At 74.1% G+C, this 57,671-nt stretch carries 47 protein-coding genes (1 of these 47 cut by a window edge); 28 read left to right on the forward strand and 19 right to left on the reverse strand.

Annotated features, from left to right (window positions below):
• From FHE66_RS02470 to FHE66_RS02500, 8 genes are all read left to right on the forward strand, one after another.
• The coding region (locus FHE66_RS02470) for a plastocyanin/azurin family copper-binding protein (RefSeq protein WP_176554612.1) at nucleotides 1–2,416 on the forward strand (2,416 nt) is incomplete at its 5' end.
• 273 nt (nucleotides 2,417–2,689) lie between these two features.
• Entirely contained in the window at nucleotides 2,690–3,805 is a 1,116-nt protein-coding gene (locus FHE66_RS15290; RefSeq protein ID WP_176554613.1) for a DUF2092 domain-containing protein, read from the forward strand.
• Nucleotides 3,802–4,797, forward strand: a complete 996-nt coding sequence (locus tag FHE66_RS15805; protein ID WP_255303581.1) for an ABC transporter ATP-binding protein — start codon at nucleotides 3,802–3,804, stop codon at nucleotides 4,795–4,797. The genes FHE66_RS15290 and FHE66_RS15805 overlap by 4 nt, the downstream gene beginning before the upstream one ends.
• Nucleotides 4,787–5,629, forward strand: a complete 843-nt coding sequence (locus tag FHE66_RS02480) for an ABC transporter permease (RefSeq protein WP_230976415.1) — start codon at nucleotides 4,787–4,789, stop codon at nucleotides 5,627–5,629. Before FHE66_RS15805 ends, FHE66_RS02480 begins: the two co-directional genes overlap by 11 nt.
• 169 nt (nucleotides 5,630–5,798) lie before the next feature.
• Nucleotides 5,799–7,178, forward strand: a complete 1,380-nt coding sequence (locus tag FHE66_RS02485) for a hemolysin family protein (RefSeq protein WP_139071410.1) — start codon at nucleotides 5,799–5,801, stop codon at nucleotides 7,176–7,178.
• Entirely contained in the window at nucleotides 7,175–8,230 is a 1,056-nt protein-coding gene (locus tag FHE66_RS02490; protein WP_139071411.1) for a CNNM domain-containing protein, read from the forward strand. The genes FHE66_RS02485 and FHE66_RS02490 overlap by 4 nt, the downstream gene beginning before the upstream one ends.
• 143 nt (nucleotides 8,231–8,373) lie before the next feature.
• Entirely contained in the window at nucleotides 8,374–8,853 is a 480-nt protein-coding gene (locus tag FHE66_RS02495; protein ID WP_139071412.1) for a GNAT family N-acetyltransferase, read from the forward strand.
• Nucleotides 8,854–8,911: 58 nt separating this feature from the next.
• Nucleotides 8,912–9,493: a DUF1349 domain-containing protein gene (locus FHE66_RS02500; protein ID WP_139071413.1), complete on the forward strand. Its 582-nt coding sequence runs from the start codon at nucleotides 8,912–8,914 to the stop codon at nucleotides 9,491–9,493.
• Here FHE66_RS02500 and FHE66_RS02505 read toward each other — a convergent pair.
• From FHE66_RS02505 to FHE66_RS02515, 3 genes are read right to left on the reverse strand one after another with little or no spacing between them, the layout of a single operon-like run.
• Nucleotides 9,482–9,913 (reverse strand): HIT family protein, encoded by a 432-nt coding sequence (locus FHE66_RS02505; protein ID WP_218013588.1) that lies wholly within the window; start codon nucleotides 9,911–9,913, stop codon nucleotides 9,482–9,484. The two genes, FHE66_RS02500 and FHE66_RS02505, sit on opposite strands and share 12 nt — an antisense overlap.
• 2 nt (nucleotides 9,914–9,915) lie before the next feature.
• Nucleotides 9,916–10,686 carry a fumarylacetoacetate hydrolase family protein gene (locus tag FHE66_RS02510; RefSeq protein WP_139071415.1) on the reverse strand — a complete coding sequence of 257 codons (771 nt, stop codon included), beginning with the start codon at nucleotides 10,684–10,686 and terminating at the stop codon, nucleotides 9,916–9,918.
• Nucleotides 10,687–10,723: 37 nt separating this feature from the next.
• Nucleotides 10,724–11,950, reverse strand: a complete 1,227-nt coding sequence (locus tag FHE66_RS02515; protein WP_139071416.1) for a hypothetical protein — start codon at nucleotides 11,948–11,950, stop codon at nucleotides 10,724–10,726.
• A 154-nt stretch (nucleotides 11,951–12,104) separates the two neighbouring features.
• On the opposite strand from FHE66_RS02515, the gene FHE66_RS02520 reads away from it, so the two are divergent.
• The 10 genes from FHE66_RS02520 to FHE66_RS15695 all read left to right on the forward strand — a co-directional run bounded on the left by FHE66_RS02520 (nucleotide 12,105) and on the right by FHE66_RS15695 (nucleotide 25,201).
• Nucleotides 12,105–13,184 (forward strand): DUF418 domain-containing protein, encoded by a 1,080-nt coding sequence (locus FHE66_RS02520; protein WP_139071417.1) that lies wholly within the window; start codon nucleotides 12,105–12,107, stop codon nucleotides 13,182–13,184.
• A gap of 178 nt (nucleotides 13,185–13,362) precedes the next feature.
• Nucleotides 13,363–15,048, forward strand: coding sequence for a glycerol-3-phosphate dehydrogenase/oxidase (locus tag FHE66_RS02525; RefSeq protein WP_230976416.1), 1,686 nt, complete (start codon nucleotides 13,363–13,365; stop codon nucleotides 15,046–15,048).
• Nucleotides 15,049–15,108: 60 nt separating this feature from the next.
• Entirely contained in the window at nucleotides 15,109–15,858 is a 750-nt protein-coding gene (locus FHE66_RS02530) for an MIP/aquaporin family protein (RefSeq protein ID WP_139071419.1), read from the forward strand.
• Nucleotides 15,859–15,905: 47 nt separating this feature from the next.
• The gene (glpK, locus tag FHE66_RS02535; RefSeq protein ID WP_139071420.1) at nucleotides 15,906–17,420 is read left to right on the forward strand and encodes a glycerol kinase GlpK; all 1,515 of its coding nucleotides are present in this window, start codon (nucleotides 15,906–15,908) and stop codon (nucleotides 17,418–17,420) included.
• Nucleotides 17,421–17,571: 151 nt separating this feature from the next.
• A complete protein-coding gene (locus tag FHE66_RS02540; RefSeq protein WP_218013589.1) occupies nucleotides 17,572–18,069 on the forward strand; it encodes an SRPBCC domain-containing protein in 498 nt (165 codons plus the stop codon).
• 536 nt (nucleotides 18,070–18,605) lie between these two features.
• Nucleotides 18,606–19,835 carry a peroxidase-related enzyme gene (locus tag FHE66_RS02545; RefSeq protein ID WP_139071422.1) on the forward strand — a complete coding sequence of 410 codons (1,230 nt, stop codon included), beginning with the start codon at nucleotides 18,606–18,608 and terminating at the stop codon, nucleotides 19,833–19,835.
• Nucleotides 19,832–20,923: an ABC transporter substrate-binding protein gene (locus FHE66_RS02550; protein ID WP_139071423.1), complete on the forward strand. Its 1,092-nt coding sequence runs from the start codon at nucleotides 19,832–19,834 to the stop codon at nucleotides 20,921–20,923. Before FHE66_RS02545 ends, FHE66_RS02550 begins: the two co-directional genes overlap by 4 nt.
• A complete protein-coding gene (locus FHE66_RS02555; RefSeq protein ID WP_139071424.1) occupies nucleotides 20,920–22,101 on the forward strand; it encodes an iron ABC transporter permease in 1,182 nt (393 codons plus the stop codon). The genes FHE66_RS02550 and FHE66_RS02555 overlap by 4 nt, the downstream gene beginning before the upstream one ends.
• On the forward strand, nucleotides 22,098–22,928 hold the full coding sequence (locus tag FHE66_RS02560; RefSeq protein WP_255303582.1) for an ABC transporter ATP-binding protein: 831 nt from the start codon (nucleotides 22,098–22,100) through the stop codon (nucleotides 22,926–22,928). Before FHE66_RS02555 ends, FHE66_RS02560 begins: the two co-directional genes overlap by 4 nt.
• A gap of 152 nt (nucleotides 22,929–23,080) precedes the next feature.
• On the forward strand, nucleotides 23,081–25,201 hold the full coding sequence (locus FHE66_RS15695) for an FAD/NAD(P)-binding protein (RefSeq protein WP_218013590.1): 2,121 nt from the start codon (nucleotides 23,081–23,083) through the stop codon (nucleotides 25,199–25,201).
• A 26-nt stretch (nucleotides 25,202–25,227) separates the two neighbouring features.
• On the opposite strand, the gene FHE66_RS02570 is transcribed toward FHE66_RS15695, so the two are convergent.
• From FHE66_RS02570 to FHE66_RS02595, 6 genes are all read right to left on the reverse strand, one after another.
• Nucleotides 25,228–26,763 carry a PH domain-containing protein gene (locus FHE66_RS02570; RefSeq protein WP_139071425.1) on the reverse strand — a complete coding sequence of 512 codons (1,536 nt, stop codon included), beginning with the start codon at nucleotides 26,761–26,763 and terminating at the stop codon, nucleotides 25,228–25,230.
• Nucleotides 26,760–27,266, reverse strand: a complete 507-nt coding sequence (locus FHE66_RS02575; protein WP_139071426.1) for a PH domain-containing protein — start codon at nucleotides 27,264–27,266, stop codon at nucleotides 26,760–26,762. The genes FHE66_RS02570 and FHE66_RS02575 overlap by 4 nt, the downstream gene beginning before the upstream one ends.
• Nucleotides 27,267–27,349: 83 nt before the next feature.
• Nucleotides 27,350–28,453 carry an AI-2E family transporter gene (locus FHE66_RS02580; RefSeq protein ID WP_139071427.1) on the reverse strand — a complete coding sequence of 368 codons (1,104 nt, stop codon included), beginning with the start codon at nucleotides 28,451–28,453 and terminating at the stop codon, nucleotides 27,350–27,352.
• A 49-nt stretch (nucleotides 28,454–28,502) separates the two neighbouring features.
• The gene (locus FHE66_RS02585) at nucleotides 28,503–29,492 is read right to left on the reverse strand and encodes a magnesium and cobalt transport protein CorA (RefSeq protein ID WP_139071428.1); all 990 of its coding nucleotides are present in this window, start codon (nucleotides 29,490–29,492) and stop codon (nucleotides 28,503–28,505) included.
• Nucleotides 29,493–29,604: 112 nt separating this feature from the next.
• Entirely contained in the window at nucleotides 29,605–32,184 is a 2,580-nt protein-coding gene (locus tag FHE66_RS02590; protein WP_139071429.1) for an MMPL family transporter, read from the reverse strand.
• Nucleotides 32,185–32,216: 32 nt separating this feature from the next.
• Nucleotides 32,217–32,828: a TetR/AcrR family transcriptional regulator gene (locus FHE66_RS02595; protein ID WP_176554614.1), complete on the reverse strand. Its 612-nt coding sequence runs from the start codon at nucleotides 32,826–32,828 to the stop codon at nucleotides 32,217–32,219.
• Nucleotides 32,829–32,997: 169 nt separating this feature from the next.
• Here FHE66_RS02595 and FHE66_RS02600 point away from each other — a divergent pair, with 169 nt between their 5' ends.
• Nucleotides 32,998–35,697, forward strand: coding sequence for a cation-transporting P-type ATPase (locus tag FHE66_RS02600; protein WP_139071431.1), 2,700 nt, complete (start codon nucleotides 32,998–33,000; stop codon nucleotides 35,695–35,697).
• A gap of 266 nt (nucleotides 35,698–35,963) precedes the next feature.
• Here FHE66_RS02600 and FHE66_RS02605 read toward each other — a convergent pair whose 3' ends face one another.
• The 8 genes from FHE66_RS02605 to FHE66_RS02635 all read right to left on the reverse strand — a co-directional run bounded on the left by FHE66_RS02605 (nucleotide 35,964) and on the right by FHE66_RS02635 (nucleotide 45,099).
• Nucleotides 35,964–36,707 carry a hypothetical protein gene (locus tag FHE66_RS02605; RefSeq protein WP_139071432.1) on the reverse strand — a complete coding sequence of 248 codons (744 nt, stop codon included), beginning with the start codon at nucleotides 36,705–36,707 and terminating at the stop codon, nucleotides 35,964–35,966.
• On the reverse strand, nucleotides 36,704–37,402 hold the full coding sequence (locus FHE66_RS15295; protein ID WP_176554615.1) for a hypothetical protein: 699 nt from the start codon (nucleotides 37,400–37,402) through the stop codon (nucleotides 36,704–36,706). The genes FHE66_RS02605 and FHE66_RS15295 overlap by 4 nt, the downstream gene beginning before the upstream one ends.
• Nucleotides 37,399–38,013, reverse strand: a complete 615-nt coding sequence (locus FHE66_RS02610) for an alternate-type signal peptide domain-containing protein (protein WP_168202722.1) — start codon at nucleotides 38,011–38,013, stop codon at nucleotides 37,399–37,401. The genes FHE66_RS15295 and FHE66_RS02610 overlap by 4 nt, the downstream gene beginning before the upstream one ends.
• Nucleotides 38,010–38,582 carry a signal peptidase I gene (locus tag FHE66_RS02615; RefSeq protein ID WP_139071434.1) on the reverse strand — a complete coding sequence of 191 codons (573 nt, stop codon included), beginning with the start codon at nucleotides 38,580–38,582 and terminating at the stop codon, nucleotides 38,010–38,012. The genes FHE66_RS02610 and FHE66_RS02615 overlap by 4 nt, the downstream gene beginning before the upstream one ends.
• A gap of 61 nt (nucleotides 38,583–38,643) precedes the next feature.
• The gene (locus tag FHE66_RS02620) at nucleotides 38,644–39,294 is read right to left on the reverse strand and encodes an alternate-type signal peptide domain-containing protein (RefSeq protein ID WP_139071435.1); all 651 of its coding nucleotides are present in this window, start codon (nucleotides 39,292–39,294) and stop codon (nucleotides 38,644–38,646) included.
• A 76-nt stretch (nucleotides 39,295–39,370) separates the two neighbouring features.
• Nucleotides 39,371–41,500: a VWA domain-containing protein gene (locus tag FHE66_RS02625; protein ID WP_255303584.1), complete on the reverse strand. Its 2,130-nt coding sequence runs from the start codon at nucleotides 41,498–41,500 to the stop codon at nucleotides 39,371–39,373.
• Between the two features lie 158 nt (nucleotides 41,501–41,658).
• Nucleotides 41,659–44,232: a LuxR C-terminal-related transcriptional regulator gene (locus FHE66_RS02630; protein WP_139071437.1), complete on the reverse strand. Its 2,574-nt coding sequence runs from the start codon at nucleotides 44,230–44,232 to the stop codon at nucleotides 41,659–41,661.
• Nucleotides 44,233–44,277: 45 nt separating this feature from the next.
• Nucleotides 44,278–45,099, reverse strand: coding sequence for a PhzF family phenazine biosynthesis protein (locus FHE66_RS02635; RefSeq protein WP_139071438.1), 822 nt, complete (start codon nucleotides 45,097–45,099; stop codon nucleotides 44,278–44,280).
• 118 nt (nucleotides 45,100–45,217) lie between these two features.
• Between FHE66_RS02635 and FHE66_RS02640 the strand changes: the two genes are divergently transcribed.
• From FHE66_RS02640 to FHE66_RS02660, 5 genes are all read left to right on the forward strand, one after another.
• Nucleotides 45,218–46,882 (forward strand): bifunctional 3'-5' exonuclease/DNA polymerase, encoded by a 1,665-nt coding sequence (locus FHE66_RS02640; protein WP_139071439.1) that lies wholly within the window; start codon nucleotides 45,218–45,220, stop codon nucleotides 46,880–46,882.
• 309 nt (nucleotides 46,883–47,191) lie between these two features.
• Nucleotides 47,192–48,754, forward strand: a complete 1,563-nt coding sequence (locus FHE66_RS02645; protein ID WP_139071440.1) for an ATP-dependent DNA ligase — start codon at nucleotides 47,192–47,194, stop codon at nucleotides 48,752–48,754.
• Nucleotides 48,755–48,799: 45 nt separating this feature from the next.
• Entirely contained in the window at nucleotides 48,800–49,846 is a 1,047-nt protein-coding gene (locus FHE66_RS02650) for a DUF2776 family protein (RefSeq protein WP_139071441.1), read from the forward strand.
• Nucleotides 49,847–49,900: 54 nt separating this feature from the next.
• Nucleotides 49,901–50,194, forward strand: a complete 294-nt coding sequence (locus tag FHE66_RS02655) for a helix-turn-helix transcriptional regulator (RefSeq protein WP_139071442.1) — start codon at nucleotides 49,901–49,903, stop codon at nucleotides 50,192–50,194.
• Nucleotides 50,191–50,583 (forward strand): VOC family protein, encoded by a 393-nt coding sequence (locus FHE66_RS02660; RefSeq protein ID WP_139071443.1) that lies wholly within the window; start codon nucleotides 50,191–50,193, stop codon nucleotides 50,581–50,583. The genes FHE66_RS02655 and FHE66_RS02660 overlap by 4 nt, the downstream gene beginning before the upstream one ends.
• Here the strand turns inward: FHE66_RS02660 and FHE66_RS02665 are convergent.
• Complete coding sequence (locus tag FHE66_RS02665; protein ID WP_139071444.1) at nucleotides 50,580–52,037, reverse strand: sodium:alanine symporter family protein; 1,458 nt, start codon at nucleotides 52,035–52,037, stop codon at nucleotides 50,580–50,582. The genes FHE66_RS02660 and FHE66_RS02665 overlap by 4 nt on opposite strands.
• A 56-nt stretch (nucleotides 52,038–52,093) precedes the next feature.
• Nucleotides 52,094–53,425, reverse strand: coding sequence for a sugar MFS transporter (locus FHE66_RS02670; RefSeq protein WP_139071445.1), 1,332 nt, complete (start codon nucleotides 53,423–53,425; stop codon nucleotides 52,094–52,096).
• A 211-nt stretch (nucleotides 53,426–53,636) separates the two neighbouring features.
• On the opposite strand from FHE66_RS02670, the gene FHE66_RS02675 reads away from it, so the two are divergent.
• The 4 genes from FHE66_RS02675 to FHE66_RS02690 form a co-directional block, all read left to right on the forward strand.
• On the forward strand, nucleotides 53,637–56,273 hold the full coding sequence (locus tag FHE66_RS02675; protein WP_218013595.1) for an RNA helicase: 2,637 nt from the start codon (nucleotides 53,637–53,639) through the stop codon (nucleotides 56,271–56,273).
• Between the two features lie 94 nt (nucleotides 56,274–56,367).
• A complete protein-coding gene (gene ybaK / locus FHE66_RS02680; RefSeq protein WP_139071447.1) occupies nucleotides 56,368–56,859 on the forward strand; it encodes a Cys-tRNA(Pro) deacylase in 492 nt (163 codons plus the stop codon).
• A complete protein-coding gene (locus tag FHE66_RS02685) occupies nucleotides 56,856–57,503 on the forward strand; it encodes a pentapeptide repeat-containing protein (RefSeq protein ID WP_139071448.1) in 648 nt (215 codons plus the stop codon). Before ybaK ends, FHE66_RS02685 begins: the two co-directional genes overlap by 4 nt.
• Nucleotides 57,504–57,661: 158 nt before the next feature.
• Nucleotides 57,662–57,671 carry the 5' end (the start) of a PLD nuclease N-terminal domain-containing protein gene (locus tag FHE66_RS02690; protein WP_139071449.1) on the forward strand. Its footprint extends 227 nt past the window's final position, so only the first 10 of its 237 coding nucleotides appear in the window; it begins with the start codon at nucleotides 57,662–57,664; its stop codon lies beyond the right edge, outside the window.

A 57,671-nucleotide genomic window follows, 5' to 3' on the forward strand; every position in this document is an offset into this window, starting at 1 on the left:
CACCCCCCGACCCCGTACCCGCTCCGACGGCAGCCGGCTCCTCCGCCGGCTCCTCGTCGCGCTTCTCGGCGCGCTCGCGGGTCTCTCCCTCGTCCCGGCGGCCGCCTCGGCCCAGGACCAGGTCCTCACCTGGACGGCGGGCAACCCCGTCGACCGCTACCTCTCCGCGCCGTCCACGGCGGTCGCCGGTCCGGCGACGATCATCTTCGACAACAGCGTGGCCGCCGGGAACACCATCGGCATGCCGCACACGCTCACCTTCGACACCTCGACGCCGGGCTACAACCACGACGTCTCGCTCAACATCGTCGCCAACCCGTTCGACGCCCAGGGCGGGCGCCACGAGGCGCAGGTGACCCTGACGCCGGGCAAGTACCGCTACTTCTGCACGATCCCGGGCCACGGGATGATGGTCGGCGAGTTCACCGTGACCGGCGACGACCCGGGCGACCCGGACCCGGACACCACCGCGCCGGCCGTCACGGCCACCGTCACCGGTGACCAGGACGCCGACGACAACTACGTCGGCTCCGCCACCGTCACCCTCGCCGCCACCGACGACGGCTCCGGCGTCGACACCGTCGAGTACTCCCTCGACGGCGGGGACTGGACCGCCTACACCACCCCGCTCACCGTCTCCGCGCCGGGCGAGCACACCGTGGCCTACCGGGCCACCGACGTCGCGGGCAACACCGCCGACGGGTCCGTGGACTTCACCGTCGTCGCCGAGGACGTCCCCGACCCCGACACCACCGCCCCCGAGGTCAGCGCCACCGTCACCGGTGAGCAGGACGCCGACGAGGCCTACGTCGGCTCCGCGACCGTGACCCTCGCGGCCACCGACGCCGACTCCGGCGTCGACACCGTCGAGTACTCCCTGGACGGCGGGGACTGGACCGCGTACACCACGCCGGTCGTCGTCTCGGAGCCGGGTGAGCACACGCTCGCCTACCGGGCCACCGACGTCGCCGGCAACACCGCCGACGGGTCCGTGACCTTCACCGTCGTCGCCGAGGACACCCCCGACCCCGACACCACCGCCCCCGAGGTCAGCGCCACCGTCACCGGTGAGCAGGACGAGGACGACGCCTACGTGGGCTCCGCGACCGTCACGGTGAGCGCCACCGACGCCGACTCCGGCGTCGACACCGTCGAGTACTCCCTGGACGGCGGGGACTGGACCGCGTACACCGCGCCGGTCGTCGTCTCCACGCCCGGCGAGCACACCGTGGCCTACCGGGCCACCGACGTCGCCGGCAACACCGCCGACGGCACGGTGACCTTCACCGTCGTCGCCGAGGACACTCCCGACCCCGACACCACCGCCCCCGAGGTCACCGCGACCGTCACCGGCGAGCAGGACGAGGACGACAACTACGTCGGCTCGGCCACCGTGACCCTCGCGGCCACGGACGCCGACTCCGGCGTCGCCATGGTCGAGTACTCCCTCGACGGCGGGGAGTTCACGCACTACCACACGCCGGTCGTCGTCTCGGAGCCGGGTGAGCACACGCTCGCCTACCGGGCCACGGACGTCGCGGGCAACACCGCGGACGGCACGGTGAGCTTCACCGTCGTCGCCGAGGACACCCCCGACCCCGACACCACGGCCCCCGAGGTCAGCGCCACCGTCACCGGTGACCAGGACGAGGACGACGCCTACGTCGGCTCGGCCACCGTCACGGTGAGCGCCACCGACGCCGACTCCGGCGTCGACACCGTCGAGTACTCCCTCGACGGCGGGGACTGGACCGCCTACACCACGCCGGTCGTCGTCTCGGAGCCGGGTGAGCACACCGTGGCCTACCGGGCCACCGACGTCGCGGGCAACACCGCGGACGGCACGGTGAGCTTCACCGTCGTCGCCGAGGACGTCCCCGACCCCGACACCACCGCCCCCGAGGTCAGCGCCACGGTCACCGGTGAGCAGGACGAGGACGACGCCTACGTCGGCTCGGCCACCGTCACGGTGAGCGCCACCGACGCCGACTCCGGCGTCGACACCGTCGAGTACTCCCTCGACGGCGGGGACTGGACCGCGTACACCACGCCGGTCGTCGTCTCGGAGCCCGGTGAGCACACGCTCGCCTACCGGGCCAGCGACGTCGCCGGCAACACCGCCGACGGCACGGTGACCTTCACCGTCGTCGAGGACGTCAGCGAGCCGGGCGAGTGCTCCGACACCCGCGCGACCGTCGTCATCGGCGGGGTCGACACCGGGGTGGAGAACGTCGACACCGCCGACGGCTGCCTCAACGACCTCATCGACGAGGACGGTGACCACGCCACGCACGGCGCGTTCGTCCGCCACGTCGGTGACGTCCTGCGGCCGCTCGCGGCCGACGGCGTCATCACCCAGCGCGAGCTGGGCGCGGTCCTGCGCGCCGCCGTCCGCTCCGACGTCGGGCGGCAGTAGCCACCCGTCTCCCACGCCGACAGCTGGATCCTGCCCCGTGCAGGATCCAGCTGTCGGCATCTTGGGGGCTCGTCGCCTCCGACCCGGGCATCGGGTCGATACTCGCCGAAGGCGCGGACGTCGGCCTGCCGCTCGCGGCCGACCGCGCCTGGCTGCTGCCCCAGCCCTGACTAACGGCGCCGCCCACGTGCACAGGACCTGCACGGGCCAGACCTGGCCCGTGTCGGAGGGCAGGCGTACCGTCGAGACAGGTACGTTCCCGAGGAGACCCCCATGGCCCGCAGCACCTGGCACCGCTGGCTCCCGGCCGGCGCCGTCGTCGCGCTCATCGCCGGCACGGTGACGATCACGTCGCAGGCAGGCGCCGTCGACCTGCCCGACAAGTCGCCGCAGGACGTGCTCGCCATGCTCGCCGAGAACGACGTCACCGCCTTCTCCGGCACCTTCGAGACGAGCACCGACCTCGGGCTGCCGCTCCCCTCCGACCTCGACCTCGGCCCCGGCAGCGCGGACCTCGAGGACGCAGACCTCCCCACGGCCGCGCCAGAGGAGGACGGCGCGCAGGCCCAGGAGGCGCTGTCCGCGCTCGCGCTCCTGTCCGGGGACAACACCGGCCGCGTCTTCGTCGCCGGCCCGGGAACGATGCGACTGCAGCACCTCGACGGCCTCGACGAGCGCAACCTCGTCCTCACGCCGCAGGACGCGTGGTTCTACGACTCGCAGACGAACGAGGCGCTGCACGTCCTCCTGCCCGACACCTCGGGCCTGCCGGAGCCGCCCGCGCCGGACGGCCCGCTGCCCACCCCGCAGGACCTCGCCGAGATGGCAGTGGAGTCCCTCGAGCCGAGCACCGGCCTCACCGTGGGCCAGGACGAGAGCGTCGCCGGTCGCGACGCCTACACCCTCACCCTCACGCCCCGCGCGCAGGAGACGCTCGTCGGCTCGGTGACCATCGCCGTCGACGGCGAGAACGGCTTCCCCCTCGCGGTCACGGTGACGGCGCGCGGGCAGTCCGAGCCCGCGCTGCACGCCGCGTACACCGAGATCGACTTCTCCGCGCCGGACGCCGCGCTCTTCGACTTCACCCCGCCGGCCGGTGCGGCCGTCGAGGAGGAGGTCCTCGAGCTGCCCGACCTCGCCGCCCTCGAGGAGGAGCACGACGCCGCCACCGCGCCCGAGGGGCAGGTGCTCGGCGAGGGCTGGGCCTCCGTCCTCGAGACGCAGGTCGGCGGGCTGCCGGACGACCCGCTGCTCGACCAGCTCACCGATCCCGTCCCCGGTGGCCGGGTGCTGTCGACCTCCCTGCTCACCGTCCTGCTCACCGACGACGGCCGTGTCCTCGCCGGCGCCGTCACCCCCGAGCACCTGCTGGCCCTCGCGGGCCGGTGAGCGACCTCGCCGTCCGCACAGACGGCCTGACCAAGCGCTTCGGCAAGCAGCTCGCCGTCGCCGACCTCGACCTCGCGGTCCCGCGCGGCAGCGTCTTCGGCTTCCTCGGCCCCAACGGCTCGGGCAAGACGACGACCATCCGCATCGTGCTCGGGCTCGCGTCCGCCACCGCGGGCCGGGTCCAGGTGCTCGGGCAGGACATGCCCGGCTCGCTCAGCCGGGTGCTCCCCCGGGTCGGGGCGCTGGTCGAGGGCCCTGCCGCCTACCCGTTCCTCTCCGGCGAGGCGAACCTGCGGCGCCTCGACGCCGCCGACCGGCACGCCCCCGCCGCCACCCGCGCGCAGCGCGTCGCGGCGGCCCTGGACCGGGTGGGCCTGGGGAACGCCGGCGGCAAGCGGGTACGCGCCTACTCCCTGGGGATGAAGCAGCGCCTGGGGATCGCCGCGGCCCTCCTCGTGCCGCGCGAGCTCCTCGTCCTGGACGAGCCGACCAACGGCCTGGACCCGCAGGGCACCCGCGAGGTGCGCAACCTCGTCCGCTCGCTCGCCGAGGACGGCGCCACCGTCGTCGTCTCCAGCCACCTGCTCGCCGAGGTCGAGCAGGTCTGCAGCCACGCGGCGGTCATGCGCCACGGCCGGCTCGTCGCCCAGGGGAGCCTGGAGGACCTGCGCAGCCGCGGCCGCTCCCGGCTGCGCGTCCTCACGCCCGACCCCGCGGTCACGCGGGCCGAGCTCGCCCGCCTCGGCCTCGGTCTGACCCCGGTCACCGCTGACGCCCAGCGCGACGGCCACCACGACACCGGCCACGAGCGCACCGCGGACGGGGCGGCCGTCGTCCTCGCCGACCTGCCCGAGGACGCTCCCCTGCCCGAGACGCTCGCCGAGGCGCTCGTCGCGGCGGGGGTCCGGCTGCGCGGGTTCGGCGTGGTCCAGGAGACGCTCGAGGACCGCTTCGTCGCGCTCACCGGGGAGGGGTTCGACGTTGCCCAGTGACACCGCCACGCGCGGCAGCGGCAGGCCCCTGCTCGCCTCGGAGCTCGGGCTCGTCCTGCGCCGCCGCCGCACCCTGGCGATGCTCCTCGCGCTCGCCGCGATCCCGGTGCTCATCGCCGTCGTCGTCAAGGTCGCCTCCGACCCGCCCGCGCCGGGGCAGGGGCCGCCGTTCCTCGACCGGGTGACCCAGAACGGGCTGTTCGTCTCGATCACCGCCCTCGTCGTGACGATCCCGCTGTTCCTGCCCCTCACCGTCGGGGTCGTCGCGGGCGACACGGTGGCCGGCGAGGCGAGCCTCGGCACCCTGCGCTACCTCCTGCTCGCCCCCGTCGAGCGCGGGAGGCTGCTCCTGGTGAAGTTCGCCGGGGCGGCCGTCTTCTGCCTCGCGGCCACGCTGAGCATCGTCGTCGCCGGGTCGATCGTCGGGGCGCTGCTCTTCCCGGTCGGGCCGGTGACCCTCCTGTCCGGCGACACCATCGGGGCGTGGGAGTCGCTGTGGCGAGCCCTGCTCGTCGCCCTGTACGTCACGTTGTCCCTGCTCGGGCTGACCGCCGTCGGGCTCTTCATCTCCACGCTCACCGTCGTGCCCGTGGGCGCGATGGCCGCCACAGCCGTGCTCGCGATCGTCGTCCAGGTCCTCGGGTCCCTCGACCAGCTCGCCTGGCTCCACCCGTGGCTGCTCAGCGAGTACTGGCTGGGGTTCGCCGACCTGCTGCGCCAGCCGGTCGTGTGGGACTCCTTCGGGCGCAACGCCCTCCTCCAGCTCGGCTACGTCGCCGTCTTCGGGGCGCTCGCCTACGGCCGCTTCACCACCAAGGACGTCCTTTCCTGAGGGCCAGTGGCCGATCCCACTGCCCGGGTGGGCCCGCGCCGGGCTGAGAGCCGTCGCTGTGCCATTACAGTAGCGGCCACGTATATCCCGATCCCCGAAGGACCATGGACGAATCCTGTAGTACCAGCACCCAGCTCATCGCCACCGCCGATCCCAGGAGGTGTGCCCGATGACCTGGGTGCTCTCCCTGCTTCTCGGGATCGTCGTGATCCTCGTGATCACCGCGGCTACGGGCTACTTCGTCGCCCAGGAGTTCGCCTACATGGCGGTCGACCGCTCCCGGCTCGCCGCTCGCGCCGAGTCCGGTGACGCCAACGCGACGCGCGCCCTGCAGGTGACCCGGCGAACCTCCTTCATGCTCTCCGGCGCACAGCTCGGCATCACCGTCACGGCCCTGCTCGTCGGCTACGTCGCCGAGCCCCTCGTCGGGCAGGCGCTCGGCGAGGCCCTCGGTGGCGTCGGCGTGCCCACGGGTGTGGGCGTGGCCGTCGGCACCGTCCTCGCGCTCGTCTTCTCCACCATCGTCCAGATGCTCTTCGGCGAGCTGTTCCCGAAGAACCTCGCCATCGCCCGCCCCGAGGGCGTGGCGCTGTGGCTGGCCCGGTCGACGAACCTCTACCTCGCCGTCTTCGGCTGGCTCGTCAAGGTCTTCGACGCCGCGTCCAACGCCCTGCTGCGGCTGCTGCGCATCGAGCCGGTCCACGACGTCGAGTACTCCGCGACCGCCCGCGACCTCGAGCACATCGTCGCCGACTCCCGCGCCAGCGGTGACCTTCCGGCCGACCTCTCGATGCTCCTGGACCGCATCCTCGACTTCCCGCGCCAGGACGTCGAGCACGCGATGATCCCCCGCGCCCGCGTCGACGTCGTGCGCGCCGACCAGCCGGTGAGCGAGATCCGTGCGCTCATGGCGGGCGGCCACTCGCGCTACCCGGTGCTGGGCGAGGACGACGACGTCATCGGCGTCGTCCACCTCGTCGACGTCCTCGACGGCCCCGTCCCCGAGGGCTCCACGGCGGCCAGCCTCATGCGTCCCGCCCTCATCCTGCCCACGGCGATGGCGCTGCCGGACGCGCTGCGTGAGCTGTCCACGAGCCGCAACCAGATGGCGTGCGTCATCGACGAGTACGGCACCTTCACCGGCGTCCTCACGCTCGAGGACCTCGCCGAGGAGATCGTCGGTGAGATCACCGACGAGCACGACTCCCCCGAGTCGCCCGGGCTCGCGCCCCTCGAGGACGGCACCTGGACGATGGCCGGTGACGTGCACATCGACGAGGTCGAGCGCGCGATCGACCACGACCTGCCCCGCGGGGACTACGAGACGATCGCCGGCCTCGTCATCGAGTCCCACGGCTCGCTTCCCGAGGTCGGCCAGACGGTGACCGTCGACCTGCCGCCGGACCCGGCCAACCTCGTGCTGCCCGAGCCGCCACCGGACAAGCAGCTCCACATCGAGGTGCTCGAGGTCGAGCGGCACGTCCCCGCCCTCGTGCGGGTGACGCTCGCCGACAAGCCGCAGGCCGAGGACGAGGAGAGCGACCGATGAGCAACCCCTGGGTGGTCGCCCTCGCGACCGTCGTCATCATCGCGCTCAGCGCGTTCTTCGTCGCCGTCGAGTTCGCCCTCCTGGCCGCCAAGCGGCACCGCCTGGAGGACGCCGCCGCGACCAGCCGCGCGGCGCGCGCCGCGCTGCGCAGCGCGAGCGAGCTCACCGTGCTCCTCGCCGGCTCCCAGCTCGGAATCACCGTGTGCGCCCTCGCGCTCGGTGCCATCACCAAGCCGGCCGTGCACCACTGGATCACGCCGCTGGCCAGTGACCTCGGCGCGCCCTACTGGGTGGCCGACGTCGTCGGCTTCGTCCTCGCGCTCGTCATCGTCACCTTCCTCCACCTCGTCGTCGGGGAGATGGCGCCGAAGTCGTGGGCGATCGCCCACCCGGAGAAGTCCGCGACGATGCTGGCCCTGCCGATGCGGGCGTTCATGGTGCCCACGCGACCCATCCTCGTCGCCCTCAACAGCGCCGCGAACTGGTGCCTGCGCAGGGTCGGCGTCGAGCCGGTCGAGCAGGTGGGCAACGGCCAGAACCCCGACGACCTGCGCCACCTCGTCGAGCACTCGGCGAGCGTCGGCGCGCTGGAGGTGGCGTACTCCGCCCAGCTCTCCGGCGCGCTCGACCTGCGCCGGCTGACCATGTCCGACCTCGTCGCCGGCCGCTCCGCTCCCGTCACCGTGCCGGGCGACGCGACCGCGGGCGACGTGCGGCGAGTGGCCCGCGAGTGCGGCCACCTGCGCATCCTCGTCCAGGAGCCGGGCTCGCCCGCGCCGACGGGCGTGGTCCATGTGCGCGACACGCTGCTCCTCGCCGACGACGACCCCGTCACCGAGGCGGTGAAGCCGTCCTTCGAGCTCGCGGCGGACACCCCGCTGCACACCGCGCTCACGCGGATGCGGGAGACGTCCAACCACCTCGCCGTGGTCCAGCTGCCGGAGGGGCGGACCGCCGTGGCCACGATGGCCGACGTCCTCGCCCGCCTCTTCCCGCGGACGACCGCCGCCGCGCAGGCCGCCGCCGCGCAGCCGGTCCCCAGCGCCACCTGACAGGCCCCCTCCCCGCCGCGAGCCCCGGTTCCCGGCGGGGAGGCCCCCTGTCCTTCTCCCCCTCCCCCCTCCCCTCGCCGCCCAGCCCTTCTTCCCGCGAGAGCTGGATTCTGCACGCGTTCATCGAGGGGTAGCGTGCGGTGATGGAGGTGCGCTGGGCGGGGGTGTCCGACGCTGCGGTGGTCGCGCGGCTGCTGCACGACTTCAACACCGAGTTCGACACGCCCTCCCCGGGCGTCGACGTCCTCGCCGCTCGGCTCACCGAGCTGCTCCCGGCGGGACGGACGACGGCGCTCCTCGCCGGGGACCCGGCCGTCGCCGTCGCCCTCCTCACGTCCCGCCCGAACGTCTGGTACGACGGCCCGGTGCTGCTGCTGGACGAGCTGTACGTCGTCCCCGACCGCCGCGGGCAGGGCATCGGCTCGACGGTCCTCGACCGCCTCCTGGCCGACGCCACCGCCGCGGGCGTGGCCCTCGTGGAGATCAACGTCGACGAGGCCGACGTCGACGCGCAACGCTTCTACGAGCGGCACGGCTTCCGTGGCGGGGACGTCGCCCCCGACGAGCGCGCCTTCTACTACTCTCGTGAGCTGCGCCCACCGTTGGGTCCCGACGGCGCCTGAGGACGCCCCCGCTCCCCACTACGGTGGGAGCAGTCGGCGACCGGACGGAGGAGACCCCATGAGCCTGAGCGAGCTGCTGCGGGACGGGACGTGGACGACGCCGCCGGAGTCCGTCGCCGTCGTCGGCGAGGAGCTGCACGTCACCGCCGTCGAGGGCAGCGACGCCTGGCGGCACACGTCCTACGGCTTCGTGCACGACACCGAGCACGCCCTGCTCCAGCCGCTGCCCGCCGGCCGCGCGCTCGAGGTGGCCTTCCACCTCGACTACCGCGAGCAGTTCGACCAGGCGGGCCTGTTCCTCCGGGTCTCCGACACGGAGTGGGTCAAGGCGGGCGTCGAGGTGTCCGACGGCCTGCCGCAGGTCGGCGCGGTCGTCACCCACGGCCGGTCGGACTGGTCGGTCGCGCCCGTCCCCGGCTGGGCCGGCCGTGTCGTCACCGTCCGCGCGAGCCGGCTGGGGGACGCGGTCACGGTCCGCGCCCGGGTCGACGGCGAGCCCTTCCGCCTCGTGCGCCTGGCGTACCTCGACCCGTCGGCCGAGGTGAGCGCCGGGCTGTACTGCTGCGCCCCCACCCGCGCCGGACTCACCGTGCGCTTCGTGAGCCACGAGCTCACCGACCCGGACGTCTCACTCCACTGAGTCGGCGAGCGCCTCGCGCAGGCGGGCGGCGTACTCGGCGGCCTCGCCCGGCGCGTACTTCGTGCGCGGCCAGAAGAAGCCGCGCAGGCCGTCCCCCTTCGTCCGCGGGACGACGTGGGCGTGCAGGTGCGCCACGCTCTGGCTCACGACGTTGTTCATCGCGACGAACGTCCCCTGCGCGCCGAGCGCGGGCGGCACCACCGCGGACAGCGTCCGCAGCGTGGTGAGGAACGGGACGACGAGCGCGTCCGGGAGGTCCGGCAGGGTGACGACGTGCGTGCGCGGGACGAGGAGCACGTGCCCCTTGAACACCGGCCGCGCGTCGAGGAAGGCGACGACGTCGTCGGTGGCCAGGACGACCTCCGCCGGCTCGCTCCCCGCGGCGATCCGGCAGAAGAGGCACGCGACGTCGCCGGCCACCGTCACCGCTTGACGACGGTGTTGCCGAAGCGGCCGATCCCCTCGACCTCGACCTCGACGCGCTGGCCCGGCCGCACCGGCCCGACGCCGGCGGGGGTGCCGGTGAGGATGATGTCGCCGGGGAGCAGGGTGAAGACCGTCGAGACGTAGGCGATGAGCTCGGGCACGGAGCGGACCATCTGCGACGTCCGCCCGTCCTGGCGCAGCTCGCCGTCGACCCAGGCGCGCACGGCGAGGTCGGAGACGTCGAGGTCGACGGTGAGGAACGGGCCGGTGGGGCAGGAGGTGTCGAACGCCTTGCCGCGCGTCCAGGTCACGTCCGCGCGCTGGGCGGCGCGGGCCGTGACGTCGTTGGCGACGGTGTACCCGAAGACGTGGTCGAGGGCCTTGTCCACCGGCACGTTCTTGGCCATCCGGGAGATGACGACGGCGAGCTCGGCCTCGTGGTCGACCTCCTCCGCGTAGCCGGGGACGACGATCGGGTCGTCCGGGCCGGTGACGGAGGTGTTCGGCTTGAGGAAGAGGATCGGCTCGTCGGGCACCTCGTTGCCCATCTCGGCGGCGTGCTCGGCGTAGTTGCGCCCGACGCCGACGACCTTCGAGCGCGGGATGACCGGCGAGAGGAGCCGCACGGAGTCGAGCTCGACGCGCTCCCCGGTCGTGGTGACCGGCATGAACAGGGGGTCGCCCTTGAGCACCACCAGGTCCGTGGAGCCGTCCTCGAGGATGCCGTAGCGGGGGCTGTCCCCCGTGGTGAAACGAGCGATACGCATGGGCTCACCGTACCCGGGCGCGGCGGGCGTCGGCCGCTCAGCCCTCGACGGGCGGCAGACCGGTGACCACCGTGAGGTCGAGGGGCACGTGGGGCAGCTCGTGGCTGTGCAGGACCTGCCCGCTGAGCAGGTCGACGACGTGCAGCGCGCGGGCGGCGGGGTCGGCGACGTAGGCGAACCCCTCGACGGCGACGAGGACGGGCGCCGGCTCCTGCCCCGACCACGCGCCACCGACGGTGACCTGGCCGAGCTGCTCGCCGCTGAGGTCGTCGACCGCGCGCAGCACGCCGTCGGTCGTGAGGACGAGCGCCTCCCCGTAGGGGCCGCGGGCGAGGGAGCGGGGGCCGTAGCCCGCCTCGAGCCCGACGGTCCGCACGCTGCCGGCCGCGGTGTCGACGAGCGAGAGCCGCTGCGGCGCCGCGCCGTCCAGTCCCGGCGCGTACCCGCCGAGGACGACGGCGGAGAGGGGCGAGCCGGCGAGGACGGCGGTGCCCGGCGTCTCCTCGGCCGTCGGCCGGGTGAGGGCGCCGTCGCGCAGCACGAGCGGCCCGTCGGCGCAGCCGACGACGACGGCGCCGCCCGCGGCGCCCTGCGCCCCGGCCGGACCGGGGCACGGTGCCGTCGCGACCTCCGCGCCGGCATCGTCGAAGAGCGCGACCTCGGCCGCGGCGTCGGTCCCGCGGCCGACGAGCATGCCGCCCTCGGCCAGCGGCACGACCAGGCCGGTGTCGGACCGCGCCGCCGTCCACGTGTGCACCGGCGGCGCCCCGGAGCCGAGGAGGTGGTGGCCGAGGACGAGGACCTCCCCGTCCTCGCCGACGACCGCCGTGTTCCCGGCGTTCGTCACGGCGCGACCCCCGCCGGGCACGACGTCGCCGGTGAGCCCCGCGCGCCACAGCAGGTAGTGGGCGTGGTCGCCGTGCGCCTCGGCCTCGACCCCGGTGTCGTAGACGTGGTGGCCCTCGGGCGTGGCGACGAGGACGTGGCGGCCGTCGAGGGACGGGGACAGGCCTCCGACCCCGGCGAGCGGGACGTCGTCGAGGACCTCACCCGAGGCGCTGTCGAGCACGAGGAACCCGCCCTCGTGACCGACGAGGACGCGCGGGGCGAGCTCGTCGACCTCCTCCGACCCGTCGGGCGGCGCGGCGGAGGGCGTGAGGGTGGGCTCGGGACCGGCCGGGGCGACCTCCTGACCGCACCCGGCGAGGACGGCGAGCAGGGCGGCGCCGGCGAGCGCGCGGCGCAGGGGCGTGGGCACGGACACGGTCCTCCTTCGTCGGTCGAACACGGCCCGGCGTGCAGGCCCGGGGACATCGTAGGGAGGAACCACCACGACATCCGGGGCGTCCGGCACGAGGGACGCGACGGACGCCGCAGATCCGGCCCGGCCGCGGGACGCGGCGCCTACTGTGGACCGGGTGAGAGAACGGATCGTCGGCGTCGACATCGCGCGAGGGCTGGCCGTCCTCGGCATGTTCGTCGCCCACCTGGGGCACGGGACGCCGGACGGGCAGCACTCCCCCGCGTGGTTCGTCGTCGCCGACGGGCGCCCGTCGGCGATGTTCGCGATCCTCGCCGGGCTGTCGATCGCGCTGTTCACGGGCGGGCGCACCCTCCCGCGCGGCCCGGCGCTGGTCCACGGCTGGCTGCGGATCGCCACGCGGGCCGTCGTCGTCTTCGTCATCGGGCTGCTGCTCACGGCACTGGACACGCCGGTCGCGGTCATCCTGCCGTCCTACGCGGTGACGTTCCTCCTCGTCGCGGCGTTCATCGCGCTGCCGCCCGCCGCCGTCGGCGTCATGGCGCTCACCGCGGCGGTGGTCGGCCCGACGCTCCTCGCCGCGCTCCTGTACCCCGGCGCCGACGGAACCGCCCCCGTCCAGGCCGGGCTGGGTGACAACGCGCTCCTCGACCTCGTCCTCACCGGCTACTACCCCGCCATCGTGTGGATCACCTACATGCTGCTCGGCCTGTGCGTCGGGCGCCTGGACCTGCGCTCGCCACGGGTCCAGGCGGTCATGGGGGCGACCGGCCTGGGGCTGCTGCTCGTCGGGTACGGCGGTGGGGCCTGGCTGAGCTCGGTGGTCCGCCCGACGACCGAGCTCGCCTACCAGCTCCTGCGCACCGACCCGCACGCCGACTCCACCTTCGAGGTCCTCGGAAACTGCGGTGTGGCGCTCCTCGTGCTCGCCGTCGTGCTCGCCCTCACGACCCTGCCGGCGACGGCGCGGGTGAGCCGCGTCCTCCTCCACCCGCTCGCCGCCACCGGGGCGATGGCGCTCACCGCCTACTCCGCGCACATCGTCGTCATCGCCCTGCTCGGCAACGGCGTCGTCTGGTACACCGAGTCGAACGCGGTGCTCGTGTGGTTCGTCGTCGTCACGCTCGTCGTGTGCACGCTGTGGACGCGGTTCGTCGGACGCGGCCCGCTCGAGATGCTCATGCGCCTGGTGACCGTGGGCCCCTACCGGGCGCCCGTCGAGCAGAGCCGGGTGTGAACGGCGCAGCCCGCGGGCGGGCATGCTCGGACGTGACGGGCGCCACAACTCGGGGCCCCGTTCTCTTGCGCCACTCCTCGCGGACCGCGAGCATGAACGGAGGACGGACGACCCGAAGGGACTCCTTGTGGCATCGAGCACGTTGACCGCGGACACACGACGCGCGGCACTGGCACAGATGAGCGACTCCGACGGGCTGGACGTGCTCGTCGTCGGCGGCGGGGTCACGGGCGCCGGTATCGCGCTCGACGCCGCCACCCGCGGCCTGCGGGTCGGGATCGTCGAGGCCCAGGACTGGGCCTCGGGCACCTCGAGCTGGTCGAGCAAGCTCGTCCACGGCGGACTGCGCTACCTGCAGATGCTCGACTTCAACCTCGTCCACGAGGCCCTCACCGAGCGCGACCTGCTCATCAAGCAGCTCGCCCCGCACCTGGTCAAGCGGGTGCCCTTCCTCTACCCGCTCGAGCACCGCGTGTGGGAGCGGGCCTACGTCGGCGCGGGCGTCGCGCTGTACGACGCGCTCGCCGGCATCGCACCCGGCAGGCGGGCCATGCCGCTGCACCGCCACCGCAGCCGCACCCGGATGGAGCAGCTCTTCCCCGACCTGCGTCACGACGCCGCGATCGGCGCGGTGCAGTACTGGGACGCGAGCGTCGACGACGCCCGCCTCGTCACGACGATCATCCGCACCGCCGCCGCCTACGGCGCGCTCGTCGCCAACCGCGCGCAGGTCGTCGACCTCACGAAGGACGAGAGCGGCCGCGTGAGCGGCGCGACCGTCCTGGACCTGGAGACCGGGGAGCGCCTGGCGGTCAAGGCCCGCCAGGTCATCAACGCCACCGGCGTGTGGACCGAGGAGACCGAGGCGCTGTCCGACAGCGACGGCGGGCTGCGGGTGCTCGCCTCCAAGGGCATCCACATCGTCGTGCCGCGCGAGCGGATCCGTGGCGACGTGGGCCTGATCCTCCAGACCGAGAAGAGCGTCCTGTTCATCATCCCGTGGTCCCGCTACTGGATCATCGGGACCACGGACACCCCCTACGAGCACGACCTGCGCCACCCGGTGGCCACCCGCGCCGACATCGACTACGTCATCGACCACGCCAACGCGGTCCTCAAGACCCCGCTGACCCGCGAGGACGTCATCGGCACGTACGCCGGCCTGCGCCCGCTGCTCCAGCCGGGCACCAAGGAGGGCACCTCCTCGGCGAAGGTCTCCCGCGAGCACACCGTCGCCTCCCCCGTGCCCGGCCTCACCGTCATCGCCGGCGGCAAGCTCACCACCTACCGGGTGATGGCCAAGGACGCCGTCGACTTCGCGCTCGGCGACGAGGCGGCCCGCCTGCCCTCGATCACCGACCGGATCCCGCTCCTCGGTGCCGTCGGCCTGCGCGCCGTGCGTCGCCGGGCCCACCGCTACGCCGCGAAGTACGGCTGGTCCGCGGCGATGGTCGACCACCTGCTCCACCGTTACGGCTCGATGCTCGAGGATCTCATCGACATGGTCGAGAAGCAGCCGGACCTCGCCCGTCCGCTCGAGCACGCCCCCGCCTACCTGCGGGTCGAGGTCGCCTACGCGGCGCGCGAGGAGTCCGTCCTCCACCTCGAGGACGTCATGGTCCGCCGTACCCGCCTCGTCTACGAGGTCCGCGACCGTGGCCTGGCCGCCGCGCCGGAGATCCTCGACGTCATCTCCCCGATCCTCGGATGGGACGAGGAGAACCGCGCCCGCGAGCTCGACGCCTACACCCAGGCGTGCGAGGCGGAGGAGGCGGCGGCACAGGCGCCCGACGACGCCGCCGGCGAACGTGCCCGGCAGCAGGCGCCGGACATCGTGCCCATGGAGGCACTGCCGCCCGCCTGACCCCAGACCCCTGACGGCGCAAGGCCGCGCCGTCAGGTACACCAAGAAGGAGAGGACAACGTGGACTTCTCAGCGATCTTCCTACCCGAGCTCCTGGGGACAGCGATGCTGACCCTGCTCGGTTGCGGCGTCGTCGCCAACGTCGTGCTGCCGCGCACGAAGGGCAACGGCGGGGGGTGGCTCCTCATCAACTTCGGATGGGGCCTCGCCGTGTTCGCCGGCGTCTTCATCGCCTACTCCACCGGCGCCCACATCAACCCGGCCGTCACGGTCGGCCTCCTGGCCGGCGACCTGCCCTTCTTCGCGGGCAACGAGGAGCTCGGGCTGCCCGCGATCGACAACACGTTCAGCAACGCCCTCGTCTACTTCCTCGCCCAGTTCATCGGCGCGTTCATCGGCGCGGTCGTCATGTGGCTCGCCTACAAGAAGCACTTCGACCTCGAGGCCCCGGCACCCTCCAAGCTCGCGGTCTTCGCCACCGGGCCGGAGGTGCGCAGCTACGGCTGGAACGTCGTCACGGAGGTCGTCGGCACGTTCGTCCTCGTCTTCGTCATCGTCGCCTTCGGCTTCACGCCGTCCGGCCTCGGGCCCCTCGCCGTCGCGCTGCTCGTCGTCGGTATCGGCGCCAGCCTCGGTGGTCCCACCGGGTACGCCATCAACCCGGCCCGTGACCTCGGTCCTCGCATCGCCCACGCGCTCCTGCCGATCCGGGGCAAGGGCGCCAGCGACTGGGGCTACTCCTGGGTGCCGATCGTCGGCCCGCTCGTCGGTGGCGCGCTCGGCGGCCTCGCCGGCGTCCAGCTCCTGTGACCCCTCCCTCCCAAGGCCAAGCAACCGTCCACCGCGAAAGGACAGCCATGCCCGACTACGTGCTCGCGATCGACCAGGGGACGACGAGCTCCCGCGCGATCGTCTTCGACCACTCCGGCACCATCGTCTCCACGGGCCAGAAGGAGCACGCGCAGATCCTCCCCCGCGCCGGCTGGGTCGAGCACGACCCCATGGAGATCTGGGGCAACGTCCGGGAGGTGGTGGGCCTCGCACTGACGCGCGCCAACCTCACCCACCGCGACATCGCCGCCGTCGGCATCACCAACCAGCGCGAGACCGCCGTCGTGTGGGACCGCACCACCGGCAAGCCGGTCTACAACGCGATCGTCTGGCAGGACACCCGCACCCAGCGCATCGTCGACGAGCTCGCCGGCGACGAGGGTCCGGAGAGGTACAAGCGGCAGGTCGGCCTGCCGCTCGCCACGTACTTCTCCGGCCCGAAGATCACGTGGATCCTCGACAACGTCGACGGGGCCCGCGAGAAGGCCGAGGCGGGCGACCTCCTGTTCGGCAACACCGACTCGTGGGTGCTGTGGAACATGACCGGCGGCACGGACGGCGGGGTGCACGTCACCGACGTCACCAACGCCTCGCGCACGATGCTCATGAACATCGACTCGCTCACCTGGAACGAGGACATCGCGCGCGACATGCGGATCCCCATGTCGATGCTCCCGGAGATCCGCTCCTCCTCCGAGGTGTACGGCGAGGGCCGAACCGGCGGCCTCGTGCCCGGCGTGCCGATCTCCGGCATCCTCGGTGACCAGCAGGCGGCGACGTTCGGGCAGGCGGCCTTCGAGGTCGGCGCCGCGAAGAACACCTACGGCACCGGCAACTTCCTCCTGCTCAACACCGGCACCGAGCTCGTCCACAGCGAGAACGGCCTGCTCACCACGGTGGGCTACAAGATCGGTGACCAGCCTCAGGTGTACTGCCTCGAGGGCTCGATCGCCGTCACCGGCTCCCTCGTCCAGTGGCTGCGCGACAACCTCGGTCTCATCCGCTCCGCCCCGGAGATCGAGCAGCTCGCCGAGACGGTGGAGGACAACGGCGGGGCCTACTTCGTCCCGGCGTTCTCCGGGCTCTTCGCGCCGTACTGGCGGTCCGACGCGCGCGGTGCTCTCGTCGGCCTCACCCGGTACGTCAACAAGGGCCACATCGCCCGGGCGGTGCTCGAGGCGACGGCCTACCAGTCCCGCGAGGTGGTCGACGCGATGAACGCCGACTCCGGCGTCGACCTCAAGGAGCTGCGCGTCGACGGCGGCATGGTCGCCAACGAGGCGCTCATGCAGTTCCAGGCCGACATCCTCGGCGTCGACGTCGTGCGCCCGAAGGTGGCCGAGACGACGGCGCTCGGCGCGGCGTACGCGGCGGGCATCGCCGTCGGGTTCTGGAAGGGCGAGCAGGACGTCGTCGACAACTGGGCCGAGGACAAGCGCTGGACCCCGCAGATGGACGAGGCCGAGCGCGAGCGTCTCTACCGCAACTGGAAGAAGGCCGTGACGAAGACCTTCGACTGGGTGGACGAGGACGTCGAGTAGTCCTTCCCGCCCATCGCGGCAGGAACGGGGACGGGGCCACCGCAGGGTGGCACCGTCCCCGTTCCCGTCCCCGCGACGAGTTCGACGCCCGGGCCCGGTCTGCAACGGGTGGGACGGGCGGACGGACACGACCGGGAGGATGGTGAGGACGATGGACGAGGAGGGGACCTTCCGCGTCTCGCGCGAGATCGACGCGCCTCCGGAGGAGGTGTGGCGGGCGTGGTCGGAGCCCGACCTCGTGCGGCGGTGGTGGGGACCGACCGGGTTCTCCTGCCCGCGGGCCGAGGTGGACCTGCGCGAGGGCGGCTCGGCCCTCGTGAGCATGCAGGCACCGCCCCAGTACGGCGGCGGGCTCACGCACAACCGGTGGACCTACGGGACCGTCGACGTGCCGTCCCGGCTGGAGTTCGTCAGCACCTTCACCGACGCCGACGGCGCGTACATCTCGCCACTCGAGGCGGGGATCCCCCCGGGCGTGCCTGAGGAGGTGCCGCACGTCGTGGTCCTCGAGCCGCTCTCCGGTGGGCGCACGCGGGTGACCGTGACCGAGCGGGGTTACCTCGGGGCCGAGGCCGCCGCCCTGTCCCGCACGGGGCAGGAGCAGTGCCTCGAGCGGATGGCCGCCCTGTTCACCCGCGAGCGCGGCTAGCTTGCGCGTCCCGGGGATTCTGAACAAGGACGACGCCGAGCTGCCTGCCCGGAGGCGTGCGGCGATCTCGAGTCCGCCAGGCGCGGGTCACGCACGTCGGCGTCTCGCCTGGTGGAACACGGCCCCGAGAGGGGTTGGCGGGTCAACCGTCGTGTCGTAGCGTCGTTCGCGTCGGGGTCACCGTCTGGTGCCCCGAGTCGATTCGCGGAGCCGCTCCGCGAGGTGGAGGACACACCATGACCGTGCACACGAGTGCCAGGCAGCTTCTCGCGCCGCGCCCGTCCGTGTGCATGTGTCGGCGCACCGTCGCGTCGATGTGTTGTTGTCCCGCCTGAGGCGCTGATCCCGCGGGACACCGACCCCGCCCGCCTCACCCGGCCGCCCTCGTGCGGCCCGGTCCCTCGCGCCTGCGCGGATCGTCCGCGCCGGCCGTCCCCGACCCACCCGTGAGGTCCTCTCGCGCACCCCCGCACATCGGGCGGTGGCGACGGTGACCTCCGCCGTGCGCGTCCGCGCACCCGTTTTCTGGAGCACCCATGACCGCGACCGTCCACCGGATCCGCACCGACGTCGTCGGCGCCCTCGCCGAGCTCGACGAGGAGACCGCCGCCGCGCGGCTCGCCAAGCCCGACGTCGTCCACCACACCCAGCAGGCCCACGACCGCCTCTTCACCGACCCGGGCCGCCTGTCTCCCGCCCTGCGCCGGGCGATCGCCGCGCGCGTCGCCGAGCAGCACGGGGCCGGCCCGCTCGCCGACCACCACCGGGGACCCGACGCCGTCGACCTCACGGTCGCCACCGCCGACCCGTCGGTGGCCGCCCTCGTCCGGCACGCCGACCTGCTCAGCCTCGCGCCGGCGCTCGTCACCCCCGAGGACGTCGCCGCCCTCGCCGAGGCGGGCCTCGACGCCGACGGCGTCGTCCTCCTCGCGCAGGTCGTCGCCGTCACCGCCTACGAGGCGCGGCTCGTCACCGGTCTGCGGCTGCTCTCCGGGCACGACGACGGCGCCCCGGCCGGCGGAGCCCTGCTGCCCGACGACCTCGCCGCCCGCCGCGCCTACGCCCCGGACACCGCACCGAACGGGCTGCCCGCGCCCCGGGCCTTCACCCGCGACCTGCTCGGCTGGCTGCCCTGGGTCGAGCCGATCCCCGTCGAGGAGCTCACCGAGGAGCACCGCGCCGCGTTCGCCGGCAAGAGCGAGGGCGCCTACTTCCGCCTGCTCGCCCGGCAGACCGGCGTGCTCACCGCGCGCACCCAGATCGACCACGCCGTCTTCCTCACCCGCCTCGGCCTGCCGCGCGCCGAGCGCGAGCTCGCCGCCGCCGTGACGAGCAAGGTCAACGACTGCGTCTTCTGCGCGTCGGTGCACGCCCGGAAGGCCGCGCAGCTGAGCAAGCGGCCGCAGGACGTCGACCGGCTCCTCGCCGCCGAGGTGACGCGCGGCCCGGCGTGGGCGCCCGGTGACCTGTCCGCGCTCAGCGCCGGGCAGGACGAGCGGTGGGCGGCGGTCGTCGACCTCGCCGCCGCCCTGGCCGCCTCACCCTCGCGGGCGACATCGGCGCAGGTCGACCGGCTGCGCGACCTGGGGCTGGAGCCGCTCGAGCTCCTCGACCTCGTCCTCTCGGTCGCGTTCTTCTCCTGGGCCAACCGCCTCATGCTCACCCTCGGCGAGCCCCACACCCCCGCCGACAGCGGAGTTCCGCACGACAGCGGAGTTCCGCACGCCGGCCCCACCACCACCCCGACCACCGGAGACCCCCGATGAAGCGCACCGTCCTCACCGCCGTCCTGCTGACCTCGGCCCTGTCCCTCGCCGCCTGCGGCCAGGTCGAGGTCGCCGACGGCGCGACCACCGGCGCGACCACCGGCGCCACCGCCGACGCCGGCGGCGACATCACCGTCGTCGACGACCAGGGCCGCGAGGTGACGATCGAGGGCCCCGTCGAGCGCGCCGTCGTCACGCTGTCCTACAACAACGAGTTCGTCGAGGCGATCGGCGCGGGTGACCGCGTCGTCGGCGTCGACCGCGGCACCGTCAACCGGGTGCCCTACCTCGGGTTCGAGGAGTCGGACGTCGTCGGTGAGAGCATCGGCGAGCTCAACTACGAGGCGATCGTCGCGCTCGACCCCGACGTCGCGATCATCCCCCGCAACGGCGTGTGGCAGGAGGCCGCCGACCAGCTCGCGGACTTCGGCATCCCGGTGGTCGTCGTGACGTCGTGGGACATCGACGTCTTCGAGGAGACCATCGACATCCTCGGGGAGGTCTTCGGCGAGCCCGACGGCGCCCAGCGGGTGCGCGACTTCCACGAGGAGATCGTCACCGAGGTCGCCGCGCGCGTCGAGGGCACCGAGCCGGTCCCCGTCTACTGGGAGACCGACCAGCCCTACATCACCGCGCTGCCCGGCTCCGGCTTCGACCAGGTCATCACCGCCGCCGGGGGTACGAACGTCTTCGGGGACATCGAGGGCGGCGACGCGCAGCACGAGATCACCATCGACCCGGCGTCCGTCGTCGAGCGCGACCCGGCAGTCATCGTCCACGAGATGCCGCCGTCGGCCGAGCCGTACGGCGAGGAGGAGGTCGCCGCCGTCGTCTCCGGGATCCCCGCCCGTCCGGGCTGGTCCGGCATCGGCGCGGTGCAGTCCGGTGAGGTCTACGTGACGAACGGCTGGGCGACGTCGGGCCTGTCCAAGGCGATCGCCACGGCCTACCTCGCGAGCTGGCTGCACCCCGAGCAGTTCGCCGACCTCGACCCCGCCGACTACCTCGAGCGGTGGGCGACGGAGTTCCAGGGTCTGTCCGACTACCCCGGCGACGCGCCGTACGTCACCGTCGGGACCGCCCGATGACGCGCGCCGGCACCGCGGCGGCGCCTCCTCCCGCCGACAGCCGGGTCGTGCGCGCCCGCGAGCAGGACCCCGCCGTCGGCGACGGTGGGGAGCGGCCGGGACGGACCGGGCTCGACGCGCCGGAGGCCCCCGTCCGCGGGCTGCGCCGGGCGCTGGGCAACCACCGGCTGCTCGTGCTCGCCGTCTCGGTCGTGCTCACGGTCGCCGTCGTCGCCGGGTCGACGGTGGTCGGCACGAGCGGCGTCGGCGTCGGCGACGCGCTGCGCGTGCTGTGGCTGCGCGTCGTCGGCGGCACGATCGAGCCCGAGTTCGTCCGCGCCTACGGGATCGTCGCCGACCTGCGGCTGCCGCGGGCGCTGCTCGCCCTCGCCGCCGGCGCGGGCCTGTCGGTCGCCGGCGCCGTCATGCAGGGGCTCCTGCGCAACCCGCTGGTCAGCCCGTTCACCCTCGGGGTCTCCCCGGCGGCGGCGTTCGGCGCCTCGCTCGCGATCCTCCTCGGCGGGGGCGGGGTCGCCTCGTCCAACCCGGTCGTCATCCTCTCCGCGCTCGTCGCGGCGGGGCTCGTGACGATGCTCGTCCTGGGCCTCGCCTCGGCGCGCAAGATGGCGGTCGCGACGCTCCTGCTCCTCGGGATCGCCGTCACCCAGCTCTTCGAGGCGCTCACCGCGGGCCTGCAGTACATCGCGAACGAGAACACGCTGCAGGCGATCGTGCGCTGGACGCTCGGCTCGGTCAACGACGCGACGTGGAACGAGGTGCGGATCATGGGCGCCGTCGTCGTCGTGCTCCTGCCGCTGCTGCTGTGGTTCGCGAAGGACATGAACGCCATCGCCTTCGCCGGCGACGACGCCGCTCGTTCCCTCGGCGTCAACGTCACCGTCGTGCGGGTGGGGCTCATCCTCGTGTCGGTGCTGCTCGCGTCGGTGGCGGTCTCGCTGTGCGGGGTCATCGGCTTCGTCGGGCTCGTCGGTCCGCACATCGCCCGGCTCGTCATCGGCGCCGACCACCAGTACCTGCTGCCGCTCTCGGCGCTGTCGGGCGGGGTGCTGCTCGTCGCCGCCGACACCATCGGCCGCACCGTCGTCGCGCCGTCGGTGGTCCCCGTCGGGATCGTCGTCGCGATGCTCGGCGCCCCCGTGTTCATCTACCTCATCATGACGAGGAGGGCCGCGAAGTGACCGCTGTCCACGACCGGACGACGACGGCCGACGGCGCCGTCCCCGCACCTCCCGCGGGCCTGCGCATCCGCGACGTCGAGTTCGCCTACGGGCGCCACCAGGTGCTGCGCGGGATCGACCTCGACGTCGCGCCGGGGACCGTGTGCGCGCTGCTCGGGCCGAACGGCTCGGGGAAGTCGACGCTGACGAAGATCCTCGCGGGCGTGCTGCGCACCCGGCACGGGTCGGTGCGCCTCGGCCACACCGACCTGCTGCGGATGCGGCCGCGCGAGCGGGCGAAGGTCGTCGCGTACGTCCCGCAGTCGAGCGAGGTGCCCTTCGAGCTCACGGTGCGCGAGGCCGTGACGCTCGGGCGGACCCCGCACATGGGGATGCGCCCGGCGGCGCGCGACCTCGCCGTGGTGGAGAGTGCCGTCGCGCGGCTCGGGCTCACCGACCTGGCCGAGCGGCGGCTGTCGGACCTGTCCGGCGGGCAGGCCCAGCGCGTCCTCATCGCCAGGGCGCTGGCCCAGGAGCCCCGGGTGCTGCTGCTCGACGAGCCGACCTCCGCCCTCGACCTGCGCTACCAGGTGGAGACGCTGCAGATCGTGCGGCAGGTGGCCCGGGAGGAGGGGGTGGCCGCGCTCATCGCGATCCACGACCTCAACCACGCGGCGACGTTCTGCCAGCAGGTGGTGCTGCTCAGCGGCGGGCGTCTCGTGGCCGACGGGCCGGCCACCGAGGCGTACGACGCCGAGCTGCTCGGCCGCGTCTACGGCCTGCCCGTCGAGGTGCTCCACGACGCCGGCCAGACCCAGGTCCGCCCCGTCCTCGGACCCCTCGCATGACCCCGCCCCCCGCCGCCGCCCCCCTCCCCCGCGACAGCCGACTTGTGCGCGACAGCGGACTTGTGCGCGACAGCGGAGTTCCGCGCGACAGCGGACTTGCGCGCGACAGCGGACTTGCGCATGCCTCCGCGCCCGGCGTCGACGACCGGGACGTGACCGACGTCGACGTCGACGTCGTCGTCGTCGGTGCCGGGCCGCGCGCTGTCTCCCTCGTCGAGCGGCTCACGGCCCGCCGGTCGGCAGACCGGCCGCTGCGCGTCGTCGTCGTCGACCGGCAGGAGGTCGGGGCGGGGGCCACCTGGCGGACCGACCAGAGCGTCCACCTGCTCAACAACACCTACAGCGCCCACACGACCATCTACCCGGACGACTCCACCCCGATGTCCGGTCCGGTGACGCCGGGCCCGGACCTCGTGCGGTGGGCGAACGACGTCGTCGCCGGCGTGCCGCGGACGACGGCGCCACCGTCCGCCGGATGGAGCGCGGGTCCACGGCCCGGCTGGGTCGCCGAGGAGGCGGCCGCGGTGCAGCCGTGGTCCTACCCCACCCGCCGGCTCCAGGGCGTGTACTTCCGCGAGCAGCTCGAGGCCGTGCTCGCCCGTGGCGGGGTGGAGCTCACCGCGGTCCGCGGCACGGTCGTCGAGATCGAGACGGCGACGGGGCGGGTGGACGATGACGGCGCGGTCGACGCGCACACAACTCCGCTCTCGCGCGAAACTCGGCTCTCGCGCGAAACTCGGCTCTCGAGCGAAACTCCGCTCTCGCGCGAAACTCGGCTCTCGCGGGAGGGGGACCTGGGGCGGGTGGTGCGGCTGGCGGACGGGCGGCGGTTCCGGGCGGCGGCGGTCGTGCTGGCGCAGGGGATGGTGCAGGCGCGCCGGTCCCCGCAGACCGAGGAACGCGTCGCTGCGGCGGCCCGCCACGGGCTCGTCTACGTCGAGCCGGGCATGCCCGCCGAGCGGGACTGGGACTCCGTGCCGGGCGGTGAGGACGTCGTCGTCGCCGGGCTCGGCGCGAACTTCTTCGACGTCGTCGCGCTCCTCACCGCCGGCCGGGGCGGGCGGTTCGTCGCCGGCAGCTCCCCCCTCGACCTCACCTACCTGCCCTCCGGTCGCGAGCCGCGGCTGCTCGTCGGCTCGCGCCGCGGCCTGCCCTACCGCTCGAAGTCCTGGTACGGCGGCTTCCCGCCGCGGTACGTCCCACGCCTCGCGACGCCGGAGTGGTTCGCCGCCGCCGCGACCGTTCCCGGCCAGGACTTCACCCGCGACGTGTGGCCCCAGCTCGCCCGCGAGCTCGTCGTCGCGCACCTCACCACGCTCGTGCGTCACCACCCCGCGGCCGTTCCCTCCCTCACCGACGACGACGGCGAGCTCCCGGCGGACCTGCTCGCCCGCGTCGCGGCCACCGACGTCGCGGACCTCGACGATCTCGTGCGTGACGTCGTCACCGACCCGGCCCGGCGGCTCCGGGTCGGCCGCCTCGACCGCGCCGACGTCCGGCTGCCCTCGCCCGAGCAGTGGCAGGCATGGACCGAGCGCTGGGTCGCCGCGGAGCAGGAGTCGATCACCCGCCCGCTCACCAGCCCGCGCGCGGCGGTCAACCGGGCGATGGGCGCGCTGCGCGGCCAGGTCGCCCGGCTCGTGCGCGCCGGGGCCATCCACCCCGCGTCGGTCGCGGCGGACGTGCACGGCTGGTTCGACGCGCTCGGTCTCGCCCTGGCCTCCGGCCCGCCCCCGGAGCGCACGGCGCAGCTGCTCGCGCTCGTGCGGGCCGGCGTCGTCGCGCTGCTCGGCGAGGGGCTGGCCGTCACGGTCGAGGGCGGGCGGTTCGTCGCCCGCTCCCAGGTGGTGGGCCGGGAGCACCGGGTGCGCGCGCTCGTCGAGACCCGGATGTCCAAGGGGCACGTGGACGTCACCGACGACCCGCTGCTGCGCTCGCTGCTCGACTCCGGCCGGGCACGCCTGCACGCGCCCACCGGACCGGACGGCACGCCGGTGAGGACCCGCAGCCTCGATGTCAGTGCCGAGGACTTCCACCTGCTCGACGCCGCGGGCCGGCCCGACCCGCGCGTCGTCGTCATCGGCATCCCCGCGGGCGATGTCCAGCCGGGCTCGGCCATCGGCGCGACGCCGGGGGTCCCCTCACCGCTCATCGCGGGGGCGGACCGGGCCGCGGCGCAGGTGGCGGCCCTGGCGGAGGCGGCACGGGGCGGTGGCGACGGCACCCCGGACGGCGCGCGTCGGCTCGTCGGGGAGGTGGCGGCGGCCATCTGACCATGCCGCGACGCCGCGCGCGTCCGTCAGGCGACGACCCGCTCCCCCGTCACCGTCGCAGCCAGAACCGCGGCGTCGCGCAGCGCGAGGTCCACCCCGACGTACCCCTGCTCCCCCGCGGCCGTCGTCACGGTGAGGGAGGCCAGCCCGAGCAGCCGCTGGACGGGTGACTGGCTCACGCGCGCGCCGTTGATGCCGCGCACCTGGATGACGTCGGTGCGCCTGCTGAAGACACCGCGCTGCAGGTAGAGGTAGTCGCCGTCGAGCCGGTGCCCCAGCGCGCGGTAGTACGCGCGTCCCGCGACGACGCACACCGGCACGAGGGCCACCGGCACGGCGAGCAGCCACGCGCTCCACCAGCCCCACGCGGCGCCCGCGCCGAGCACCGCGGCGAGCACGGCCGTGGCGAGCAGGTACCGCACGACGGCCCGGCGGCGCGCGACCGGCGGGTGGGCGAGCAGCGGACCGCCGGCCGGGCGTACGTCCGCGTCCAGCACGGTGGTGCCGAGGAGGACGTTGGCCAGCCGGACGGCGACGTCGCGGGTGGTGGCGGGCAGCATGACCGAGCTCTCGGACATCATCTGCTGGAGACTGACGCCGGTCATGACCGGGGCGAGCCGGGCACCGCCGAGCAGCCGGGTGAGGAGCGGGCGGGACACGCTGACGCCGCGCAGCCGCTCCTGGTCGGCGGTGAAGGAGCGGGTGGTGAGCAGCCCACGGGTGGCGAGGAAGCGCCCGCCCGGCTCACGCACGAGCCGGTAGCCCCACCACCCCTCGGCGAAGGTAACGGCGCCGGCGCCGATCCCCATGAGGACGAGGAGCACGAGCGACGTCGCCGCCCACGCACCCCACGGCATCCCCTCGGCGAGGGTGGTGACCCGCTCCCCGACCCACGCCTCGCGGCCCAGCAGGGAGACGAAGCCGTAGATCGTGCCGATGACCGACAGCGGGCCTGCGACGAGCCACAGGCCGAACATCTGGTAGACGACCCAGCGCCGGCGCAGCGTCTGCACCTCCTCACCGGCGACGCCGGCCAGGCGCGGGTCCACGGCCGAGGCGACGTCCCCCTCCGCCCGGCGCAGCAGCTCGGCGCGCAGCGCGAGCGCGGTCGCGCGTGGGAGCCCGTCGAGGGAGACGGTGCCCTCCATCGTGAAGGAGTTTCCGCCGGTGCCCACGCGCAGGGTGGCCAGGCCGAGGAGGCGGTTGCTCAGCGGGGCGGTGATGTCGACGGTACGGATGCGGTGCAGCGCGACCCGGTTGGTGCGGCGCACGAGGAGCCCGGTCGTGTGCTGGAGCTCCTCCCCGACGATCCGGTAGCGGACCTTGAGGTAGTTGAGGGCCTGGTTGAGCGGGTTGAGGACGGCGAGGACGGCCAGGGCGACGACCGTGTAGCGGGCGAGGTCGTTGTCGGTGTTGAAGAACCACCACCCGGTGGCCGCCGGGACGAGCCGCACGAGCATGCGCAGGAGCGCGGCGGGCACGATCCTCGGGTCCAGCCGCTGCCAGGGCACGGCCGGGTCGTCGTCGGACTCGGCCACGCCCTCGGCGACGGCGCCGCTCACGTGGCGTCCCCGCGGGTGCGCGCGACGGCGTCGGTGAGCCGTCCGACGAGGTCCTCGGCGGCCGCCGCCTCCAGGCCCTGGATCTCGACGGCTCCCTGGGCCGAGCCGGTCGTCACCGACACCGCGGCGAGCCCGAGCAGGCGGTGCAGGAGGTTGCGTCTGGCCTCGACGGTCTGCACGCGCGACAGCGGGGCGATGCGCCACTGTCGCCCGAGCCAGCCGGTGCGGGAGTAGACGGCGGTGCCGGTGGCCTCCCACCGGTGGGTGCGGTACCGCAGCCACGGGGCGAGGAGGACGCCGGGCAGGAGGAGGACGGTCGCCGTCGCTGCCCCGCCGAGGAGCCAGGGCCTGCCCGGCTCCCACAGCGCGGCGGGCACGAGCGTCGCGGCCAGGACGAGGAGGAGGACGATGACGCGCGACAGCAGCCAGTACGTGCGCGCTCCGGGGGCCACGCGGTGGCGGGGCGGGCGGTCGGGCGTCGGCGTGGGGTCGGGCTCGTGCACGAGGTCTCCTCTGGCGCTGGCGTCAGGCCCAGCGTAGGGACGCGGCCGCGCCTCGCCATCAGCATTTCGGCTGATGGTCGACCTCAGCCGCCCGACCTCGCCTCGGCCGGCCCGGTGGCCGCGGCGGGTGGCCCCCGCCGTCGCCTGCTGCGGCGCGTGGGCGCGGGGCGCCCCCGCAGGTTGTCGACCAGCCGCGCGAGGACGGCCGCGACGGGCACCGCGAGGAACGCCCCGAGGATGCCCAGGAGCACCGTGCCGGCGGTGACGGACAGGAGGACGAGGAGGGGGTGGAGGGAGACGACGCGTCCCTGGATCACGGGGGTGAGGATGTGCGCCTCGACCTCCTGGACGAGGACGACGAGGACGACCACGGCGATCGCGACCGCGAACCCCCGGTCGGCGAGAGCGACGACGGCCGCGACGCTGCCCGCGAGCAGCGCGCCGAGGAACGGCAGGAGGGCGCCGAGCAGGACGAGCATGCTCAGCGGCAGGGCGAGCGGCACCTGCAGGATCCACAGCCCGACGCCGATGGTCACCGCGTCGATCGCGGCGACGAGGAGCCGTCCGCGGAGGTAGAAGCCGATGGTCGCGAAGGACTGGGCGCCGAGCTGGTCGACGCGGGCCTGGTGGCGGGCGGGGACGAGGTCGAGGACCGCGACCCACAGCCGGCGGCCGTCCTTGACGTAGAAGAAGAGCACGACGAGGAGGATCAGGGCGCCGGCGGCGACGGCGCCGGCCTCCTCGGCAGCGCCGAGACCGCGGGAGAGGAGCCCGCCGCCGGCCACGGCGGAGCCGGCCTTGCGCGCGAGGTCCTCGATGCCGCCCGCCCCGCCGGGCAGCCCGGCGACGTCGACCCGGTCCTCGATCCGCGACAGCCCGCGGCTCACGTGGTCGGCGATCTGCGGTGCCTGCTCGGCGAGCGCCCGGCCGATGAAGACCCCCGCCCCGCCGAGGACGGCGAGGAGCAGGAGGAGGATCAGGAGGGCGACGGCGGAGTCGGGCAGCCGGGTGGCGCGCAGCCGCGCCGTGAGCGGGGCGAGCAGCGCCGCGGGGAACAGGGCGAGGGCGACCGGGACGACGACGAGGCTCACCTGGCCGGCGGCGTAGCAGGCCGCGACGAGCAGGATGACGACCCCGATCGTCAGCCACACCCGTCGTCCCCAGACCACCGCCGGTGGGGCCGTCATGCGGCGAGTATGCCCCCGCGCCCTTCTCCCGGCGACAGGTCGCGCGGGGTCACAGCCAGTGGCGACGCCGGAACATCCGGTAGACCACGAGCGCGATGACGACCATGGCGAGCAGCGCGAGGGGGTAGCCGAAGGTCCAGCGGAGCTCGGGGATGTGCCGGAAGTTCATGCCGTAGATCGTCGCCACGAGGGTGGGGACGAAGAGGATGGCGGCCCACGCCGAGATGCGCTTGACCTGCTCGTTCTGCTGGTACCCCGCCTCGGTGAGACGCCGCATCTCGTCGTTCTGCTGCTGCGCGACGAGGGTGGCGTGGACGGCGAGCGCGTTCTGCAGGAGCACGCGGAACGCCTCGACCCTGCTGTCGACGCGCAGCACGTGGTCGTGCACGTCGCGCAGCCGGTGCCGCAGCTCGACGTCCCCGTCCTGCCCGAGGTGGTCCCCGAGCTGCTCGAGCACGCCCGCGAGCGGGTGGGTCGCCCGCTGGAAGGCCATGACCTCGCGGGAGAGCTCGTAGATGCGCCGGGAGACGGTCGGTGAGCTGTCGAACAGCTCGTCCTCGATCTCGTCGATGTCGTTCTCGAGCCCGGCGACGACGGGCCCGTACCGGTCGACGACGTCGTCCAGCACCGCGTGGAGGACGGCGCCCGGGCCGAGGCGCAGGGACTGCGGGTCCGCCTCCAGCCGCCGGCGCACGTCGTCGAGGGTGGGCGTGCCGGCGTGCTCGACGGTGACGACGAAGCCGGGCCCGGTGACGACGTGGAGCTCACCGAACTCGACCTTCTCCGGCTCCTCGACGTACCGGGCGGTGCGCAGGACGACGGCGAGGGTCGCGCCGTAGACCTCGAGCTTGGCGCGCTGGTGCGCCTCGTTGACGTCCTCCTCGGTGAGGGCGTGGAGGCCGAACTGGCGGGCCACCCGGCGGATCTCCACCGGGGTGGGTGAGCGCAGCGCCGCCCAGACCGTCGCGCCGCGCTCGCCCGGGGCGTCGGTGGGGCCGTCGGTACGGACGCCGTCGACGTAGCAGGCGCTGTCGGCCATAACAAGCCTTTCCGCTGCCGTCCTGCGGCCCGCGCCGGGCTCGCGGGCCGATTCTCCCGCGCCGCCCCCTGGTCCACCAGTCCCCGGCGCGTGCCGGGGACCGGTGGCCGGGTCAGTGCTGCTGGGGGGCGACGCCGGTGCCGAGCTGCCGCTCGAGCTTGGCGCCCTCGACGTCGACGTTCGGCAGGATCTTGTCGAGCCACCGCGGCAGCCACCAGGCCTTCTCGCCGAGGAGGCTGAGCACGGCCGGGATGAACGTCATGCGCACGAGGAAGGCGTCGACGAGGATGCCGAGCGCCAGGCCGAAGCCGATCGGGCGGACCATGGTGAGCTCGGCGAAGACGAACCCGGAGAACACCGAGACCATGATGATCGCGGCGGCGGTGACGACGCGGGCGCTGTGGTTGAACCCGACGACGACGGCCTGGCGGGCCGGGGTGCCGTGGACGAACGCCTCGCGCATGCCCGAGCCGAGGAACACCTGGTAGTCCATCGCCAGGCCGAACAGCACGCCGATGAGGGCGATCGGCAGGAAGCTGAGGATCGGCCCCGCCTCGTGGACGTCGAACACCCCGGCGAGGTAGCCGAGCTGGTAGACCGCCACGACCCCGCCGAAGGCGGCCGCCACGGAGATGAGGAAGCCGACCGAGGCGACCAGCGGCACCCAGACCGAGCGGAACACGAGGAGCAGCAGGACGAGGGACAGCCCGACGACGATGAGCAGGTAGATCGGCAGGGCGTCGGCGAGCTGGTCGGAGATGTCGATGTTCGCCACGGTCGCTCCGGTGTACCCCACCTGGACCCCGTGCTCGGCCCCGAGCGCGTCGGCGCCGTCGATGAGGTCGTGGACCAGCTCGACGGTCGACTCCTCGGACGGCCCGTCGACGGGCGCGATCTGGAACGCGAGGGTGTCGCGGTCCTCGCTCACGCCGAACGGCACGACGTAGTCGACGTTCTCGACGGCCTTGAGGTCCTCGGCGATGTCGAGCTGCAGCTCGGTGACCGTCGCGTCGTCCGCGGCGGGCTCGTCGAGGGTGGCCACCGCGATGACGGGGCCGCTGGCGCCGGCGCCGAAGTTGTCGCGGATGGTGTCGAAGGTGCGGTAGGCGGTGGACTCCGGCGGCTCCTGGCTGCCGTCGGGCAGGCCCAGGCGCAGCTGCGGCGCCGGGATCGCCAGCGCGCCGGCGACGAGCACGACGCCGAGGATCGCCAGCCACGGCCGGCGCTGGACCCGGGCGGCCCAGCCGTGGGTCGCGTCGTTGTCGGCCTTGCGCTCCAGCCCGCGGCGCTGGCGGGCGGGCAGCACCCGGTCGCCGAGCACCGAGAGCAGCGCAGGGGTGAGGGTGACCGAGGCGAGCACGGCGACGGCGACGGTCCCGGCGGCGACGACCCCCATGACGCCGAGGAACTCGATGCCGGTGACCGACAGCGCCGCGAGGGCGATGATGACGGTGCCGCCGGCGAAGGTCACCGCGTTGCCTGCGGTGCCGGTGGCGAGGGCGATGGAGTCGCGCAGCGCCATGCCCTGGGCGAGCTGGACGCGGTGGCGGTTGATGATGAACAGCGCGTAGTCGATGCCGACGGCGAGCCCGAGCATGAGCGCGAGCACCGGGGAGACGCTGGTCATCTCGACGACGGCGCTGAGCGTGAGCGCGGCACCGAGGCCGACGGCGATGCCCGCGATGGCGTTGATCAGCGGCAGCCCGGCGGCGACGAGGGAGCCGAGCAGGACGAGCAGGACGACGGCCGCGACGACGACGCCGATCGCCTCGGCGGGCCCGACGAGGCTGGCGAGGTCGGTGGTGATCTCGGCGCTGTAGTCGATCTGGACGCCCGCGGGGGTGAGCTCGTCCCCGAGGCGCTGGACCTCCTCGGTGACCTCGGGGTCCAGGGAGCCGCCGGTGGAGTCGAAGCGGATCTGGGCCATGGCGACGGTGCCGTCCTCCGAGACCTGGCGCACGCCGTCGGTGAGCTCGGAGAGGCGCTCGGCCTGGTCGAGCTGGGTCTGGGCGCCGGCGAGCTCCTCCTCCCCGGCCTCGAGCTCGGCGCGGCCGGCGGCGAGCTGCTCCTCGGCGGCGTCGAGCTCGGCCTGCGAGGCGGTGAGCTGCTGCTCCCCCGCAGCGAGCTGCTGCTCGGCCTGGGCGAGCGCGGCGGGCGGCAGCTGGGCCGCGGTGGCCTCGAGCTGCTCGCGCTGCGCCTCGAGCTCGGCGCGACCTGCCTCGAGCTGGGCGCGGCCGGCGGCCAGCTGCTCCTCGGCGGCGTCGAGCTCGGCGCGGCCGGCCTCGAGCCCCGCGCGGCCGGTCTCCAGCTCGGCGCGGCCCTGGGCGATCTGCTCGGGCGCGGTGTCGAGCTGCTCCTGGGTGACGAACGGGTCGGTGGCCTCGATGACGCCGTCGGTGGCGGTCCACTCCTCGACGAGCGCGGCGATCTCCGCGCGCTGCTCGTCGGTGAAGCCGTCCTCCGCGGTGAAGGTCACGGTGCCGATGCCGCCGGCGGACTCCGGGATCTCCTCCCGCAGCTGGTCCAGGACCTGCTGGAAGCGGCTGCCCTCGATGGTGAACTCGTCGCTCAGCGGGCGGCTGAGCGTCGCCGCGCCGGTGGCGACGAGCGCGATGAGGACGATCCAGGACACGATCGTCGCCCACCGGTGCTCGGCGGCCCATCGGCCGACGCGGTAGAGGAATGAGGCCACGGGGGTTCCTTCCGGGGTTGCGGGGTAGGAGGTCAGGTCGTGGGCCGACGCCAGCCGGCGTCGGCGTGGGCGAGGGCCCGTAGGAGCGCCTCGTTGAAGGAGGCGACGGCCTCGTCCGGGGCGAGGTCGGCGGCGGTGGGCAGCCAGGACCGCTGGACCACCTCGAAGAGCGCCATGACCGCGGCGGCGAGGGTGCGCACGCGCAGCTCGTCGTCGTCGCCGAGCCGCTCGCGCAGGACGCCGACGAGCCACTCCTCGTGGTGCCGCCACACACGCAGGTGCAGCTCGCGGCCGCGGGCGGCGGGGACAGGTCCGGGCGGGGCCCAGTCGAGGAGGATCTCGGCGGGCACGGGCTGCTCGCGCAGCGCGGCGGCGATGGCGGTGAGCGGCTCCTCCTCCCCCGGGCGGGCGAGGAGCTCGGCGGCGATGCGCTGGAGCGGCTCGGCGAGCCCGGCGGCGACGACGCCCTCGATCCCGGGGAAGTAGTTGAAGAACGTCCGGCGCGAGACCCCGGCGCGGGCGGCGATCTCCTCGGCGGTGAGGTCCTCCAGGCCCTGCTCGCGCGCGAGCTCGCGGGCGGCCTCGACGAGGGCCTGGCGGGTGCGCGCCTTGTTGAGCTCGCGGCGACCCGCGGGTTCGGACATAGCCGTCAGTCTCCGTTGGCTTCTGCACCGTGTGCAACTTTTAGCCAGGTGGCGCGGCACACACCGCTCACGCTTCCCCGGGCCGTCCCGGGCTGCTCGCTCGTCCTCCCGCTGGGACGATGGGTGCAGCGGGAGCGCGCCGCCCCCGCCCGACCGGACCGAGGGCACCATGACGCCGACCGCCGAGCAGCCCGAATCCTCCGGCGCGACGGCCCCACCCGCCCACGCCCGCCCCGCCGAGGACGTCGTCGCGGCCCTCGGCACCGACCTGCGCACCGGGCTCACCCGGCAGGAGGCATTGGCCCGGCTCGAGGAGCACGGCCCGAACTCCCTGCCCGAGGGCGTGCGAGAGTCCGCGCTCAGCCGGCTGCTGCGCCAGTTCAAGGACCCGATGATCTACGTGCTGCTCGCGGCGGCGGTCCTCACCACCGTCCTCGGCGAGGTCGTCGACACGATCGTCATCCTCTCCGTCGTCGTCATCAACGCCGTCATCGGGTTCGTCCAGGAGGGCAAGGCCGAGGACGCGCTCGAGGGCATCCGCGAGATGCTCTCCCTCGACGCGCAGGTGCGGCGCGACGGCACGTGGCAGACCGCACCGGCCGAGGACCTCGTCCCCGGCGACGTCGTGCGCCTGTCCTCGGGCGACAAGGTGCCGGCCGACGTCCGTCTCACCGCCACCGCGAACCTCCGCGTCGAGGAGTCCGCGCTCACCGGGGAGTCGGTACCGGTGGACAAGGACCCCGACCCGGTCGCGGCGGACTCCGGCATCGGCGACCGCACGTCGATGGCCTTCTCGGGCACGGTCGTCGCGGCGGGCTCGGGCACCGGGGTCGTCACGGCCACCGGTGAGGACACCGAGATCGGGCACATCACGACGATGCTCGAGGACGTCGAGTCCCTCGAGACGCCGCTCACCCGCCAGATGACGTCCTTCGGCAAGAAGCTCTCCCTCGCCGTCGTCGTCCTCGCGCTCGTCATGTTCGGCCTCGGCGCCCTCCTGTACGACTACACGCTCGGGGAGCTCACCCTCTCGGCGATCGGGTTCGCCGTCGCCGCCATCCCCGAGGGCCTGCCCGCGGTCCTCACCATCACCCTGGCCCTGGGCGTGCAGCAGATGGCGCGCCGCAACGCGATCGTCCGGCGGATGGCCTCGGTGGAGACGCTCGGCTCGGTCACCGTCATCTGCACCGACAAGACCGGCACCCTCACCCGCAACGAGATGACCGTGCGCACCGTCGTCACCCCCGCTGGGCACTACGAGGTCACCGGGACGGGGTACGCGCCCGAGGGCGACATCCTGCACGCCGGCCGGCCGGTGAGCGCCGTCGAGCACGCCGACCTGCGCGCCCTCGCCGTCGTCGCGGCCCGCGCCAACGACTCGACGGTCGCGCGCCAGGACGGGCGGTGGCAGCTCTCGGGCGAGCCGACCGACGGCGGCGTGCGGACCTTCGCGCTCAAGGCGGGTGTCCGCGGGGACGAGGACGAGCGCGTCGCCGCCGTGCCCTTCGACTCCGCCTACAAGTACATGGCCACCCTCGACCACACGCCCGACGGTCTCGTCGTCCACGTCAAGGGCGCGCCGGACCGGCTGCTGGACCGCAGCGACAGCCAGTCGGCCGGCGAGGGCACCGCGCCGCTCGACCGCGCCTGGTGGGACCGGCAGGTCGACGAGCTCAGCGCCCAGGGCCTGCGGGTCCTCGCCGCCGCCGCCCGTCGGGCCGAGCCCGGCGCCACCGCTGTGACCACGCAGGACGTCGACACCGGCGGCCTCGTCTTCCTCGGCCTCTACGGCATCATCGACCCACCCCGCGAGGAGGCCGTCGAGGCCATCCGCGCCTGCCGCCAGGCGGGGATCCGGGTCAAGATGATCACGGGGGACCACGCGGGCACCGCGAGCGCCATCGCGCGCGAGATGGGCATCGGCGACGGCGCCCCCGCCGTCACCGGCGCGCGGCTGGAGAGCGCCTCGGACGAGGAGCTGCGCACGATCGCCGCGGAGCACGACGTCTTCGCCCGCACCAGCCCCGAGCACAAGCTCCGGCTCGTGCGCGCGCTCCAGGCCGACGGCGAGGTCGTGTCGATGACCGGCGACGGCGTCAACGACGCGCCGTCGCTCAAGCGGGCCGACGTCGGGGTCGCCATGGGGATCAAGGGCACCGAGGCGACGAAGGAGGCGGCCGACGTCGTCCTCGCCGACGACAACTTCGCCTCGATCGAGGCGGCCGTGGAGATGGGCCGCACGATCTACGACAACCTCCGCAAGGCGATCGTGTTCATCCTGCCGACCAACGGCGCCCAGGGCCTGGTCATCCTCGCCGCCGTCGTCCTCGGCCTCACGCTGCCCCTCACCCCGGTCCAGGTGCTGTGGGTCAACACGATCACCGCGGTCACCCTCGCGCTCGCGCTCGCCTTCGAGCCCTCGGAGTCCGACATCATGCACCGCCCGCCGCGCGCGCCGGGCGGCTCGATCCTCCCCCGCTCAGGGCTCGTGCGGATCGTCTACATCTCCCTCCTCATCGGCGGGGGGACGATCGCCGTCTTCCTCCTCGGCGAGGACTCCGGGAGCGGGCTGGCGGAGTCGCGGACCGTCGCGGTCAACACGCTCGTCGTCGGGCAGATCTTCTACCTGTTCGCCAGCCGCTTCAGCCGCACGACGAGCCTGCGCCGCGAGCTGTTCACCACCAACCCCGTCTCCTGGGTGTGCGTGGGCGTCATGCTGGCCCTGCAGCTGCTCTTCGTCTACACCCCCGCGATGAACACGGCCTTCGGCTCCACCTCGGTGGGGCTGGACGGGTGGCTCGTCCCGCTGGCCGTCGGGGTCGCCGTCCTCGCCGTGGTCGAGGTCGACAAGGCGCTGCGCCGCCGCTGACGCAGGTGCGCGTCAGGGGCCGCACGACCTCACGCGGCCCCTGACGCGGCCGGCCCCTCCAGCCGGCCTGCCGGCCCCTCCAGCCGGCACTGCCGTCACCTCGCGGCGTTGCGCTGACGGTGACGACGCCCCGGGTCGCGGGCGGGACCTGACGGTCCCGCCCGCGTGGACGCTGCAGCCCTCGGCTTCCACGGTGCCGACCACAAGCACCGGGCCTGCTCCACGGGCGTGCGCGTCCCGGTTCCCTGACGGTGGGGGCGGCGCCGTCAGGGAGTCTGCGGACCGGACCGGCGCGCCCGGCGCAGGGCCGCCGCACCGATCCCGACGAGGAGCGCGGCGCCGCCGAGGAGCAGGCCCACCTCCACGCCGGTCTGGCCCAGCTGTGCGGGGGGCCGGGTGGCAGGCGGCACGGCCGTCCCGTCCAAGTTCGCCGGCGGCGTCTGCTCCTCGTCCATGACGGCGGGCAGGGTGCCGCCGATCTCGAACAGCACGTCGAAGCTCGCCTCGCGGGGCGCGACGTTCGCCGTGTTGCCGGAGGTCGCGTCCACCGGCAGCTCGTAGCTCAGGGCGAGCGGCACCTCCTCCCCCTGGTCGAGGACGACCTCGAGGACCGGGGTCGTGCCCGCGGCGGCGAGCTCGGTGAAGGTCGCCTCCCCGTCCGGCCAGTGGAGGACGAGGTCGTCGTAGAAGCTGCCCTGGTCCTCCCCCGTCGCGTGGTGGGTGTCCGAGGACTCGGGGTCGAGCAGCTCGACGTCGACGACGCTCGCCCGCAGCACGCCCGCGGTCGGGCCGTCGTTGCGCACGACGACGGTGCGCGAGGCGCTGTCGCCGGGGACCGTGACGGGCTCGCCGAGGAAGCTCTCGCTCAGCACGCTCGCGTAGGTCTCCCCGTCCCACGACAGCTGGATCGCGTCGTCGTAGGCCGCCCGCGCCGTCCCGGTGGTGGTGGCGGCGAGGAGGAGGGTCAGTGCCCCCGTGAGGCACGCTCGCTCGGCTCGTGTGTGGCTCATGGCTCCTGCCCTGGGCGGAAGGTGGTCGAGGTGAAGGAGAGGACGTGGTCGGGCTCGTCGGCCGGGTCGAGGTCGGCGACGACGGTGGCGTTCCAGTCGTCCTCGTCGCTGACCTGCTCGGAGCCCGGCGCCACGGCGGTGACCGTCGCGGTGTTCGCGTACTCCCCGAGGGCGGGCGGCCCGTCGTACGAGGCGTAGACGCACCAGAACTCGCTCACGAGCTCGGTCGTGTAGGTCGCGGGGACCGGGGTGGAGGACAGCGGGCCTGGCGCCGGGACGGTGTCCGGGGACAGCGCCTCGGTGGTGCAGGCCGCGGCCGAGTCGACGCGGAAGACGTGGACCTCCGAGGCCCCGAGCACCCCCTCGCCCCAGCTCGCGGGCGGGGTCACGGTGTAGTGCAGCCCCTTGTTGCCCTGGCTCACGCTGTCGACCTGGACGGGGACGGCGACCTCACCGTCGCGCACGAGCGCGGCGGCGGCCTCGCTGCCGACGGTGAAGCGGGCGGTGCCCGACGGCGCGGCCACGGTGGCACCCGGGCTGCCGACGGCGAAGGACTGGTAGCCGGTGCTCACCACCCCGCCGACCTCGACGCTGTCGCGCCACAGGGCGAGGGAGGCCCCGCCGATCCCGACGGCTGCTCCGACGAGCCCGGCGGCAGCGACCGTGGCGCTCACTCGGCGACGTGTCGTGCTCATGACGTGAACCCCTCCCCGCTACGGGTCTGGTCGAGGGTGAGGACGATGTCCCCGAGGCGGGCGACCTGCGGCGCGGCGTCCGCGCCCACCCGGTCGGCCATCTCCTGCGCCAGCTCGATGGTCACCTCGATGGTGAACGTGTCGCTGCGCCCGTCGTCGTCGGCGTCGAGCCGGTCGAGCGCCGCTCGCGTCCCCACGGGGACGTCGGTGGCGAGCGCGGCTCCCCCGGCGTCGCGCACCGCGTAGGTCGCGGTGACACCGGCGGGAAGCGAGGGAGCGTCCTCCCAGTCGACGCCGAGGAGGCCGGTGAGGTTGTCACCCTGGAGCTCGGTGGTGAAGTCCTGGGTCAGGGTCACCGAGTCGCCCGGGCGGGCGAGGAAGTCGGTGGGGTCGATCGGCCGCGGCGCGGTGGCGACGTCCGCCGAGGTCTCGAGCCACTCGGCCGTGCCGAGGAGCTCGATGTCGAGGTCACCGGCGGTGAGCTCGGCGGGCGAGGCGCCCTCGTCGGTGGACCAGAGCGCGACGGTTCCGCCGGCTCCGGCCACGCCCGCGAGGAGCGCGACGGCCACGACCGGCAGCGCCGTGCGCCGGATGGTGGGTGGGGGGTTCACGGTTCTTCCTTGGTGGTCGGTGTCGTGCCACGGCGGCGGTCGACAGGAGGGGCGGAGAGGGCGCGGTAGGCGCCGTAGCCGATGAGCAGGCACCCGGTGCCGGTGACGATCAGGCCCCGGTAGGGACCGACCGCGGTGGCGAGGTGCCCCAGGTAGGGCACGTGGTAGACGACGCGCCCCATGACCTGGTCGGCAACGATCGGGGCGTCGTCCGCCCCGTTGGCGTCCCCCCGCGTGACGTAGCGCGTCTCGCTGCCGAGCCGCACGCCGACCACGCGGTGGGTGACGAGGGTCGGGTCGCCGGAGACGGGCTGGAAGGTGACGACGTCGCCGACGTCGTAGGAGTCCTGCGGGACCGCGACGACGACGTCCCCCGGGGAGTACGTCGGCTCCATCGACCCGGACAGGACGGTGAGCGCCGCCCCGCCGAGGAGACGGGGAACGACGGCGACCGCGAGGGCGAGGACGAGCAGCCCGAGGAGGAGCACCGCGCCGGCGCCCCGTAGGACGGCCCGGCCGACGGAGGCGTCCGGCCGGTCGTGGCGGGCGACGGTGGCCGTGGTCTCCATGCTGCTCCTTCCTGGGTCGGGGGGACGGTGGGTGGGGGCCCGACGGCCCCCACCCGGCGGGTCAGGAGGCGTCGACGACGCCGGCGTCGCGGACCTGGTCGAGCGACACGGCGAGGCCGGCGAGGTCGGCCGCCGCCTTCGTCCGGACCTGCTCCGGGGTGCCCTCGTCGAACGTCGCGGTGACGACGACGGTGTACTGCGCCTCACCCGTGAGCTCGGCCGGCAGGACCGGCAGCGCGGGGTCCTTGGCGGAGTTGTCGGCGGAGACGAAGCGGACCTCGACCGTCTGCCCCGCGGCGATGTCCGTGACGTTGCCGACGGGTGCGCCGTCGGCGTCGACGAGGGAGTAGGTCACGCTCACCCCGTTCTCGGCGGCGATGAGCTCGCCCGACGCCTCACCGACGGCGAGCCCGAGCTCGGCGACCATGTTGTCGCCCTCGAGGGCCGCGTCGATGCCGTAGCGTCCCTCGATCGTGTCGCCCGGGACGATCCGGAAGGTCTCCAGGTCGATGGCGTGGGGGCTGTCGGCACGGTCCGCCGAGACGTCCTGCCACTGCGGCGTCCCGACGAGCTCGACGTCGAGGGTGCCGGAGGTGATGGTGCCGCCGTCGACGGTGGCGCTGTCGCTCCACAGCGCGAAGGTCCCTCCACCCACGAGCAGTGCCGCTCCGGCCGCCCCCGCGACGAGTCCTGTCGTGGTCCTGCTGTTCATCAGTGTCCTCTCCTGTTTCCTCTCGTTCCCCCGTTGTGTTGTGGTCGTCCGCACGGCACCGCGCGCGGCTGCCGGGTCACGGCCTCGCCGAGACCGGGCCCGAGCCCGTGCAGACCATGTGCTCACCGACGCCGAGCCGTTGGCGCGGGCAGGTGACGGTGACGCCCTGGTCGTCGCTCACGCGGATGCCCTCCAGCGCCGTCCGACCGGTGTTGCGGACCGTGTAGGTCCAGGTGAGACGCGTGCCCTCGGACACCTTCGCCCCGGCCGGGAGCTCCTTGGCGCCGTCGAGTCCGTCGGCGGCGGGGGTGTCCCACGCCTGCTTGACGATCTCGATGCCGGGGACGAGCCGCTGCTTGTTGGTGAAGGTGCAGGCGATGTCGTCGCCGACCGCCGCCGGCACGCTCGTCCCGTCCCCCACGCGGACCGTCGTCAGAGGTACGCCGTTGGCGGTGCACGCGAGTCCGGTGAGGCTCCACCCGTCGGCCCGCTGGTCCTGCGAGATGAGCTCCTCGAGCCGGACGGTGCTCGCGGCCGCGTCGGGACGGTCGAAGCTCACGATGTACTCCACCGTGCCCGCGGTGCCGGTGACCTCACCGCGCACCGGCGCGACGGCCGCTCCGCCCTGGGTGGAGGCGTCGAAGGTCCAGCCCGCGCCCGGTCCGGCGGTGCCGGCGTAGGGCTCGGCGATCTTGTCGACGGTGATCTCGGCGCGGCAGGTCGCGCCCCGGGCGACCGAGCTGAGCACGCCCGCGAGCTCCTGCCACCCGGTCTGGAAGTAGTCGGCGTTCCTCGCCGAGGTCGTGTGCGGCGTCGGGCCGGAGATCGCCCGCAGGTTGTCGGACTCCCCGCTCACACCTTCCCCGACCCCGACGGCCAGGACCCGGGTGCCCTCCGCCTTGAGCGCGTTGGCGGAGGCGATCGCCTGCTCGGTCTCGACGAACCGGGTCGAGCTGCCGGACCCCTCGGCATCGGGGCCGAAGAAGGTCGACAGGCCGTCGGTGACGACGATCGCGACGTCGTAGGTGTCGGCGCTGGTGGCGACCTGGTAGATGCCGCGGTCCCAGTTGGTGCCGCCCCCGGCCTCGTAGGCGTTGATCCGCGAGCGGATGGTCTGCAGGTTGCGGTCGACGTCGGTGAGCGGGTAGTTCGTCCCCGTGGCGTCGGCCGACCTGGGGGCGTGCGTGGCGAAGGTGTAGAGCGCGAGCCGGGACCCGGTGCCCTCCAGGGACTCGGCGAAGGCGATGGCCGAGGCCTTGAGGTCGTCCAGGGCGCCCGCGTTCCCGACGGAGCCCGACAGGTCGAGGACGAGCGCGACGTCGAGGCCGGCGCTGCAGGTCTGGGGCAGTGCGGGGTTGACCCGCGAGTTCTGCCAGAGTCCGCCGGAGTCCTCCGCGTGCCCGAAGATGGACCACGCCGAGCCCATGAAGTACGGGTTACCCGAGACGTAGGTCTCGCCGGCGTGCAGCTCCGGGGTCATGAAGCGGTACTGCGTCGGGCCGTGGTCGTCGGCGGTGCCCGTCACCAGGGACGGGTTGGAGTACCAGCCCGCGGGCGCGCCCGCCTGAACCACCCAGAAGTGGCGTTCGTAGTTGGCTCCGCGGAACTGCGTGTCGGGGACGACGAAGGTGCAGTCGCCCTGGGCGTCGGAGGTGCACGTCGCCCAGTCCTCGGTGCGCGGCGTCGTCGGGCCGGTGAAGGAGTTCCCGTCCCACAGGTTCAGGGTCACGCCGGCGAGCGGGCCGACCGTCGTGCCGCCCGTCCTGTCACCGCCGACCCTGACGTTGATGACCGACGACTCCTCAGAGGGACTGGGGACGGCGAGGGGCGCTGCCGCGTCGGGCGCCGGCGTGGCGGCGGCCCGCCCTGCGGCGGCCGCCGGCTCGGCCGGCTGCTGCGGCGCGGGGTCCTCCGCCGGCTGCTGCGGGGCGGGGTCCCCCGCCGGCTGCTGCGGCGCGGGTGCGGTCGGCTGCGCCGGCGCGACGTCGTCGGCCGGCTGCTCCGCCGCGGGGTCGGCCTGCCCGTCCGTCCCCGTCACTACGGCTGCGACCGGCACCTGCTCCGGCTCCCCGGCCGCGACGGCGGGCTCCGGTGCGGGTGCGACAGCGACGAGCGACACGCTGACGAGCGTGGTCACGGCGACGAGCGCGGTGCGCCGCCTCCCGGCGGCGCGGGCATGCCGCGGCCTCGCGTGCCTCTGCCCCATGGTGCTCACGGTGTCTCCTTGATCCGATGGGCGGCCCGATCGCCGTCCCGGATCCAGCAGACACCAGTCGCCGTCACGCACGCCGGGACGCGACACCGAATGGAGTGGAGGAGGCCGGCGCACTGGTAGGTGCCCGGCCGAGCCGTGAGTACCGGTACTCAGCCGACGTGCTGGAGCGCCGTTCGCAGCTCCTCCCGGGAGCCGATCGCCAGCTTCCGGAAGATCCGGTAGACGTGGTTCTCGACGGTGCGCTCGGTGATCGACAACCGTCGTGCGATCTCCCTGTTGCTCTCCCCCGCGGCGGCGAGCCGGGCGACCTCGCGCTCGCGCTCGGTCAGCTGGGCGCCCGGCTCGAGGTTCCTGAGCGCGCGGGAGAGCTCCTCGCCCTCCGCCAGGACGACCTCGCGCAGGCGGGCGAGCTCCACCGACGCCTGCCGGTAGTGCCCGGTCTCGAGCAGGAGCCGGACCGCGCTCTGCCACGATCGCGCCGCCGGTAGCACCGCCCGGCAGCCGAGCAGCTCGTCCGCGGCGGCGAGCAGCTCCTCCACCGAGCCCTCCCCCAGCGCCGAGACGTAGCCGTGCAGGCCGTGGAGCAGCGGGCCCTGCACCCCCTGGATGCGCGCCGCCAGGTCGCGGGCGCGGTCCCGGTCGGGGTGGTCGCCGAGCAGCCACGCCCCGTCGCACAGCGCGGCGAGCACGTGCCCGTCGTCGGCGAGGCGGACGATCCCGTCCCACGCCCAGGCGAGCTCGTCCACCGACATGCCGTCGGCGACGTCCACGGCCGCCGCCGCCACTGCCGGGCGGCACGCGGGCGCGTAGGCGGCGAGCACCCCGGTGGCTTGCGCCTGCCGGGTCATCGAGCGGGCCGACAGGAGGTTCCCGTCGGCGAGCGCGAGCACGGCTCCGACGGTGAGCAGGCCGGCGTGGCTCTGCGGACGCAGCGGGCTCGCGGCGTTGATCGCGAAGACGGCCGAGAGGTGGTCGCGCAGGGTGGTCAGCCGGCCCTGGAGGTAGAGGCCGAGCGCGGCGACGTAGCCGGAGAACTCGATGCGGAGCTCGTCGAGTGCGCCCTGGGCCTCCTCGAGGAGTCGCAGGGCGCTGTTGGTCGCCGTGTCGATCTGCCCCGCGCAGAGCGTGGCGAGCGGCATGAGCGCGGCGTAGTCCGGGACCGGAGAGGAGACGTGCACCGTGGCCATGAGGTCCATGGCCTCGACGGCTCGCCCTTCGGCGAGGAGCCGCTCCCCCGCGACGAGCCGCGCGACGTCCCCGACGTAGGCGGCCATCGACTCCTCCTCGAGGCCGGGAGCGGGCGCGAGGGGCACGGCCCCACCGGGGAGCGGAGGACCGCCCAGGGTGAGTCGGATGTGGTCGGACACCGCGACGAAGAGCTCGGCGTCCTGCGGCCGGGCACTGCGCGCGGAGGCCAGGAGGATCTGCGCGGCCTCGAGGTCCCCCGCCGCGGAGGCGCGGTAGGTCGCCTCCCACGCGACGAGGAGGCCCGCGGAGGGCGAGGAGCTGACGAGCGTCTCGGAGTGAGCCGCTGCGAGCACCGCCTCCACCTGGTCGTGCGGCGCGCCGCGCACGACGAGCGCGTCGAGGTAGTCCACCACCGCGCGCACCGACGGCGTCCGCTCCCAGGCGTCGCGGCAGGCGAGCACCCGTGTCGTCGCGTGGTCGCGCAGCACGCGGCCGAGGACCGAGGCGGACTCCGGCGAGCTCGACCAGCGCCGGGGTGGTGCGAGCGTGGTGGGCTGCTGCCCCTCGGCGGGTGGCCGGCCGAGGGCCGCGCTGACGATCTCGACGGCGCGCATCCCGCGGGCACCATGGCCGGTCTGGCGCAGGTGCTCACCGAGCAGCGGCGGGTAGAGGACGACGACGGTCCGTCCCTCCTCCTCCACGAAGCGCAGCAGGCCGTGGTCGTCGAGCCGCACGAGGGTGTCCCAGGACAGGACCTCCTGGGCGGTCTCGACGTCGGTGGGGCCGAGTGCGGCGAGGACCCTCAGCGGGACGACGCCCTCGTCCCCGAGGTCGCGCAGGAGCCGCTCGACGCTGGTCTTGAGGGCGGGGGTCCACAGGTCCCGGCGGGCGGTCCACCGGCCCCCCTCGAGCACGAGGTGCCCGGCCCGGCGCGCCTCGGTGACGATCGAGCGGGCGAAGCCGGGCATCCCGCCGGACAGGGAGTAGACGCGTCCGGCCACCCCTGCCTCGACCTCGCCCCTGAGGAGGCTCTGGGCCAGCTCGTAGATCTCCTCGAACGGCAGGGCCGGCAGCCACAACGTCGTCGCCTGCCGCCCGTCGAGGAGCTCCTCGGAGCGGGCGGCGTCGGGCCACGGGGGCGGGGCGCCGGCGACGATCGGCACCTGACGGCGGCCGAGCACCGCACCGATCACCGCGGCGGACACCTCGTCGACCGCGTGCGCGCCGTCGACGAGGAGCACCGAGCGGTCGTCGGCGAACCGCTGCTCGAGCGCCTCCACCGCGGAGTTGAGGGAGGTCGCGCCGGGCGCGAGACCCGACAGCACGAGGCTCTGGAGCGGGCGGGCGCCGTACGCAAGGCCGTGCTCCCGCAGGACGACGACGTCCCAGTCCCGCGACCGCAGGGCGTCCCCCACCCGGTCCAGCGTGTAGGACCGTCCCGCGCCGGGGAGCCCGATCAGCCAGACGCACGTCCCCTCGAGGACCGCGTCGCGAGCGGTCCGCACGAGGCCGGAGCGCGCGCCGTCGCTGACCATTGCCTCAGGCTAGCGCGGGGACCGACGGCGCGGCGGGCGAGGGCCTCACAGGGCGACTGCCCCGGCGATCGCCGTCGTCGCCGTGCCGCCGACCCACAGCGCGCCGTCTGCGGCGGTGACGTGGACACGCCCGGCCCGGCCCAGCGCGGTGCCCTGCGCGGCGACGTAGGGGGTGGTGAGGACACCGGTGTCGGTGAGCCAGCGGGCGAGCCCGGCGTTGAGGCTGCCGGTGACCGGGTCCTCGCCGATGACGTCACCGGCGAAGGCGCGGACCTCGACGTCGGCCCCGTCGGTGCCGGGCGTGGCCACGACCCCGAGGTGGAGGTCGCCGAGGTGCTCGGGACGGACGTCGAGCACGGCCCGCGCCGAGCCGAGCCGCAGCGCGAGCCAGGGTGAGCCGTTGTCGAGCCAGGAGGCGTCGACGACGTCGTCGGGGGTGAGGCCGAGCGCGGCGGTGGCGCGGGCGAGCGTCGCGTCGTCGGGGCGCTCGTACCGGCGCAGGTCGGGGGCGGCGAAGGCCCACAGGTCACCGGTGCGGCGCAGCTCGACGAGCCCGATGCCGCACTCCTGGACGAGCACGTCCGCGGCGGTGTTCCCGCCGGAGGCGAGCCACGCGTGGGCCGAGCCGAGGGTGGGGTGCCCGGCGAAGGGCAGCTCGCCGCCCGGGGTGAAGATGCGCACCCGGTAGTCGGCGGCGGGGTCGGTCGGCGGGAGGAGGAACGTCGTCTCGGAGAGGTTCGTCCACGCGGCGAAGCGCTGCATCTGCTCGGTGGACAGGCCCTCGCCGTCGACGACCACCGCCACCGGGTTCCCCTCGTACGGTCGCGCCCCGAACACGTCCACCTGGAGGAACCGCCGCTGCAGCATGGCGCACACCCTAGCCCCGGGCGCCGGCCCCGGCCCGGCCGGGCACCGGGGCTCCGGCCTGGGGCCCGGAGCGCCACCGTGCGCCGGGGTGTCGGAGGTGCCGACGTAGGCTCGGGCGGTGGAGATCGTGGTGGCCGAGGAGTCCGACGGCGTCCGACTGACCGTCCTCACCGACGGCGTCGCCCCGGCCGCCTCGCTCGTGCCCGCCGAGGAGCTGCCCGCCCGGGTGGCCGAGCTCGAGGCCGCCTCCCACCCTCGGTGGGTGTGGGCGGACACGGCCGCGACGTACGCACGGCTGCTGCGCGCCGGCGTGCGCGTGGAGCGCTGCTTCGACCTGCGGCTGTGCCGCACGATCCTGCGCCGCGCGCTGGACGCTCCCCCGCCGTCGGACCTGTGGGACGGCGCCGAGGAGCCGGAGGACCGGCCCGACGCCCCGCCCACGCTCTTCGCCACGTTCACGCTGCCCGCCGAGGAGGTGCTCGCCGAGCGGCTGCGCCAGCGGGAGGCGGTGGCCGCGAGCGCCGAGCGCGGACGGCTCGCCACGCTGCTCGCCGCCGAGTCCGCCGGGGCACTGATCGCCGCCGAGATGCGCCACGACGGCCTGCCCTGGAGCCGCGCGGCGCACGACCGGCTGCTCACCGAGGCACTCGGCCCGCGCCCGCTGCACGGCGCCCGCCCGCCGGTTCTCGAGGCGCTGGCCGAGGAGGTCCGGACGACCCTTGCCGCCCCCGCACTCAACCCCGACTCCGGCCCCGCCCTGCTGCGTGCCCTGCACGGGGCCGGCATCGCGGTGCAGACGACGCGCAAGTGGGAGCTCGAGCACGTCGACCACCCCGTCGTCGCGCCGCTGCTCGAGTACAAGAGGCTCGCCCGGCTGCACAGCGCGAACGGCTGGGCCTGGGCCGAGGAGTGGGTGCGGCCGGGCCCGACGGGCGCCGGACGCGAGCGGTTCCACCCCGACTACGTGCCCGGCGGCGTCGTCACCGGCCGGTGGGCCACCCGCGGCGGTGGGGCGCTGCAGCTGCCCAAGCAGGTGCGCGGCGCCGTCGTCGCGGACCCGGGGTGGCGGCTCGTCGTCGCCGACGTCGCCCAGCTCGAGCCGCGCGTGCTCGCCGCGATGGCCCGCGACGAGGCGATGGCGCGCGCCGCCCGCGGCGGTGACCTCTACCAGGGGGTCGTGGACCAGGGCGTCATCGAGACCCGTGCCCAGGCGAAGGTCGCGATGCTCGGCGCGCTCTACGGCGCGACGACCGGTCCCGCGGGCGAGCTCGCGCCGCGGCTGCTGCGCGCCTTCCCCCGGGCGACGGCGGTGGTCGAGGGCGCCGCGATGCGCGGTGAGGTCGGGGGCACCGTGCGCACGTGGCTCGGGCGCACCTCACCGCTCCCGCCGCCGGAGTGGAAGGCGGTCCAGGACCGGCAGCACGAGGGCGGCGCCACCGACGAGGACCGCCGTCGCGCCCGGCGCCTGGCCCGCGACTGGGGACGCTTCACGCGCAACTTCGTCGTCCAGGGCACGGCGGCGGAGTGGGCGCTGTGCTGGCTCGCCGACCTGCGCGCCCGGCTGCGGGTGCTCGGCGGCGACGGCGGGGCCGGCCGCAGCCCGCACCTCGTCTTCTTCCTCCACGACGAGGTCATCGTCCACACCCCCGTCGCCCTCGCCGACGAGGTCGCCGAGGCGGTCCGCGAGTCCGCCGCCGGCGCCGGCCGCCTCCTGTTCGGCGACTTCCCGGTCGACTTCCCCCTCGACGTCTCCCTCGTCGACACCTACGCCGACGCCACCTGACGGCCCCCGCAGAATCCAGCTCTCGGCGCAAGGGGGTCGGGGGCGGAGGCCAGGGGTGAGGCGCCAACGCCAGCGCGCGCATACCCCCCTCCCCCGCGACAGCCGAGTTGTGCGCGACAGCCGACTTCCGCACGACAGCCGAGTTCCGCACGACAGCCGACTTCTGCGCGAGAGCGGAGTTGCGCGCGACAGCGGAGTTGTGCGCGACAGCGGAGTTGTGCGCGAGAGCGGAGTTGTGCGCGAGAGCGGAGTTCCGTTCAAAGCGCCCCGGCCGGGCGGGTGTCGGGGGGCGCTGCCAGACTCGGCACCATGCTCTTCGCGCGCCTCGCCGAGACGTCCGCCGCCGTCGCCGCGACGCGCTCACGGCTGGAGAAACGGGCCCTGCTCGCCGCCACCCTGCGCGAGGCCGATGACGCCGAGGTCGACGTCGTCGCGACCTACCTCTCCGGGCGCGTGCGCCAGCGTCGCACCGGCCTGGGGTGGCGCACCCTCGCCGACCTGCCCGCCCCCGCGGCGGCCCCGACCCTCACCCCCACCGAGGTCGACGAGCGGCTCGAACACATCGCCGCCCTGTCCGGCGCCGGCTCCCAGGCAGGCCGGACCGCCGCCGTCGCCGAGCTCTTCGGCGCCCTCACCGCCGACGAGCAGCAGCACCTGCGCGGGCTCGTCCTCGGCGAGGTCCGCCAGGGCGCCCTGGACTCCCTGCTCATCGAGGCCGTCGCGGACGCCGCAGACGTGCCGGTGACCGCGGTCCGCCGGGCGGCGATGTTCAGCGCCCTCACCGGCCCGGTCGCCCGCGCGGCGCTCACCGGCGGCGCCGCGGCACTGGAGGACTTCCGCCCCGCCGTCCTCCAGCCGGTCCGCCCGATGCTCGCCTCCCCCGCCCCGGACCTGACCGCGGCCCTCGCCAAGCTCCGCGACGACGACGGCGAGGTCGTCGCCGCCGACGGCAAGATCGACGGGATCCGGGTCCAGGTGCACAAGGCGGGCGACGAGGTCGCCGTGTTCACCCGCTCCCTGGACGACATCACCGAGCGCGTGCCGGAGATCGTCCAGGTCGTCCGGACGCTGCCTGCCACTGAGCTCATCCTCGACGGGGAGGCCATCGCCCTCGCCGACGACGGCCGCCCGCGCCCCTTCCAGGAGACCGCCTCCCGCACGGGCAGCCACGAGGCGGCCGGCGGCACGACGCCGCTCACCGTCTACTTCTTCGACCTCCTCCACCGCGACGGGACGACGCTCGTCACCGCCCCTGCCCGCGAGCGCCTCGCCGCCCTCGAGGAGGTCGTCCCTGCCTCGGCGCTCGTCCCCCGCCGGGTCTCGGGCGACCCGGCCGAGATCGACGCCTTCTTCCGCGAGATCCTCGCGCGTGGCCACGAGGGCCTCGTCCTCAAGGACCTGTCCGCCCCGTACGACGCCGGGCGCCGCGGGGCCGCGTGGGTCAAGGTCAAGCCGCGCCACACCCTCGACCTCGTCGTCCTCGCGGTGGAGTGGGGCAGCGGACGACGCAGCGGGATGCTCTCCAACATCCACCTCGGCGCCCGCGACGGCGACGGCTTCGTCATGCTCGGCAAGACCTTCAAGGGCATGACCGACGAGATGCTCGCGTGGCAGACCGACCGGTTCCTCGAGCTCGAGACCGGGCGCGCGGGGCACGTCGTCCACGTGCGCCCCGAGCAGGTCGTGGAGATCGCGTTCGACGGCGTGCAGCGCTCCCCGCGCTACCCCGGCGGGGTGGCCCTGCGCTTCGCCCGCGTGCTGCGCTACCGGGAGGACAAGACGGCCGCGGAGGCGGACACCCTGGACGCAGTCCGCGCCGTCGCCGGCACCCGCGAGGCGGACGAGACGGCGCCCGGCGCGCCGGGACCGTGACCCGGGCCTAGCCTGTGGACGTCGGCTCGTCCATCGGGGGTACGCATGAGCCCGTTCATCAGCGTCCTGTTCCGCGCGATACCGCTCGTCATGGGAGCGGTGTGCCTCGCGTTCGGGCTCTACGTCCTGTCCGGCGGTGACGACCCGGCCCACGTCGTGGCGGGGCACGTGAACATCGCCCTCACCGCGATCTGCATCGCCCTGTTCACCACCGCTGCGACGATCATCCGCCAGCTCGTCCACCGGTACGGGCGTGTGTGGGAGATCGTCCTCCCCACGCTCGGCTACGCGGTCGCGCTGGCGACGGTCATCTGGGGGGTGACGGTCATCCAGCGCGGCAGCGAGACCGAGTACGTCGTCGCGGGGCACGTCATGCTCGGCATCGGGTTCATCGCCGCGTGCGTGAGCACCGTGGCGACGGCGTCGACGAAGTTCACGCTCATCCAGCGCAGCGCGAAACTCGCCCCGGGCAGCGGCCCGCCCGACGGCGCGTACTCCCGCGGCGTCGGGGCGGTGCTCATCGCGATCCCGGCGGTCCTCGCCATCGTCGGCCTCGCCGTCTCCGCGACGCTCTACGCCCGTGGCGGCGCGGACGCCCTCGTCGCCGCGCACGTCCTCACCGGTCTGTCCGTCATCTGCTCCGCGCTCATCGCGCTGGTGGCGAGCATCGTGCGCCAGGTCCGCAACGAGTTCGGCGACGCGGAGCGCTACCGGTGGACCTGGTGGGTGGTGGCGATGGGGACGGTCAACGTCGTCCTCGGGGTCTGGGTCCTGCTCGCCTCGGACGACCCCGCCCGGCTCGCGCCGGGGACCGTGCTGATCGGCCTCGGGCTCATCTGCTTCAGCATCCTGTCCAAGGTGGTGCTGCTCGCGCTCGTGTGGCGCCAGGTGTTCGCCCTGGCCAACCGGATCCCGATCATCCCGATCGGCACCGCGCTCGCCTGCCTGTTCTTCGCGGCCTTCCTCTTCGAGGCGACGACGACGCAGCCGGGCTTCTTCGTCGGGGCGCACGTGCTCGTCGGGCTGGGCGCCGTGTGCTTCACGCTGTTCTCGATCGTCTCCATCCTCGAGGCCGGCACGTCGTCGTCCTAGGAGACCTAGGAGACCCATTGACAGGCAAGTAGCGACTTGCCTATAAAGATCGTCATGGACGACGACCCCGTCCTGTTCAAGGCGATCAGCGATCCCACCCGGCGCGCGATCCTCGACGAGCTCGTCGAGCGCGACAGTCAGACGCTCTTCGAGATCTGCACCCGCCTGGCGATGAAGCACGGCTCGACGTCCTCGCGCCAGGCCGTCTCCCAGCACCTCGCCGTGCTCGAGGAGGCGGGCCTGCTCCACACCCGGCGCGAGGGCCGCTACAAGCTCCACGACCTCGACACCCGGCCGCTGCGCTCCATCGCCGAGCGCTGGCCCGCCAGACAGGAGACCGACCGATGATCCGCATCAGCCACACGAGCGTCCTCGTCGACGACCAGGCCAAGGCGCTGGAGTTCTACACCGGGAAGCTCGGCTTCACGAAGAGGACGGACGTGCCCGTCGGTGAGGCACGCTGGCTCACCGTCGTCTCCCCCGCCGCACCCGACGGCGTCGAGCTCCTCCTCGAGCCGGACGGCCACCCGGCCGCGCGGGCGTTCAAGGAGGCGCTCGTCGCCGACGGCATCCCGTGGACCCAGTTCGCCGTCGACGACGTCGCCGCGGAGGTCGAGCGTCTCCAGGGGCTGGGCGTGGAGTTCGTCCAGGAGGCGACCGACCTCGGTCCGGTCGTCGTCGCCGTCCTGGACGACACGTGCGGCAACCTCGTCCAGCTCGCCCAGCTCAAGGGCTAGGGGAAGGGCCGGGCCACCGGGGTGTGGTCGCGCGAGACCCACACGTCGCCCGGCAGGTCGCCGGGCAGCAGCGGGTTCCCGCGGCCGAGCAGCGCGCCGAGGTCGTCCTGGCGGAACTGCTCGTAGTCGCGCAGCGCGCCGATCGCCCACCTGCCGAGCGTGACGATGGCGACGAGGTTGACGATCGCCATGAGGCCCATGGCGATGTCGGCGACCGTCCACACGAGCGCGAGCTCGGCGAGTGCCCCGACGAGCACCGCGAGGGTGACGAGCGTGCGCAGCGCGAGGGAGGCCCAGCGCCGGCTGGAGAGGAAGTCGACGTTGACCTCGGCGTAGGTGAAGTTGCCGAGGATCGAGGAGAACGCGAAGACGAAGATGAGCACGGTCATCGGCAGCGTCACCCATTCTCCGAGCGAGTCGGCAGCGGCGAGCTGGGTGAGCGCTGCGCCCTGCCCCTCGTGGGTCTCCCCCGGGGAGTACACCGACGGCCCGGAGAGCAGGATGATGAACGCCGTCGCCGAGGAGACGAGGATCGTGTCGACGAAGACGCCGAGGGACTGGATGAGCCCCTGCTGGACGGGGTGGCGCACGGTGGCGGTCGCGGCAGCGTTGGGCGCCGAGCCCATGCCTGCCTCGTTGGAGAACAGCCCGCGCCGGGCGCCGTTGAGGACGGCGGCGAGCAACCCCCCGCCGGTGCCCGCGAGCGCCTCGTCCAGCCCGAGGGCGCCGCGCACGATCATCCCGACGACGTCGGGCAGCGCGCCGAGGTTGAGGACGATGACCGACACCGCGATGAGGATGTAGACCAGCGCCATGAGCGGGGCGAGCAGCTCGGCGACCCGCGCGACGGCGCGGATGCCGCCGAAGACGACGGGCACGACGAGGAGGACGAGCAGCACGGCGGTGACCCACGCGGGCACGCCGTGGGCGGAGTCCAGGGTGGCGGCGATGGTGTTCGCCTGGACCATCTCGAAGGCGAAGCCGAAGACGAAGATGAGCAGGACGGCGAAGACCGCGCCCCACCCGCGCGAGCCGAGGCCGCGCTGGATGTAGAAGGCGGGACCGCCGCGGAAGGTGCCGTCGCGCCAGCGGACCTTGAACATCTGGGCGAGGGTGGCCTCGACGAACGCGGTGGCCATGCCGAGGAGCGCGACGACCCACATCCAGAAGATCGCGCCCGGCCCCCCGAGGGTGAGCGCGATGGCGACGCCGGCGATGTTGCCCGTCCCCACCCGGGAGCTGATGCCGATCGCGAACGCCTGGAAGGAGCTGATGCCACCGTAGCTGCCCTCCCGCGAGCGCAGGATGACCGTGATCATGCGGGTGAAGAACCGGACCTGGACGGCCCGGGTGCGGATGGTGAAGTACAGGCCGGCACCGACGAGCAGGGCGATGAGCACGTAGGTGTACAGCCCGTTGCTGACGTCCTGCAGGACGTTGTTGAGCGTCTCCAACGGTCCTCTCCCGCGGGCGGTGGCCGCCGCCAGGACGGACGACCTGGTGCGGAACGCTACCCCTGGCGGGCCGAGTCGGCGCGCCGGGACCGCTTCCCGCCGCCCGTCCGCTCCCGCGCGGAGGACCCGTCGCCGGGCCGGCCACCGGCGGCCGGGCGGCGCGGGAAGCGCAGCACGGTGACGGCGAAGACGAGCGGGACGAGCGCCGCGAGGAGGAGGCCGGTGCGCAGTCCCGAGCCGCCGTCGTCGGGCAGGGCCGCGGCCAGGCCGGCGAGGCCGCCGCCCGCCGCCTCGGCCAGCCCGCCGACGGCCGCCGGCCCGGCGGCCCCGCCCGCGTCCCCCGCGAGGGCGAGGACGGCGAACATCGCCGCGCCGCCGAAGGGGAAGCGGGCCGCGGTGAGGGAGAAGGTGCCCGGCCACAGGAGGCTGACCATGAACCCGCACGCCGCGCACGCGAGGAGGCTGACGGCGGTGACGCTGCTCGTGGCGGCCAGGACGTAGCAGGCCGCGGCGCCCAGGCTCATGACCGCGAGCGTGCGGCGCAGGTCCAGGCCCTGGCCCCACATCCCGTAGGCGAAGCGGCCCGCGCCCATGAGCAGGGCGAAGAGGCCGGGACCGAGGAGGTCACCGACCTCCTTGCCCACCCCGATCCCCTGCTCGGCGAAGAACGAGGACCACTGGACCATGGTGAGCTCGGCGGCGCCGCCGGTCATCATGAGGACGAGCGCGGCGAGGAACAGCGGCGTGCCGAGCAGCCCGCGCACGGGGGTGCGGTGCTCGTCGGGCACCGTCGCGGGCAGCGGGACGCGGGCGAAGACGACGGTGTTGACGAGCGGGACGAGAGCCCACACGAGCGGCAGCAGCGTCCACGACCCCGCCCCCACGAGCCCGAGGAGCACGGTGCTCACGACCACCGTGGCGAGCTGGCCCCAGCAGTAGAAGGAGTGGAGCAGGGCCATGCCGGAGGCCTTCTCCTCGGCGGCGCCGGGCAGGTGCTCGACGATCGGGCTGACGAGCACCTCGAGCAGCCCGCCGCCGACGGCGTAGACGGTGACGGCGAGGCACAGCCCGAGGAACGGGTCGCCGAGGGCGCCCGGCAGCACGGCGAGGAGCACGAGCCCGACGGTCGCCAGGACGTGCGCCAGGACGATGGGCCGGCGGTAGCCGACCTTGTCGACGACGAACATCGCGACGAGGTCGGTGAGCAGCTGCACCCCGAAGTTGAGGGAGGCGAGCAGGCCGAGCTGGGCGACCGGGATGTCGTACTGGGTGTGGAAGACGACGAACAGCAGCGGGGCGAGGTTGTTGACGATCGCCTGGACGACGTAGCCGGTGTACCCGGCGCGTCGGGTGCCGACGTAGGCGCGCGGCGCGGTGTCCTGGGTCATCGGCTCCGTCCTCGGGGTGTGGGGCTGTGCCCGCTCACGCTACGGCCCCGCGGTGCAGGATCCAGCGATCGGCGGGACAGGAGTGGTCGCCGTGCCGCGCGAGCGCCACGTCCGGCCGTGCGGGCGCCAGGTCCGGCCGCGCGGGGGGCCGGAGCGGTCGCGCGACCTCTGCGAGACTTGCCCCGTGACGACCCACGAGCTCAACGCCCTGCTGGACCGCCTCGACGACGAGGCCGGCGAGGGCGGGGACCTCGATCCCGACGCCCTCTACGAGGGGTTCGCCGCGTGGGCCGAGGGCACCGGTCGTCCGCTCTACCCCCACCAGGAGGAGGCGCTCCTGGAGATCGCGACCGGCTCGCACGTCATCGTCTCCACCCCCACCGGCTCGGGGAAGACGATGATCGCCCTCGCCGCGCACACCGTGGCCCTGGCGCGCGGGCAGCGCACGTACTACACCGCCCCGCTCAAGGCGCTGGTGAGCGAGAAGTTCTTCGACCTCGTCTCGCTGTTCGGCTCGCGCAACGTCGGCATGGTCACCGGTGACTCGGCGATCAACCCCGAGGCGCCGATCATCTGCTGCACCGCGGAGATCCTCGCCAACCAGGCGCTGCGCGAGGGCGCGGCGACCGACGTCGGCGTCGTCGTCATGGACGAGTTCCACTTCTACGCCGACCCGCAGCGCGGCTGGGCGTGGCAGGTCCCGCTCCTCGAGCTGACGAACGCCCAGTTCGTCCTCATGTCCGGCACCCTGGGTGACGTCTCCTTCTTCGAGCGCGACCTCGCCCGGCGCACGGGCCGGGAGGTCGCCGTCGTCGCCGACGCCGAGCGTCCCGTCCCGCTGACCTTCGACTACTCCCTCGAGCCGATCCAGGACCTCCTCGTCCGGCTCGTGCAGCAGGGCCGCTCCCCTGTGTACGTCGTCCACTTCGCGCAGAAGGACGCCGTCGAGCGGGCGCAGTCGCTCACCTCGGTCAACATCGCCTCCCGCGAGCGCCGCGCGGAGATCGCCGCGGCGATCGGCGACTTCCGCTTCGCCAACGGCTTCGGCCAGACGCTCTCCCGGCTGCTGCGCGTGGGCATCGGGGTCCACCACGCGGGGATGCTGCCGCGCTACCGGCGGCTCGTCGAGCGCCTCACGCAGGCCGGGCTGCTCGCCGTCGTCTGCGGCACCGACACCCTGGGCGTGGGCATCAACGTGCCGATCCGCACGGTCGTGCTCACGTCGCTGACGAAGTTCGACGGCGAGCGCTCGCGCCACCTCACGGCGCGCGAGTTCCACCAGATCGCCGGACGGGCCGGCCGCGCCGGGTTCGACACGACCGGGGAGGTCGTCGTCCAGGCGCCCGAGCACGTCATCGAGAACGCCAAGGCGCTGGCCAAGGCGGGCGACGACGAGAAGAAGCGCCGCAAGATCGTGCGGAAGAAGGCGCCGGTCGGCCTCGTCAACTGGACCGACAAGACGTTCGAGCGGCTGCGTGACGCCGAGCCCGAGGCGCTGACCAGCCAGTTCTCCGTCACCCACACGATGGTGCTCTCGGTCATGGCCCGCCCGGGCGACCCGGTGCAGGCGATGTACAAGCTGCTCACCGACAACCACGAGCCGCCGACGGCGTGGAACCCGCACCTGCGCCGGGCGGCGGAGATCTACCGCTCGCTCAAGGCGGCCGGCGTCGTCGAGCACGCCGACGCCGCGTGGCGCCGCGCCCACCCCGGCGAGCCCTACGTCCGCCTCACCGTGGACCTGCCGCGCGAGTTCGCGCTCAACGCGCCGCTGTCGCCGTTCGCGCTGGCGGCCATCGACCTGCTCGACGAGGACTCCCCCGACTTCGCCCTCGACGTCGTCTCGGTCATCGAGGCCACCCTCGAGAGCCCGCGCCCGCTCCTGTACGCCCAGCAGCGCCACGCGCGCGGCGAGGCGATCGGGGCGATGAAGGCCGAGGGCATGGAGTACGAGGAGCGGATGGAGGCGCTGGAGGAGATCACCTGGCCCCGCCCGCTCGCCGACGTCCTCGAGGCGGCGCTGGCGACCTACCGGCAGACCAACCCGTGGGTGGTCGGCTACGAGCTCCAGCCGAAGTCGGTGGTGCGCGAGATGGTGGAGAACGCGATGACGTTCTCCGAGCTGGTCTCGCGCTACGACGTCGGCCGTTCGGAGGGGGTCGTGCTGCGCTACCTCACCGACGCCTACCGGGCGCTGCGCCAGGTGGTCCCCGACCGCGCCCGCACCGAGGAGGTCGAGGAGATCATCACCTGGCTCGGTGACCACGTGCGCTCGATCGACTCCAGCCTCCTCGACGAGTGGGAGTCGCTGTCGAGCGGCGCGCTGTCCCCCGGGGAGCCGACCACGGACACCGCCGACGTCGTCGAGCGCCGCTTCGGGGAGGGCCCCGACGGCGAGCCGGTCGCCTTCACCCGTAACCGCCACGCCTTCCGGGTGGCCGTGCGCAGGGCGATGTTCACCCGGGTGGAGCTGCTCGCCCGCGAGCACTACGAGCCGCTCGGTGCGATGCACGCGGCCGACGGCTGGGACGCCGCCCGGTGGGAGGCGGCGATGGACCCGTACTGGCAGGACTACGACTGGCTCGGCACCGACGCGTCGGCCCGCTCCTCCGGCATGGCGACCGTGGACGAGCATCCCTCGCGCGAGGACCTGCTGCGCGCCGGCCTGCCGGAGGACGACGACGCCGCCCTCGACCGCGCGGCTCAGGGCCGGCTGTGGCTCGTGCGCCAGACGCTGGAGGACCCCGAGGGCGACCACGACTGGGGCATCTGGGCGACCGTCGACCTCGACGCCAGCGACGAGGCGGGCGGCGCCGTCGTGCGCATCCTCGCGGTCGGTCCGCGATGAGCCGGCACCGAGCGCGCGTCTCCCGCGCGAGCGCGGGTGGCACGGCGCCCGCGCTCGGCGAGCTCACCCGCGGTCGGGTGGCCGGGGCCGCGCGGTGAGCCGGAACCGGCCGGCGGGGACGCCGGCGTTGCGGGCGCTGGGGGCCGCGGAGGTCGCCCACACGGTGCGCGAGTACGCGCACGACCCGCGCAGCGAGCTGTCCTACGGCCTGGAGGCGGCACATGCGCTCGGGGTCGATCCGGCGCGGGTGCTCAAGACGCTCGTCGCCGACGTCGACGGCCGGCTCGTCGTGGCCGTCGTGCCCGTGTCCGGCGAGCTGGACCTCAAGGCGCTCGCCGCGGCGGTGGGCGGCAAGCGGGCGGTGATGGCGGACAAGGCCGCGGCGGAGCGGGCAACGGGCTACGTCGTCGGGGGCATCTCCCCGCTCGGGCAGCGCCAGCGCCTGCCCGTCGTCGTCGACTCCACCGCCCTGGACCACGCGACGGTGCTGGTGAGCGCCGGGCGTCGCGGGGTGGACGTCGAGCTCGCGCCCGCCGACCTCCTCGCGCTCACCGGCGCGAGCACCGCCCGGCTGGGCCGGCCGTGAGCCGCCGCCGCGCATGGACAATCCCCGAGCCGGACGTCCCGCCGCACCTGGAGCCGGCCGACGTCGCGGACCTCGACGACGCGACCGTCTCCGCCGTCGACCTCACCGGCGCCGTGGTGCCCGGGCTGCGCGAGGCGCAGGTGGACGGCAGCGACCTGAGCCGGATCCGTGCGGGCTCTGCCCGGTGGGAGCGGGTGACGCTCGCGGACTGCCGCCTGGATGGCGCGGACCTCGCCAACCTCGTGTGGCGCGACGGCTCGCTGCTGCGCTGCTCGCTGCGCGAGGTGCGGATGACCGGCGCACTGCTCGCCCGGGTGCGGCTGCGCTCGGTGCTGCTCGAGGGCGCCCAGGCGACGCTGACGACGTGGCAGGGCGTCCGGATGCGCAGCGTCGTGCTGCGCGGCTGCGACCTGCGCGAGGCGACGTTCCACGACACGGTGCTCGAGGACGTGCTCCTCGAGGACTGTGTGCTCAGCGGGGCGCAGCTGTCCGGCCTGCAGTGCCGCGACGTCCAGCTGCGCGGCTGCCGGCTCGACGGCGTGGCCGGGGTGGGGGCGCTGCGCGGCGCCCGGCTCGCCGAGGAGGACGCGGCGGCGCTGCTGCCCGCCCTCGCCCGCGAGCTCGGCATCGCCATCGGCGGCTGAGCGGCGGGGCCAGGGCCGGTTGTCCGCCTCGACGTCCGGCATTCCGCGACGCACCGGACGTGCCAGGGCCCTACGTCCCATCGCAAGGACCATCGTCACTGGACGTCCCGGCCCGCCGCGCGGGAGGCTGGGCGCACACCGACGTCAGGGAGGCCACCATGCCCAAGC

The organism is Georgenia sp. 311 (assembly GCF_006151955.1).
GTDB classification, from domain to species: domain Bacteria; phylum Actinomycetota; class Actinomycetes; order Actinomycetales; family Actinomycetaceae; genus Oceanitalea; species Oceanitalea wutianyii.

Excerpts from the sequence above, each read along its gene's own strand:
- FHE66_RS02510 (WP_139071415.1), bottom strand. The coding sequence starts at position 10,686 with ATGCGTATCGCTCGTTTCACCACGGGGGACAGCCCCCGCTACGGCATC.
- FHE66_RS02670 (WP_139071445.1), bottom strand. The coding sequence starts at position 53,425 with ATGACCCAGGACACCGCGCCGCGCGCCTACGTCGGCACCCGACGCGCC.
- glpK (WP_139071420.1), top strand. The coding sequence starts at position 15,906 with ATGCCCGACTACGTGCTCGCGATCGACCAGGGGACGACGAGCTCCCGC.
- FHE66_RS02635 (WP_139071438.1), bottom strand. The coding sequence starts at position 45,099 with ATGCTGCAGCGGCGGTTCCTCCAGGTGGACGTGTTCGGGGCGCGACCG.
- FHE66_RS02540 (WP_218013589.1), top strand. The coding sequence starts at position 17,572 with ATGGACGAGGAGGGGACCTTCCGCGTCTCGCGCGAGATCGACGCGCCT.
- FHE66_RS02525 (WP_230976416.1), top strand. The coding sequence starts at position 13,363 with ATGAGCGACTCCGACGGGCTGGACGTGCTCGTCGTCGGCGGCGGGGTC.
- FHE66_RS15290 (WP_176554613.1), top strand. The coding sequence starts at position 2,690 with ATGGCCCGCAGCACCTGGCACCGCTGGCTCCCGGCCGGCGCCGTCGTC.
- FHE66_RS02550 (WP_139071423.1), top strand. The coding sequence starts at position 19,832 with ATGAAGCGCACCGTCCTCACCGCCGTCCTGCTGACCTCGGCCCTGTCC.
- FHE66_RS02485 (WP_139071410.1), top strand. The coding sequence starts at position 5,799 with ATGACCTGGGTGCTCTCCCTGCTTCTCGGGATCGTCGTGATCCTCGTG.
- FHE66_RS02595 (WP_176554614.1), bottom strand. The coding sequence starts at position 32,828 with ATGTCCGAACCCGCGGGTCGCCGCGAGCTCAACAAGGCGCGCACCCGC.
- FHE66_RS02655 (WP_139071442.1), top strand. The coding sequence starts at position 49,901 with ATGGACGACGACCCCGTCCTGTTCAAGGCGATCAGCGATCCCACCCGG.
- FHE66_RS02620 (WP_139071435.1), bottom strand. The coding sequence starts at position 39,294 with ATGAACAGCAGGACCACGACAGGACTCGTCGCGGGGGCGGCCGGAGCG.
- FHE66_RS02605 (WP_139071432.1), bottom strand. The coding sequence starts at position 36,707 with ATGAGCCACACACGAGCCGAGCGAGCGTGCCTCACGGGGGCACTGACC.
- FHE66_RS02630 (WP_139071437.1), bottom strand. The coding sequence starts at position 44,232 with ATGGTCAGCGACGGCGCGCGCTCCGGCCTCGTGCGGACCGCTCGCGAC.
- FHE66_RS02585 (WP_139071428.1), bottom strand. The coding sequence starts at position 29,492 with ATGGCCGACAGCGCCTGCTACGTCGACGGCGTCCGTACCGACGGCCCC.
- FHE66_RS02555 (WP_139071424.1), top strand. The coding sequence starts at position 20,920 with ATGACGCGCGCCGGCACCGCGGCGGCGCCTCCTCCCGCCGACAGCCGG.
- FHE66_RS02545 (WP_139071422.1), top strand. The coding sequence starts at position 18,606 with ATGACCGCGACCGTCCACCGGATCCGCACCGACGTCGTCGGCGCCCTC.
- FHE66_RS02615 (WP_139071434.1), bottom strand. The coding sequence starts at position 38,582 with ATGGAGACCACGGCCACCGTCGCCCGCCACGACCGGCCGGACGCCTCC.
- FHE66_RS02500 (WP_139071413.1), top strand. The coding sequence starts at position 8,912 with ATGAGCCTGAGCGAGCTGCTGCGGGACGGGACGTGGACGACGCCGCCG.
- FHE66_RS02650 (WP_139071441.1), top strand. The coding sequence starts at position 48,800 with ATGAGCCCGTTCATCAGCGTCCTGTTCCGCGCGATACCGCTCGTCATG.
- FHE66_RS02625 (WP_255303584.1), bottom strand. The coding sequence starts at position 41,500 with ATGGGGCAGAGGCACGCGAGGCCGCGGCATGCCCGCGCCGCCGGGAGG.
- FHE66_RS02580 (WP_139071427.1), bottom strand. The coding sequence starts at position 28,453 with ATGACGGCCCCACCGGCGGTGGTCTGGGGACGACGGGTGTGGCTGACG.
- FHE66_RS02495 (WP_139071412.1), top strand. The coding sequence starts at position 8,374 with ATGGAGGTGCGCTGGGCGGGGGTGTCCGACGCTGCGGTGGTCGCGCGG.
- FHE66_RS15295 (WP_176554615.1), bottom strand. The coding sequence starts at position 37,402 with ATGAGCACGACACGTCGCCGAGTGAGCGCCACGGTCGCTGCCGCCGGG.
- FHE66_RS02600 (WP_139071431.1), top strand. The coding sequence starts at position 32,998 with ATGACGCCGACCGCCGAGCAGCCCGAATCCTCCGGCGCGACGGCCCCA.
- FHE66_RS02490 (WP_139071411.1), top strand. The coding sequence starts at position 7,175 with ATGAGCAACCCCTGGGTGGTCGCCCTCGCGACCGTCGTCATCATCGCG.
- FHE66_RS02660 (WP_139071443.1), top strand. The coding sequence starts at position 50,191 with ATGATCCGCATCAGCCACACGAGCGTCCTCGTCGACGACCAGGCCAAG.
- FHE66_RS02645 (WP_139071440.1), top strand. The coding sequence starts at position 47,192 with ATGCTCTTCGCGCGCCTCGCCGAGACGTCCGCCGCCGTCGCCGCGACG.